Origin of the sequence: Rhodopseudomonas palustris (assembly GCF_007005445.1) — a bacterium.
Taxonomy (GTDB): domain Bacteria; phylum Pseudomonadota; class Alphaproteobacteria; order Rhizobiales; family Xanthobacteraceae; genus Rhodopseudomonas; species Rhodopseudomonas palustris_G.
This window is the reverse complement of the sequence record NZ_CP041387.1, coordinates 4,876,365-4,932,314: the sequence shown is the minus strand read 5'-3', so window position 1 is coordinate 4,932,314 and position 55,950 is coordinate 4,876,365. Positions and strand designations below refer to the sequence as shown.

General features: G+C 65.0%; 55 protein-coding genes, 1 tRNA gene and 1 riboswitch (2 of these 57 running past the window's edge). Of the genes, 16 read left to right on the top strand and 40 right to left on the bottom strand.

The window, feature by feature from the left end; translation table 11 throughout:
- The 18 genes from FLL57_RS22745 to FLL57_RS22665 all read right to left on the bottom strand — a co-directional run.
- Positions 1–685: the beginning of an HWE histidine kinase domain-containing protein gene (locus tag FLL57_RS22745; protein WP_142884085.1), read on the bottom strand. It extends 764 nt beyond the left edge of the window; only the first 685 of its 1,449 coding nucleotides appear in the window; it begins with the start codon at positions 683–685; the stop codon falls past the left edge of the window.
- Positions 682–966: a circadian clock KaiB family protein gene (locus tag FLL57_RS22740; protein ID WP_011155579.1), complete on the bottom strand. Its 285-nt coding sequence runs from the start codon at positions 964–966 to the stop codon at positions 682–684. The genes FLL57_RS22745 and FLL57_RS22740 overlap by 4 nt, the downstream gene beginning before the upstream one ends.
- Before the next feature lie 9 nt (positions 967–975).
- Entirely contained in the window at positions 976–2,667 is a 1,692-nt protein-coding gene (gene kaiC, locus FLL57_RS22735; protein WP_047307944.1) for a circadian clock protein KaiC, read from the bottom strand.
- A 234-nt stretch (positions 2,668–2,901) separates the two neighbouring features.
- Positions 2,902–3,981 carry a methyl-accepting chemotaxis protein gene (locus tag FLL57_RS22730; RefSeq protein WP_013499857.1) on the bottom strand — a complete coding sequence of 360 codons (1,080 nt, stop codon included), beginning with the start codon at positions 3,979–3,981 and terminating at the stop codon, positions 2,902–2,904.
- A gap of 262 nt (positions 3,982–4,243) precedes the next feature.
- Positions 4,244–4,753, bottom strand: a complete 510-nt coding sequence (locus FLL57_RS22725; protein ID WP_013499858.1) for an Lrp/AsnC family transcriptional regulator — start codon at positions 4,751–4,753, stop codon at positions 4,244–4,246.
- 102 nt (positions 4,754–4,855) lie between these two features.
- Positions 4,856–4,981, bottom strand: a complete 126-nt coding sequence (locus tag FLL57_RS23645; protein ID WP_283811126.1) for a hypothetical protein — start codon at positions 4,979–4,981, stop codon at positions 4,856–4,858.
- Between the two features lie 80 nt (positions 4,982–5,061).
- On the bottom strand, positions 5,062–5,271 hold the full coding sequence (locus tag FLL57_RS22720; RefSeq protein ID WP_013499859.1) for a hypothetical protein: 210 nt from the start codon (positions 5,269–5,271) through the stop codon (positions 5,062–5,064).
- Positions 5,272–5,411: 140 nt separating this feature from the next.
- On the bottom strand, positions 5,412–5,663 hold the full coding sequence (locus tag FLL57_RS22715) for a hypothetical protein (RefSeq protein ID WP_142884084.1): 252 nt from the start codon (positions 5,661–5,663) through the stop codon (positions 5,412–5,414).
- Position 5,664: 1 nt separating this feature from the next.
- Positions 5,665–5,850, bottom strand: a complete 186-nt coding sequence (gene ccoS / locus FLL57_RS22710) for a cbb3-type cytochrome oxidase assembly protein CcoS (RefSeq protein ID WP_142884083.1) — start codon at positions 5,848–5,850, stop codon at positions 5,665–5,667.
- Positions 5,841–8,039: a heavy metal translocating P-type ATPase gene (locus FLL57_RS22705; protein ID WP_142884082.1), complete on the bottom strand. Its 2,199-nt coding sequence runs from the start codon at positions 8,037–8,039 to the stop codon at positions 5,841–5,843. Before FLL57_RS22705 ends, ccoS begins: the two co-directional genes overlap by 10 nt.
- A 34-nt stretch (positions 8,040–8,073) precedes the next feature.
- The gene (locus FLL57_RS22700; RefSeq protein WP_013499863.1) at positions 8,074–8,574 is read right to left on the bottom strand and encodes a FixH family protein; all 501 of its coding nucleotides are present in this window, start codon (positions 8,572–8,574) and stop codon (positions 8,074–8,076) included.
- 19 nt (positions 8,575–8,593) lie between these two features.
- Positions 8,594–10,051 (bottom strand): cytochrome c oxidase accessory protein CcoG, encoded by a 1,458-nt coding sequence (gene ccoG / locus FLL57_RS22695; RefSeq protein WP_013499864.1) that lies wholly within the window; start codon positions 10,049–10,051, stop codon positions 8,594–8,596.
- 112 nt (positions 10,052–10,163) lie between these two features.
- A complete protein-coding gene (gene ccoP, locus FLL57_RS22690) occupies positions 10,164–11,045 on the bottom strand; it encodes a cytochrome-c oxidase, cbb3-type subunit III (RefSeq protein ID WP_013499865.1) in 882 nt (293 codons plus the stop codon).
- Between the two features lie 7 nt (positions 11,046–11,052).
- The gene (locus tag FLL57_RS22685; protein ID WP_013499866.1) at positions 11,053–11,217 is read right to left on the bottom strand and encodes a CcoQ/FixQ family Cbb3-type cytochrome c oxidase assembly chaperone; all 165 of its coding nucleotides are present in this window, start codon (positions 11,215–11,217) and stop codon (positions 11,053–11,055) included.
- 9 nt (positions 11,218–11,226) lie between these two features.
- Entirely contained in the window at positions 11,227–11,961 is a 735-nt protein-coding gene (gene ccoO, locus FLL57_RS22680; RefSeq protein WP_142884081.1) for a cytochrome-c oxidase, cbb3-type subunit II, read from the bottom strand.
- A gap of 12 nt (positions 11,962–11,973) precedes the next feature.
- Entirely contained in the window at positions 11,974–13,620 is a 1,647-nt protein-coding gene (ccoN, locus tag FLL57_RS22675; RefSeq protein WP_013499868.1) for a cytochrome-c oxidase, cbb3-type subunit I, read from the bottom strand.
- A gap of 298 nt (positions 13,621–13,918) precedes the next feature.
- Positions 13,919–14,656, bottom strand: coding sequence for an SDR family oxidoreductase (locus FLL57_RS22670; protein ID WP_142884080.1), 738 nt, complete (start codon positions 14,654–14,656; stop codon positions 13,919–13,921).
- A 161-nt stretch (positions 14,657–14,817) separates the two neighbouring features.
- The gene (locus FLL57_RS22665) at positions 14,818–15,420 is read right to left on the bottom strand and encodes a 2-hydroxychromene-2-carboxylate isomerase (protein WP_142884079.1); all 603 of its coding nucleotides are present in this window, start codon (positions 15,418–15,420) and stop codon (positions 14,818–14,820) included.
- A gap of 215 nt (positions 15,421–15,635) precedes the next feature.
- On the opposite strand from FLL57_RS22665, the gene FLL57_RS22660 reads away from it, so the two are divergent.
- Complete coding sequence (locus FLL57_RS22660) at positions 15,636–16,304, top strand: glutathione S-transferase (protein ID WP_047307879.1); 669 nt, start codon at positions 15,636–15,638, stop codon at positions 16,302–16,304.
- Between the two features lie 122 nt (positions 16,305–16,426).
- Here the strand turns inward: FLL57_RS22660 and FLL57_RS22655 are convergent, their stop codons facing one another.
- Together FLL57_RS22655 and ggt are read right to left on the bottom strand one after the other, a co-directional pair.
- On the bottom strand, positions 16,427–17,302 hold the full coding sequence (locus FLL57_RS22655) for an SDR family oxidoreductase (protein ID WP_142884078.1): 876 nt from the start codon (positions 17,300–17,302) through the stop codon (positions 16,427–16,429).
- 249 nt (positions 17,303–17,551) lie between these two features.
- Complete coding sequence (ggt, locus tag FLL57_RS22650) at positions 17,552–19,285, bottom strand: gamma-glutamyltransferase (protein ID WP_142884077.1); 1,734 nt, start codon at positions 19,283–19,285, stop codon at positions 17,552–17,554.
- 104 nt (positions 19,286–19,389) lie between these two features.
- Here ggt and FLL57_RS22645 point away from each other — a divergent pair, with 104 nt between their 5' ends.
- Positions 19,390–20,787 carry an MFS transporter gene (locus FLL57_RS22645; RefSeq protein WP_142884076.1) on the top strand — a complete coding sequence of 466 codons (1,398 nt, stop codon included), beginning with the start codon at positions 19,390–19,392 and terminating at the stop codon, positions 20,785–20,787.
- A gap of 214 nt (positions 20,788–21,001) precedes the next feature.
- Complete coding sequence (locus FLL57_RS22640; RefSeq protein WP_142884075.1) at positions 21,002–22,090, top strand: 3-deoxy-7-phosphoheptulonate synthase; 1,089 nt, start codon at positions 21,002–21,004, stop codon at positions 22,088–22,090.
- Positions 22,091–22,301: 211 nt separating this feature from the next.
- On the opposite strand, the gene purH is transcribed toward FLL57_RS22640, so the two are convergent.
- The 3 genes from purH to FLL57_RS22625 form a co-directional block, all read right to left on the bottom strand.
- Entirely contained in the window at positions 22,302–23,894 is a 1,593-nt protein-coding gene (gene purH, locus FLL57_RS22635; protein WP_142884074.1) for a bifunctional phosphoribosylaminoimidazolecarboxamide formyltransferase/IMP cyclohydrolase, read from the bottom strand.
- A 25-nt stretch (positions 23,895–23,919) separates the two neighbouring features.
- Positions 23,920–24,002, bottom strand: a riboswitch (ZMP/ZTP riboswitch).
- 112 nt (positions 24,003–24,114) lie between these two features.
- Positions 24,115–25,830: a heparinase II/III family protein gene (locus FLL57_RS22630; RefSeq protein ID WP_185966170.1), complete on the bottom strand. Its 1,716-nt coding sequence runs from the start codon at positions 25,828–25,830 to the stop codon at positions 24,115–24,117.
- A gap of 337 nt (positions 25,831–26,167) precedes the next feature.
- Positions 26,168–27,520: an RsmB/NOP family class I SAM-dependent RNA methyltransferase gene (locus tag FLL57_RS22625; RefSeq protein ID WP_047307885.1), complete on the bottom strand. Its 1,353-nt coding sequence runs from the start codon at positions 27,518–27,520 to the stop codon at positions 26,168–26,170.
- Positions 27,521–27,675: 155 nt separating this feature from the next.
- Between FLL57_RS22625 and FLL57_RS22620 the strand changes: the two genes are divergently transcribed.
- A complete protein-coding gene (locus FLL57_RS22620; RefSeq protein ID WP_013499879.1) occupies positions 27,676–27,894 on the top strand; it encodes a DUF1674 domain-containing protein in 219 nt (72 codons plus the stop codon).
- A gap of 83 nt (positions 27,895–27,977) precedes the next feature.
- Positions 27,978–28,550, top strand: a complete 573-nt coding sequence (locus FLL57_RS22615; protein ID WP_142884072.1) for a thermonuclease family protein — start codon at positions 27,978–27,980, stop codon at positions 28,548–28,550.
- Positions 28,551–28,565: 15 nt separating this feature from the next.
- On the opposite strand, the gene FLL57_RS22610 is transcribed toward FLL57_RS22615, so the two are convergent.
- Positions 28,566–29,450: a YiiX/YebB-like N1pC/P60 family cysteine hydrolase gene (locus tag FLL57_RS22610; protein ID WP_013499881.1), complete on the bottom strand. Its 885-nt coding sequence runs from the start codon at positions 29,448–29,450 to the stop codon at positions 28,566–28,568.
- A gap of 347 nt (positions 29,451–29,797) precedes the next feature.
- On the opposite strand from FLL57_RS22610, the gene FLL57_RS22605 reads away from it, so the two are divergent.
- Positions 29,798–31,255, top strand: a complete 1,458-nt coding sequence (locus tag FLL57_RS22605; RefSeq protein ID WP_142884071.1) for a flavin monoamine oxidase family protein — start codon at positions 29,798–29,800, stop codon at positions 31,253–31,255.
- A gap of 6 nt (positions 31,256–31,261) precedes the next feature.
- Here the strand turns inward: FLL57_RS22605 and pheT are convergent, their stop codons facing one another.
- The 6 genes from pheT to infC form a co-directional block, all read right to left on the bottom strand.
- Positions 31,262–33,673 (bottom strand): phenylalanine--tRNA ligase subunit beta, encoded by a 2,412-nt coding sequence (pheT, locus tag FLL57_RS22600; protein WP_142884070.1) that lies wholly within the window; start codon positions 33,671–33,673, stop codon positions 31,262–31,264.
- A gap of 1 nt (position 33,674) precedes the next feature.
- Entirely contained in the window at positions 33,675–34,301 is a 627-nt protein-coding gene (locus tag FLL57_RS22595; protein WP_142884069.1) for a hypothetical protein, read from the bottom strand.
- 68 nt (positions 34,302–34,369) lie between these two features.
- Positions 34,370–35,452 carry a phenylalanine--tRNA ligase subunit alpha gene (gene pheS, locus FLL57_RS22590; RefSeq protein WP_142884068.1) on the bottom strand — a complete coding sequence of 361 codons (1,083 nt, stop codon included), beginning with the start codon at positions 35,450–35,452 and terminating at the stop codon, positions 34,370–34,372.
- Positions 35,453–35,566: 114 nt separating this feature from the next.
- The gene (rplT, locus tag FLL57_RS22585; RefSeq protein ID WP_114356651.1) at positions 35,567–35,926 is read right to left on the bottom strand and encodes a 50S ribosomal protein L20; all 360 of its coding nucleotides are present in this window, start codon (positions 35,924–35,926) and stop codon (positions 35,567–35,569) included.
- A gap of 91 nt (positions 35,927–36,017) precedes the next feature.
- Positions 36,018–36,218, bottom strand: coding sequence for a 50S ribosomal protein L35 (rpmI, locus tag FLL57_RS22580; RefSeq protein ID WP_013499886.1), 201 nt, complete (start codon positions 36,216–36,218; stop codon positions 36,018–36,020).
- 330 nt (positions 36,219–36,548) lie between these two features.
- A complete protein-coding gene (gene infC / locus FLL57_RS22575; RefSeq protein ID WP_013499887.1) occupies positions 36,549–37,088 on the bottom strand; it encodes a translation initiation factor IF-3 in 540 nt (179 codons plus the stop codon).
- 322 nt (positions 37,089–37,410) lie between these two features.
- Here infC and FLL57_RS22570 point away from each other — a divergent pair, with 322 nt between their 5' ends.
- Complete coding sequence (locus FLL57_RS22570; RefSeq protein ID WP_047307627.1) at positions 37,411–38,196, top strand: alpha/beta hydrolase; 786 nt, start codon at positions 37,411–37,413, stop codon at positions 38,194–38,196.
- Here FLL57_RS22570 and queG read toward each other — a convergent pair.
- On the bottom strand, positions 38,189–39,391 hold the full coding sequence (gene queG / locus FLL57_RS22565; RefSeq protein WP_142884067.1) for a tRNA epoxyqueuosine(34) reductase QueG: 1,203 nt from the start codon (positions 39,389–39,391) through the stop codon (positions 38,189–38,191). The two genes, FLL57_RS22570 and queG, sit on opposite strands and share 8 nt — an antisense overlap.
- Positions 39,340–40,032 (bottom strand): glutathione S-transferase family protein, encoded by a 693-nt coding sequence (locus tag FLL57_RS22560; RefSeq protein WP_013499890.1) that lies wholly within the window; start codon positions 40,030–40,032, stop codon positions 39,340–39,342. The genes queG and FLL57_RS22560 overlap by 52 nt, the downstream gene beginning before the upstream one ends.
- A 199-nt stretch (positions 40,033–40,231) precedes the next feature.
- Here FLL57_RS22560 and FLL57_RS22555 point away from each other — a divergent pair, with 199 nt between their 5' ends.
- Entirely contained in the window at positions 40,232–41,038 is an 807-nt protein-coding gene (locus tag FLL57_RS22555) for an undecaprenyl-diphosphate phosphatase (RefSeq protein WP_013499891.1), read from the top strand.
- Between the two features lie 55 nt (positions 41,039–41,093).
- On the opposite strand, the gene FLL57_RS22550 is transcribed toward FLL57_RS22555, so the two are convergent.
- Complete coding sequence (locus FLL57_RS22550) at positions 41,094–42,059, bottom strand: complex I NDUFA9 subunit family protein (RefSeq protein WP_013499892.1); 966 nt, start codon at positions 42,057–42,059, stop codon at positions 41,094–41,096.
- A 160-nt stretch (positions 42,060–42,219) separates the two neighbouring features.
- Here FLL57_RS22550 and FLL57_RS22545 point away from each other — a divergent pair.
- The 8 genes from FLL57_RS22545 (at position 42,220) to ptsN (ending at position 49,143) form a co-directional block, all read left to right on the top strand.
- Positions 42,220–42,304: transfer RNA gene (locus FLL57_RS22545), tRNA-Leu, on the top strand.
- A 166-nt stretch (positions 42,305–42,470) separates the two neighbouring features.
- On the top strand, positions 42,471–43,085 hold the full coding sequence (locus FLL57_RS22540) for a ribonuclease D (protein ID WP_041806909.1): 615 nt from the start codon (positions 42,471–42,473) through the stop codon (positions 43,083–43,085).
- Between the two features lie 240 nt (positions 43,086–43,325).
- Positions 43,326–44,069, top strand: a complete 744-nt coding sequence (gene lptC / locus FLL57_RS22535) for an LPS export ABC transporter periplasmic protein LptC (RefSeq protein WP_047307630.1) — start codon at positions 43,326–43,328, stop codon at positions 44,067–44,069.
- Positions 44,070–44,077: 8 nt separating this feature from the next.
- Positions 44,078–44,743 carry an LptA/OstA family protein gene (locus FLL57_RS22530; RefSeq protein WP_047307631.1) on the top strand — a complete coding sequence of 222 codons (666 nt, stop codon included), beginning with the start codon at positions 44,078–44,080 and terminating at the stop codon, positions 44,741–44,743.
- A 180-nt stretch (positions 44,744–44,923) separates the two neighbouring features.
- Entirely contained in the window at positions 44,924–45,898 is a 975-nt protein-coding gene (gene lptB / locus FLL57_RS22525; protein ID WP_142884066.1) for an LPS export ABC transporter ATP-binding protein, read from the top strand.
- A gap of 202 nt (positions 45,899–46,100) precedes the next feature.
- The gene (rpoN, locus tag FLL57_RS22520) at positions 46,101–47,744 is read left to right on the top strand and encodes an RNA polymerase factor sigma-54 (protein WP_047307633.1); all 1,644 of its coding nucleotides are present in this window, start codon (positions 46,101–46,103) and stop codon (positions 47,742–47,744) included.
- A gap of 56 nt (positions 47,745–47,800) precedes the next feature.
- Positions 47,801–48,409 (top strand): ribosome hibernation-promoting factor, HPF/YfiA family, encoded by a 609-nt coding sequence (gene hpf, locus FLL57_RS22515; protein WP_013499899.1) that lies wholly within the window; start codon positions 47,801–47,803, stop codon positions 48,407–48,409.
- A 272-nt stretch (positions 48,410–48,681) separates the two neighbouring features.
- Positions 48,682–49,143 carry a PTS IIA-like nitrogen regulatory protein PtsN gene (gene ptsN / locus FLL57_RS22510; protein ID WP_013499900.1) on the top strand — a complete coding sequence of 154 codons (462 nt, stop codon included), beginning with the start codon at positions 48,682–48,684 and terminating at the stop codon, positions 49,141–49,143.
- A gap of 256 nt (positions 49,144–49,399) precedes the next feature.
- Here the strand turns inward: ptsN and FLL57_RS22505 are convergent, their stop codons facing one another.
- The 7 genes from FLL57_RS22505 to FLL57_RS22475 form a co-directional block, all read right to left on the bottom strand.
- Positions 49,400–49,666, bottom strand: a complete 267-nt coding sequence (locus tag FLL57_RS22505; RefSeq protein ID WP_013499901.1) for a DUF1150 family protein — start codon at positions 49,664–49,666, stop codon at positions 49,400–49,402.
- A gap of 49 nt (positions 49,667–49,715) precedes the next feature.
- On the bottom strand, positions 49,716–50,141 hold the full coding sequence (locus FLL57_RS22500; protein ID WP_013499902.1) for an Hsp20 family protein: 426 nt from the start codon (positions 50,139–50,141) through the stop codon (positions 49,716–49,718).
- 151 nt (positions 50,142–50,292) lie between these two features.
- Positions 50,293–51,381 carry a sn-glycerol-3-phosphate import ATP-binding protein UgpC gene (locus FLL57_RS22495; protein ID WP_013499903.1) on the bottom strand — a complete coding sequence of 363 codons (1,089 nt, stop codon included), beginning with the start codon at positions 51,379–51,381 and terminating at the stop codon, positions 50,293–50,295.
- 5 nt (positions 51,382–51,386) lie between these two features.
- Positions 51,387–52,235, bottom strand: a complete 849-nt coding sequence (gene ugpE / locus FLL57_RS22490; protein WP_142884065.1) for a sn-glycerol-3-phosphate ABC transporter permease UgpE — start codon at positions 52,233–52,235, stop codon at positions 51,387–51,389.
- On the bottom strand, positions 52,235–53,116 hold the full coding sequence (gene ugpA / locus FLL57_RS22485) for a sn-glycerol-3-phosphate ABC transporter permease UgpA (protein WP_142884064.1): 882 nt from the start codon (positions 53,114–53,116) through the stop codon (positions 52,235–52,237). Before ugpA ends, ugpE begins: the two co-directional genes overlap by 1 nt.
- Before the next feature lie 165 nt (positions 53,117–53,281).
- Positions 53,282–54,610 (bottom strand): sn-glycerol-3-phosphate ABC transporter substrate-binding protein UgpB, encoded by a 1,329-nt coding sequence (ugpB, locus tag FLL57_RS22480; RefSeq protein WP_047307636.1) that lies wholly within the window; start codon positions 54,608–54,610, stop codon positions 53,282–53,284.
- A gap of 218 nt (positions 54,611–54,828) precedes the next feature.
- Positions 54,829–55,950: the 3' portion of a CaiB/BaiF CoA transferase family protein gene (locus FLL57_RS22475; RefSeq protein WP_047307637.1), read on the bottom strand. 84 nt of this gene lie beyond the right edge of the window; only the last 1,122 of its 1,206 coding nucleotides appear in the window; the start codon falls outside the window, past its right edge; it ends in the stop codon at positions 54,829–54,831.

The following is a 55,950-nucleotide window of genomic DNA, read 5'->3' as shown; positions in this document are numbered from 1 at the left end:
GCTCGGACGCTTCCGGAAAGCTCAGCGCAATCGCCTCGGCAAAGGTCTTGCCGACCGGCGCTTCGGCGCAGATCCGCATCGCGGCGCCGTTGAGATGGGTGACGCAGCCGGCTCGGTCGCAGACGATCACCGCTTCGTTGGCCGAGGCCAGGATCGCGCGTGCCAGCCGCTCCGACTCGCGGGCCGCGGCGGCCTGCTCGCGCTCGCTGATGTCGGTGAAGGTGATGGCCGCACCGCGGACGACACCGAATTCGAGCGGAGTGCCGGTGAGCAGCATGCTGCGCTCGGCATCACCGACCCGCAGGTGGATTTCGGCCGACTGTCGTTGGTGCTGCGCCTGCGCGAGCAAACGCCGGAAAGCCGCCTGTTTGACCGGATCTAGCAGTTCGATCAGCGCCGTCGCGGTCAGCGAGCCGTGGACGCAGTCGAGCTGCGCGCACAACGCCTGATTGGCGTACAGTAACTGGCCGTCCTGATCGAACGCGGCGGCGCCGACATCCATCGCTTCCATGAAGGTGCGGTAGGACTGGCCGCCGCCTTCCAGCGTGAACACCTGCTCGGCATCGGCGCCGCGCACCACGACGGCGTCGATCTCGCCGTCGCGGATCGCCCGCAGCGTCTCCTCGGCCTCTTCCAGCCGGGCTTCCAGCTCCGCCCTGCTCAGCGCCGAGATCGCCGAGGTCACGAGGACGACTCCTCCACCGCCAGATGCACCAGCACTTTCGGCGTGTCGGACAGGTCGCCGATGATCTTGCGGATCGGCACCGGCAATTCCTTCACCAAGGTCGGGATCGCGACGATGCCGTGCTCGCGGGCGAGCTGCGGCGACTTCTTCAGGTCGATCACCTCGACCTTGTACTTGCCGGCGAGGTGCTCGGCGCAGATCTTCTCGAGATTGCGGATCGCCGCGAGCGATTTCGGCGTCTCGCCGGCGACATACAGCACAAGTTTGATTGGATCGGCCATCGTCGCCCCCTACTCCGTGCCCCCGGGCGAGCCGATGACGCCCCGGCTCCGCTCCATCTCGGCGACATCGCGTTCGCTCTGCGCGCGAAAGCTGACTTCCGCCTGTGTCAGCCGATTCAGCTCTGCCTCGTCGACCGCGAGATCGGCCTGGATGGCTTCGATTTGCGCGCGCGCGCGCCGCCGGCGCTGCTCGATCTGGGCCTGCAGTCGCGCCACCTCGGTGCGGCGCTCGCTCTCGGCCCGCCGCGCCTTGGCTTCCTCGGCCCGGCGCGCAGATCCGGTCAGCGCGCCGCCCTCGCCGAGATATGGTGGCAGCAGGTGGATGCCGTCAGCCGACATCACGAACTCCCGCACCTGATTGGAATGGGCGATGCCGCGTGCCTTCAGCAGATAAAGCTCGCGATTGAACTCGCCGTGCGCCTCGCGATTCAGCAGCAGGATCCAGGCGTCCATCAGAGACGACAGGCCGGCATCGGTCTCGGTCTGCGCGCCATGAGCCAGATGAGTGAACACCCCGGTGATGCCGTTGGACTTCAAATAATCGACCATCCGCAGCAGCATCGACTGCACTTCGCCGACCTGCCCGCTTTCGGTGAAGGCCGAGATCGGGTCGAGCACCACGAGGTCCGGCTTGAAGCGCGCGACCTCGCGCAGCATCACCGCCAAGTGCATCTCGAGGCTGTAAAAGGTCGGCCGCGCCGCAATGTAGCGAAGCCGGCCGCTGCTCAGCCATCGGCCGAGATCGGTCCCGACCGACTTCATGTTGCGGACAGTCTGCGCCTCGGATTCCTCGAACGACAGATACAGCGCCCTGTCGCCTCGACGGCAGGCGGCGTCGGCCATCATGCAGGCCAGCGAACTCTTGCCGGAGCCGGCGACGCCGCTGACCAGCACGCTGGTTCCGCGATAGAACCCGCCGCCGGACAGCATCGCGTCGAGATCGGCGACGCCGGTCGAGATCCGGTCCTCGTGCACGGTGTGCGACAGCGCCAGCGACGACACCGGCAACACGCTGAAGCCTTCCTCGTCGATCAGGAACGGGTACTCATTGGTGCCGTGCGCGGTACCACGATACTTGACGATTCGTAGCCGCCGGGTGGAGATCTGGCTGTCGACGCGGTGGTCGAGCAGGATCACGCAGTCGGAGACGTATTCTTCGAGGCCCTGCCGAGTGAGCGATCCGTCGCCGCGCTCGCCGGTGATGACGGCGGTGAGCCCCTTCTGTTTCAGCCAATCGAACAGCCGGCGGATTTCGGCCCGCAGCACCGCGGGATTTTGGAACGCCGAGAACAGACTCTCGATGGTGTCGAGTACGATCCGCTTGGCACCGATCTGATCGACTGCGAATTCCAACCGCAGGAACAGCGCTTCGAGATCATAGTCGCCGACCTCTGCGACTTCGGTCGGATCGAGCGCGATATGTTCGATCAGGATCCGCTCCTGCTCGATCAATCCCTGCAGATCGAATCCGAGCGAGGCGACGTTGTCGACGATATCGACTGCGCGCTCTTCGAACGTGACGAACACGCCCGGCTCGCCGTAAAGCCGAGCGCCGTTGATCAGGAAAGTCGATGCGAACAGCGTCTTGCCGCAGCCGGCCGAGCCGCAGACCAAACTGGGACGCCCCGTTGGCAAGCCGCCTAAGGTGAGGTCGTCGAAGCCTTCGATACCCGTGAGCGCTTTGGAAATGCCGTCGACCATCGGAACACAAATCGTTTTCCGAGTTGTAGGAGAACCGCAACTCCCTGCATAGGGCGGCGGCGGGAAATTCCTTTCCGACCGCGGCGGAACAAAATCCGGCACATCGCGTTCCTCGGCCGCATTGATCGACCGACGCCACTTCTCGCGCCAAATTGTCAAACTTACTTTACACTTCGGTTACCGATCTGGAAGGGAATTGGGCAACCTCTCTCGAACAACCCCGACATTGGGCGATCAGTCATGGCGACTAACGATGACGCCATACCAACCGAGCCCCTGATAGGTCTCGTAGCCCGGCGTCACATGGAAGCCGACCAGGGCACCACCACCGTCGCGGTAGGTCCCGCAGGTCCGATGCGCGGATTGCAGCGGAAACCGTTCGTCAAGGATGCCCCGCCCGTCGGAAGAAGCGATCACGCGCCGATCGGCGTCGAGTAGCAGGACCCGTGTGCGTTCGGGATCATCGACCCGGACGCCCTGCACGATCGCCCTGGCCTGGGCTTCCCAATCGAAGTGAATCGCCAGAATGCCGAGCGGCGCGCCGGAACTGCGCCCGTCCGCACGAACGCTGGCACAATAGGTGGCGACCTGAGCCCCGCCGAGCAGCGGCGACCGCTCGATATTGCCGGCGACGTAGTCGTCGCCGCTGCGCAGCCGTTGCGCTTCCTTGAACCACGCCTGACCGGCGACGTTGTTGCCCGCCACGGCGAACCGGTCCGGCCGTCCATTGGCCAGAACGGTCCCGTCGAGACCGCACAGCCACAGATCGAGATACACCGTGTAGGCCGAGAGGATCACGCCCATTCGCTCGGAGGCGTGGGCGCCAGCCTTACGCGAAGGATCGGCGGCGCAATCGACCACCGCCGAATCGGTCGCCCACCAGCGAACGTCGCAGGTTCGTTCGTAGAGATTGCGATCGATCAGCTCGACCGCGTTGAGCGCGAGATCGACCAGCCGGTCGCCGCGCGACCGTTCGGTCATGTTGTCGATCGAATCGATGAGTTCGCCGGTTCGCCGGGTGAGCTGGGTTTCGAGATCGCGGGCGATCTGCTCGATCTGGGCGCCGACGTTACGAACTTCCTGAGCCACGATGGCGAAGCCGGCGCCATGCTTGCCGGCACGAGCGCTTTCGATCAGCGCGTTGAGCGCCAGAATCTTCATCTGACTGGTGATTTTCTGGATCGTCCGGGTCTTGCCGCAGGCAATCTCGTTGACCTCCGACGTCAGCCGCGCCACCAGCGCAGAGACATCGGCGCGATCATCCGCCTTGGGCTCACCGGCCGGATCGTCTCTGCGAACGGCTGCGGCGTGCATATGTTTCCATCCCCGGCGCTGCATGGCGCCGTAGATAATTTGAGTGAATTGTCCTAATGAGGACTAAACCAAAAACAGGGAAAGACGCGCAAAGACAACCTTCGATTGCTGTTAGTTTGTGCAGATTGACTGATGAGTCGACAACTAACAACCGTCACAATTTACAAAGGCAGCTAACTACCCTTGAACGAGCAATTGCTGCACCGCCTCCAGAATTGCTGATTCGTCGACCGATATCGTGCGACTAAGCGAAATCAGACGATTAGGATACCGGCATCGGCGGAACCGGCAGCGCCGTCACCGACTTGATTTTCTCCATCGCAAAACGCGACGTGACGTTCTTTAGCGGCACTGTGCCGATCAGCCTCTTGTAGAACTGATCGTAGGCGCGCATGTCGGCGACAACCACCCGCAACATGTAGTCGACGTCACCGGCCATCCGGTAGAACTCGATCACCTCGGGCATTGCGCTGACCGCATCGGCGAAAGTCTTCAGCCAGGCGTCGGAGTGATCGCCGCTCTCGATCGAGACAAACACCGACAGACCAAGCCCGATCTTGTCCTGATCGACCAGCGCCACCCGCTTGATGATCACGCCATCGGCCTCGAGTCGCTGGATACGCTTCCAGCAAGGAGTCGACGACAGCCCGACCCGATCGCCGATCTCGGCCACCGACAACGAGGCATCCTGTTGCAGGACGGTCAGAATCTTACGGTCGATGGCATCGAGCCGCCGGCCGGGTTCGACGACGCCAACATCGGTGTCAGCCATGAAACTGAGAACTTTCTTCCAAAGACGATAATTGCATCGATCATAGTTGGAAAAAAATTCCACGCAAGCGCTGGTTCCGCCAGGAAGCTCGATCCTACCGCGTCAGACGCCGGACCAGACGGTCAGCAGCGCCGCGTCGTGCATGGATTCGAGCGGAACCGCCTTGCCGCCAGCAGCAAGTCCTGAGCCACCGGCGCAGAATTTGCGACGCATGGTGCGAGACAGCACTTTGCGCTCCTCCCCCAGGAGGTCACGCGCGTTGCGAAGATTTGGAATCGGAGTCTCGATCCCCTCAGAAACGAGCCGCCCTAGGCAACCTTCAGCTTAGGACTCCGACCCGCCGGGTATGCCCCCAAATGACGAACTGCCGCCTTCTGGGCGTCTCCGGGCGAGCGGAACCCCTGCCCCTCGAGGCCGGAGAAGTCATCACAAGCGGCGTGAAAGCGAAAGCTGCGGCCGTCGCGGACGACGATGCCTGCGGCGCGCGAATCGACTTCGATGATGAAGGCATGAGACATGGCGGCACTTCTTTGCTCGGCGACTCGCTCGATCGAGCGGGTACGCCGGCCTGATAGCCGCGCTCTGTTTCACCCGGATGAAAAGCCCTTGACGCTTCCGGTGCAGCGACGACCTGACGAGGCGGGAACAAAGCAGCCGGTCAGCAGCACGACATCGGCGGAAACGCCGGCTGCAGCTTGCGCAAGGCGCGGTAGAACCGCGCGAACCAACGGCGCGGCCAAGGCTGCGCCTGCAACCAGCGCTCCTGCACCTCGTCGTCGGGCTCGACCGGCGCATCGACGTCGGCGGAGACAGCGGCAGCCGGATCGGGCGCCGGGCCAGCGGCGGACCGCGCCCCTGTTTCGCTCAGGGCAGTGATCCTAGGGCGGTCGTCATAAGCAAGCATCGCCATGTCAGCCTCGCTTTTCTGCCGGCGTCTCGGCCGGCGGTGGCAAGGGCGGTTCGTCGTCGGCGATCGCGCGCCAGGCGGCTCCGTCGAGGTCGTCATACTGGCCGCTCTTCAACGACCATAGGAACGCGATCAGCCCGAGCAGGCCGAGCGCCAGCGCCAGCGGCACCAGGATGACCATCACTTCCATGATGCGCCTCCCCGGCGAACCCGGCGCGCCCGCATCGCGTTCAGCATCACCAGCACCGACGAGCCGGACATCGCCAATGCGGCGATCAGCGGAGTGGCGTAACCGGCAATCGCGATCGGCACTGCCAGGATATTGTAGCCGATGGCGAGGCCGAGATTCTCCCGCATCACCGCCATCGCCTTGCGCGAATAGTCGACCGCGGCCAGCACGGGAGCCAGTTCCTTGCCGAGGAACACCAGGTCGGCGGTCGCCTGACTGAGATGGGTGGCGCTGATCGGCGACATCGACACATGGGCGGCGGCGAGTGACGGAGCGTCGTTCATTCCGTCGCCGACCATCATCACGTTGCGTCCCTTGGCCTTCAGCTCCTCGATGTGGGCGATCTTCTCTGCCGGTGTGACTGCTGCGCGCCAGGCGCCGACGCCGAGCGCCTCCGCAGCGTGACGTACCGCCGGTTCGCGGTCGCCCGACAACAGCTCGACGCTGATGCCACGGTTGCGCAGCGCATCGATGGTCTTGGCCGCATCCGGCCGCAGCAACTGGCGCACGGCGAAGACCAGACGCTGGTCGCCACGGCTGAAGGCCACCACCGACACTTCGGGATCTTCGCTGAGGACTGCGTTGGCTTCGCTGTCCGCACCGCAGAACGCCGGGCTGCCGAGGCGCAGCTCTTCGCCATCGAAGATCGCACGGACGCCGCGCCCCGGCTCCTCGACGACACCGGGCAGCGGCGCCTTGGCCTGCGCTGCGCGCGCCACCGCGGCGGCGACCGGATGATGGCTGGCGAGCGCCAGCCGGCCGGCGAGTTCGAACGCCTCCGGCGGCACCGACGCGGCGTTGACGACGTCGAGTTCCGGCAGGGTCAGCGTGCCGGTCTTGTCGAACACGATGGTGTCGACCGCGGAGGCGCGCTCGATCGCATCGCCGGAATTCAGCAACACGCCGGCTCGGAACATCGCACCCGACGCCACCGTCTGCACCGCGGGAATTGCGAGGCCGAGCGCGCAGGGACAGGTGATGATCAGCACCGCAATCCCGATCACGATCGAATCGTGCCAGCTCGCGCCGGCCAGCACCCAGCCGAAGACCGTCAGCAGCGCGGTGATGTGCACCACCGGCGCATACAGACGCGAGGCACGGTCGGCGAGCTGGACATAGCGCGAGCGCGCCTGCAGCGCATGGTCGAGGAGTCGGGTGATCTCGGCGAGCAGCGTGCCTTCGGCAGCCGCAGCGACGCGAACCCGCAGCGTTCCGGAGATGTTCAGCGTGCCGGCATAGACCTGCGTCCCCTGAGAAGCGGGCACATACAGGGTTTCACCGGTAATCAGGCTCTGGTCGATCTCGGAGCGCCCTTCGATCACCGTGCCGTCCACGGAGCAGCGCTCGCCCGGCCGCAGCAGCACGATGTCGCCGGCGCGCACCGCGGCGATCGGCACTTCGCTGATCTCGTCGGGGCCGACGAACTTGGTGGCCGTCTCCGCCTTCAGCGCGGCGAGATTGCCGGCGACCGCGCGCGTCTTCTGCCGCATCTTCTGGTCGAGAACCCGGCCCGCCAGCAGAAACGCAATCAGCATCACCGCGGCGTCGAAGTAAGCGTGTTCGGCGTGGTTGATGGTTTCGACCAGCGACATCCCGAGCGCCAGCGTGATGCCGATCGTGATCGGCACGTCCATGTTGACGCTCTTGGCTTTCAGTGCGCGGTAGGCCGACTGGAAGAACGGCTGCCCGGCATAGGCGGCGCAGGGCAGAGCCACCAGCGCCGACAGCCAGTGAAAGAAATCGCGCGCCTCGGGGCTGAGGTCGCCGCCGTACCACACCGGCACCGACAGCATCATCACGTTCATGGTGGCGAAGGCCGCGACGCCGAGGCAGCGCAGCAGGAACCTGGTGCGCTCTGCTTCTTCGACTTCGGCCCGCACCGGCTCGTAGGGATAGGCCTTGTAGCCCAGCTCGGCGAGCCGATCGATGAACTGCCCGGGCTCGAGCGCGCTACCCTTGTTCCACTCCACCGCGAGACGACGGTCGGTGAGATTGACGCGGGCCAGCGTCACGTCGGGAATCGACTGCAGGCCGCGCTCGATCTTCGCCATGCAGCTCGCGCAGTGCACGCCTTCCACGGCGAGGTCGAGATGCACGATCCGGCCGTCGACGTCTTTGACGTAGTGCGAAAAGTCCCGCGTCTGTAGCATTCGGCGATCCTCGTCACGCACGCCGGATCGGCGATCAGTCCAACATCAGTCTGTTCTTGGAGAGGAACAGGCGAATACCGTTCTTGTCTCCCTCCAGCACCAGATCCCAGCGACCGGGCAACACGCTGTCGGCATCGCCGCGATACACACCGGCGCCGACTTCCGCGAGCGTCACCTCGCGGTCGAAGCGCTTGTCGGAGGGGCGCTCGAGCCGGCCATAGAAGCTCAGACCGGCGAGCGGCAGGCCGACTTTGTCGCGCGCCTCGACCTGGAGCACGGCGGCGCCGTTCGGCTTGCGCTCGAGCTTGGCATCGACCTTCCAGCCGCGCTGATCCTGGTCCCGCGCCGCCAGGATTTCGCGCTCATAGGCCAGGCTGGCCGCATATGCACTGTCGACCTCGGTGCCCGGAAGAGTCTTGATCGCCAGCGTCATCATCAGCCCGTTGACGCCGAACACGACACCGAAGAAGGCGACCAGCACCGCCAGCACGACCTTGCCGGTGAGAGGACGGGGCGATGATTGCGAACGGCTCATGGAGAGGCTCCGGTTCGGATCAGGGCGTGACGAAGACGTCCTTGGTGGAGGCGACCTCGCCGAGCCCGATATCGGTGACGTGGAACGTCACCGGCACCGACTGCGGCGTGTCGTCGGCGGAGTTGGAGTCGACCAGCACCCGCAGCTCGGTGGTGGTGTCGCGCCCCAGAATGATCATCGGCCGGTCCGGCGTGATCGAGTCCGAGCCGACGACGTGGATCACCGCATTCGGCGGACCCTCGACGTCGATCGCCACGACGCGGTCGAATCCGCGCTTGTTGAGAAAGCGGACGGTGTAGCCGTTGCGGACCGAACCGTCGGACAGCCGCACCGCCACCGGGTTGCGGTCGTGCAGCACGTTGACGTCGAGCAGGGTACGGTTCGCCAGCTTGTAAAGCATGGCACCGCCGATCGCGACAATGATCACCGTATAGATCACGGTACGGGCCCGGATCGGCTTGAAGATCTCCGGCTTACCTTCCATCCGGCGATGGATGTTGATGTCGTTGTCGTAGCCGATCAGCCGGGTCGGCCGGCCGATCTTCTTCATCACGTTGTCGCAGGCGTCGATGCACAGGCCGCATTGAATGCAGTCGAGCTGCGGCCCGTTACGGATATCGATGCCGGTCGGACACACCGCGACGCACTGATTGCAGTCGACGCAATCGCCGACCGGCTCACCCAGCGCACGGAGCTGCGCCGCCTTCTTCAGCGACGAGCGCTTTTCGCCGCGGTCGTACTTGTAGGTGACGTTGAGGGCCCACTCGTCGGTCAGCGCCGCCTGGATCCGCGGCCACGGGCACATGTAGACGCAGACCTGCTCGCGCATGAAGCCGGCCAGCGTGTAGGTGGTGAAGGTGAGGATGCCGATCCAGATATAGGCCACCATCGGCGCGTCGAAGGTGACCAGCTCCTTGATCAGTGTCGGCGCGTCGGCGAAGTACAGAACCCAGGCGCCGCCGGTCCACCAGGCGATCATCAGCCAGATCGAGTGCTTCAGCGCCAACTCCGCGGCGCGCTGCAGCTTGAAACCCTCGCCGGCTTTGCGCATCCGCTCGCGGCGGTCGCCTTCGACGAACCGCTCGACCGCGTAGAACAGATCGGTCCATACCGTCTGCGGGCAGAGATAGCCGCACCACACCCGGCCGCCGAGCGAATTCATCAGGAACAGCACGATCGCAGCGACGATCAGCAGCCCGGTGAAATAATAGATTTCCTGCGGCCACAGCTCGATGGCGAAGAAGTAGAACCGGTTGTTCGCAAGGTCGATCAGCACCGCCTGATCGGGCGCGCCGAGGCCGCGGTTCCAGCGCACGAACGGCAAAAAGTAATAGATCCCGAGGCAGACCGCCATCAGGATCCACTTGATACGCCGGAACGGACCGGTGACGCTTTGCGGGTAGATCTTCTTCTGAGCCGTGTACAGCGGACCGTCGTCGTCCGGCTGAAGATCAGTGGCGCGCAGGGGCTTGTTCATAGCGAGGGTTCTTTTCCCTTCCAGCGTCGAGCGCAAGCTCAATTCAGAGCGCGCGGATCACAACCTCGCGTGCCCCCGACACGCCGGTTCCGCGCGCCCGCCGAAGCGGCGGCTATTTGCCGCCGCCGAGCGAGTGGACGTACACCGCCATCGCCTTGATCGTGGTCGGATCGAGACGCCCGATCCAGGCCGGCATCACGCCAGCACGGCCGTTGGTGACGGTGTCGATGATCGTCGCCTCGTCGCTACCGTACAGCCAAATCCGATCGGTCAGATTCGGCGCGCCGAGCTCCTGGTTGCCCTTGGCGTCGTCGCCGTGGCAGGCGACGCAATTGTCGGCGAACACCTGCTTGCCCGCGGCCAGATCGACTCCCGGCCGGGTCGACAGGCCGGACAGCGAACGGACGTAGTTGGCGACCTCGACGATCTGCTCCTTGGTCAGCACCCCGTCCTTGCCGAACGCCAGCATGTTGCCCATGTGACCGTCGTCGTGGCCGGAACGCGCGCCGAATTTGATGGTCTTTTCGATCTGTTCGAGCGTGCCGCCCCACAGCCAGTCGTCGTCGTTCAAGTTCGGGTAGCCCTTGCCGCCGGCGGCGCCGGAGCCGTGGCACGGCGCGCAATTGTCACCGAACACCACCTTGCCCTTGGCCCGAGCCAGCGCCAGCAGCGCCGGATTCTTCTCGATCTCTTCCAGCGAGGCAGTCGCCAGCGCTTGCATCTTCTCGCCGCGGACCTGGTCGAGCTTGGCGAGATCGACGTCGAGTTCCGCACGCGACGAGTAGCCGAACAGACCACGCGTGTAACCGTTCACCATCGGCCACGCCGGATAGACGATGAAGTAGCCGATCGACCAGATGATGGTGGCGTAGAAGGTCCAGATCCACCACCGCGGCAGCGGCGTGTTGAGTTCCTTGATGCCGTCCCATTCGTGGCCGGTGGTGGCGGTGCCTGTAACCTTGTCGATTTCGACGTGATGTGAGTGGTCAGCCATGATCGTCTCAGTCCTCTCGCAGCGGCATCTGGGCTGCCTCGTCGAACGCCTTTTTGTTTTTCGGCCAGAGCGCATACGCCACGATGGCGACGAAAATGGCCACGAACAGCGGCGTCCACCAGGTGGTGACCAAACTGGACGCGATGTTGTCGAAGTAGATGATCGCTTTCATGTCGCCGCCTCAGCGAAGATTGGCTTTGCCGTCGTACAGTTTGAAGTCGACTAGCGTGCCGAGCATCTGCAGGTAGGCGACGAGCGCGTCGAGCTCGGTCGGATCACCGGTCTGGCCGTCGAAATTGCGGACCACCGCCTTGGGATAGCGCTTGACCAAGTCTGCCGCTTCGGCGCCGTCCGGATCGACCTGCGCCTTGGCGTCGGACGCCGCCTTGGCGATGTCCTCGTCACTATAAGGAACGCCGAGGGTCCGGTTGGTCTTGAGATGATCCGACAGGCTGGCGAGATCGACCTTGTTCTGTCCGAGGAACGCGTAGGCCGGCATCACCGACTGCGGCACGATCGAACGCGGATTCTTCAGATGCGCCACGTGCCAGTCGTCGGAGTACTTGCCGCCGACCCGGGCGAGATCCGGGCCGGTCCGCTTGGAACCCCACTGGAACGGATGGTCGTACATCGATTCCGCCGCCAGCGAGTAGTGTCCGTAGCGTTCGATTTCGTCGCGCAGCGGACGGATCATCTGCGAGTGGCACAGATAGCAACCCTCGCGGATGTAGACGTTGCGCCCAGCGAGCTCGAGCGGGGTGTAGGGGCGGACCCCGTCGACCTTTTCGATGGTGCTCTTCAGGTAGAACAGCGGCGTGATCTCGACCAGGCCGCCGATCGCCACGACGATCAGGATGCCGACGATCAGGACGACCGAGTTGGTCTCGAAGATTTTGTGCCGAGCCCAGATAGACATTGCTTGCTCTCCTTACTCGGCAGGCTGCAGGGCGACGCGAGGCTGAGCCTCGGACCGTTCGCCGACGCGAACCGTCATCCAGAGATTGTAGGCCATGATCAGCGCGCCGATCAGGAACAGGCCGCCGCCGGCGGCGCGGATGGCGTAGAAGGGGTGCATCGCTTCGACCGACTCGATGAACGAGTATTCAAGGAAGCCGAGCGAGGTGTAGGCACGCCACATCAGGCCCTGCAGGATGCCGGACACCCACATCGCCGAGATGTAGAGCACGATGCCGAGGGTGGCGATCCAGAAGTGCCAGTTCACCAGGCGGATGCTGTAGAGCTGCTTGCGGCCCCAGACCCACGGCACCAGGCAGTACAGCGCGCCGAACGACACGAAACCGACCCAGCCGAGCGCGCCGGAGTGGACGTGGCCGATGGTCCAGTCGGTGTAGTGGCTGAGCGAGTTGACCGCCTTGATGGCCATCATCGGCCCTTCGAAGGTCGACATGCCGTAGAACGCGACCGACACCACCATCATGCGCAGCACCGGATCGGTGCGGAGCTTGTCCCACGCGCCCGACAGCGTCATCAGGCCGTTGATCATGCCGCCCCAGGACGGCATCCACAGCATGATCGAAAACGTCATGCCGAGGGTCTGCGTCCAGTCCGGAAGCGCGGTGTAGTGCAGGTGGTGCGGACCGGCCCAGATGTACAGGAAGATCAGCGCCCAGAAGTGGATGATCGACAACCGATAGGAATAGACCGGCCGCTCCGCCCGTTTCGGGATGAAGTAGTACATGATGCCGAGGAAGCCGGCGGTCAGGAAGAAGCCGACCGCGTTGTGGCCGTACCACCACTGGAACATCGCGTCCTGCACGCCCGACCAGGCGATGTAGGACTTCGAGCCGAGGAAGCTGACCGGCAGCGTCGGATTGTTGCCGAGATGCAGCACCGCGATGGTGATGATGAAGGCCAGATAGAACCAGTTGGCCACGTAGATGTGCGGCTCTTTGCGCTTCATCAGCGTCGCCAGGAACACCAGCAGGTAGGTGACCCAGACGATGGTCAGCCACAGATCGGCGTACCATTCCGGCTCGGCGTATTCCTTCGACTGGGTGACGCCGAGCAGATAGCCGGTTCCGGCGATCACGATGAAGAAGTTGTAGCCGAGCGCCACGAACCACGGCGCGAGGTCGCCGGCGAGGCGCGCCCGCGTGGTCTTCTGCACGACGTAGAACGAGGTCGCCAGCAGCACGTTGCCGCCGAAAGCGAAGATCACCGCAGAGGTGTGCAGCGGTCGCAGCCGGCCGAAATTCACCCACTGGGCGACGTTGAGGCCGGGATAGGCCAGCTCCAGCGCGATGTAGAGCCCGGCGGTGAAGCCGGCGATGCCCCAGAACATCGCCATGAAGGCCATGAACTTGATCGGCCCGAAATTGTAATTCGGAACGCCGTTGATCTCCTGCGGCGGCAGTCCGGAACGGCTCCGGTACCGAACGATGATCGCGAACACCGCCCAGGCGCTGCACGCGGCCGCGAGCGAGGCGTGAAATGCGAAGGGAGCATCCTTGGCGAACATCGCCGCATAGATGGACAGGATCGTGGTCAGTGCGAACACGACCGTAAGACCACCCTCGCCCAGGGTGATCCTCTTCGAATTCAGGGCTTGATTCATCTGATCAATCTTTTCTTCGGCGGGCAGGTGACGGCACCATCCCCGGTTTCGGGACCGCACGTTTGATCGAGATCAAAATGCCCAAATTCGCGCCACTGCAATGGGCATTTTGTGCGGTGCGATCGACACCTCGTGCTTTTCGATGAAATGCCTCGAAATTGCAAGAACCATCGTGGCTTGCGGCGCACCCCCTCGGCGGCACACGAGGCTCGGCGGATCGCCGCTCGCCTGTCGCTAGACGAAAGAATGAGGCACGGCTCAGCGAATGACTTTCATTCGCTTGGTCGGACGTCCGGCATCACCACTTTTCGCCATAGGGGCGGATCTCCATCTCGAAGGTCCAGGCGCTCTTGGGCTGCTGGTAGAGCTGCCAGTAGGCCCCGGCCACGGCTGCGGGCGGCATCAGCAGATCGGGATTGGCGAGCGCATCCGCGCCGAACACCTGCTCGCGGCGCTCGCGCACCCAGGCGGTGTCGACGCCAGAGTCGATGATCAGATGCGCAACGTGGATGTTCTTCGGCATCAGTTCGCGCGCCATCGACTGCGCCACTGCACGCAGCCCGAATTTGGCGGAGGCGAACGCCGCAAAGCCCGAGCCGCCGCGGAAGGACGCGGTCGCGCCGGTGAAGAAGATCTTGCCCTGGCCCCGCGCCAGCATCAGCCGCGCCGACTCCCGTCCCGACACGAAGCCGGCCCAGCACGCCATCTCCCAGACCTTGCGGAACACACGGTCGGTGGTGTCCAGGATCGGGAAATTGACGTTGGCGCCGACGTTGAAGATCGTCACTTCGAGCGGCGCGTGGGCGTCGGCGTCGTTCAGGAACGCCGTCACCTCGTCCTCTTTGCGGGCATCCAGCGACCGCGCGACGATCTGGCCGCCTGCGGCCTCGATCTCCGCCACCTGCGGCGCCAGCTTGTCGCCGTTGCGACGGCCGGCGAAGACGGTGAAGCCCTCGGCGGCAAACTTCTTGGCGATCTCCGCGCCGATGTAATCGCCGGCTCCGATCACCGCGACGGTTGCGTTGCGTGGCGTCATGCTGGCGTCTCCGGATGGTTGAGTTGGGGGTGACATGATCAATGCGATCGGTCCTCATCCTGAAGAGCGCGCTTTGCGCGCGTCTCGAAGAATGAGTGGCAAGGTCTCGTCCTCATGGTTCGAGACGGCGCTGCGCGCCTCCTCACCATGAGGACGGACGCTCAGCCGTAAATCTCTTCGACGTCGCGGAGCTGTTCCTTGCCGAAGAACATCTCAGTGCCGACGAAGAAGGTCGGCGAGCCGAACGCGCCGCGCTGCACGGCGTCTTCGGTGCTGGCGATCAGCTTCGCTTTCACATCCGGCTCCTGCGCGCGGGTCAGCAGAGCCTTGCCGTCCAGCCCGGACGACGACAGCGCCGCCGCGGCGACTTCGAGATCGTCCATCTTCTTCGGCTCCGCCCACATATGGTGAAACGCGGCCTCGACATATTTGTCGAACACGCCTTCGAGCTGCGCCGCGACCGCGGCGCGCATCAGGTTGAGCGTGTTGACCGGGAAATGCGGATTCCAGACATACGGCTTGACCGCATAGCGCTTCAGGAAGCGTTCGGTTTCCACCACAAGGAATTCGCGCTTGTTCTTGACCCCGGCCAGCGTCTCGGCCGGAGATTTGTTGTTGGTGGCCTTGAAGATGCCGCCGAGCAGCACCGGCACGTAGTCGAATTTGACGCCGATCCGCCGCTCGATCGCCGGGATCGCCTGGTGGGCCAGGAAGGCGTTGGGACTGCCGACATCGAACAGGAATTGCGGGGCGGGCTGGGTCATGGTCTCCTCCGGCAGCGACGGGGTCGCGTTATATGATTATCGTCATTCCATATCGACCGTAGCGCGTCAGCCGCGGCCGATCAACCGGGTCGCAGGCGAGGCTCGCGACCTTCGGAACTGTGATGTCCCGCGCCGCGGAAACTCTGCTAAGGCGGGGCGCGTTCTCACGGCTGGTGCCGCTTCAATCACTGACAGACACCCGGGATCTTCGCGACATGCTGACCGTCCATCATCTCAACAATTCTCGCTCGCAACGTGTGCTGTGGCTCCTGGAGGAGCTCGGCACCCCTTACGAGATCAAGCGCTATCAACGGCAGCCGGACATGATGGCGCCCAAGGAGCTGCGCACCGTCCATCCGCTCGGCAAGTCGCCGGTGATCACCGACAACGGCAACACAATCGCCGAGTCCGGCGCCATCATCGAATACATCGTGGGCACCCACGGGGACGGCCGGCTGATCCCGCCGCCGAACACCCCGGAGCGGCTGCGCTACACCTATTGGCTGCATTACGCCGAGGGCTCGGCGATGCCGCCGCTACTGCTGAAGCTGCTGTTCTCGATGATGCCCAAGCGTGCCCCGGCGCTGGTACGCCCATTGGTGAAGATGGTGGCGTCCGGCGCGCTGGCAGGTTTCGTCGATCCGCAGCTCAAGCTGCACATGGACTATTGGGAGAGCGAACTCGGCAAGGCTGCCTATTTCGCCGGCGACGAGTTCACCGCCGCCGACATCCAGATGAGCTTTCCGCTGGAAGCCGCCGCTTCGCGCGGCGGTCTCGACCAGCGCTACCCGAAGGCGCTGGCCTGGCTGGAGCGCATCCACGCCCGCCCCGCCTACAATCGCGCGCTGGAAAAAGGCGGGCCTTACGAGATCGGGAAAGCGTAGTAGCAAGAGCCGTCAGGCCTCGTCATTGCGAGCGAAGCGACGCAATCCAGCTCTATGCTCGGCGCTCCTGCATAGCTTCGTCGGCTTCGCCTCCTCGCAGTGACGACGTTGACGCTCACTGCCTACCCCATCGGCAGCGGCGTGACGGTGACGCCGGGCGGCGGGACGCTGTCGTCGGGCACAAAGAAATCCGACATCAGCGGTACGCTCGGATCGACCCGATACGGCTCGAAGTCGCGCACGCCGGACTCGTACAGCACGCTGTCGTCGATGCAGAACTGGCCGGTGAATTCGCGCGACGGCTTGGTCAGGATCGCGTGGGCGGCGTCGCCCATGATCTCCGGCGTGCGGCTGGCGCGGATCATCGCGTCACCCCCGAGCAGATTGCCGACCGCGGCGGTCGCGATCGTGGTGCGCGGCCACAGCGCGTTGACGGCGACGCCGGCGTGCTTCAGTTCGTCCGACAGGCCGAGCGCCACCATGCTCATGCCGAACTTCGCCATGGTGTAGGCGGTCGACGCCGCGAACCACTTCGCCTTCATGTCGAGCGGCGGCGACAGCATCAGGATATGCGGATTGGCGGCCTTCTTCAGGTGGGGGATGCAATATTTCGACACCATGAAGGTACCGCGGCTGTTGATCCCCATCATCAGGTCGTAGCGCTTCATGTCGGTGGCCTGCGAGTTGGTCAGGCTGATCGCGCTGGCGTTGTTGACGCAGATGTCGATACCGCCGAATTCGGCCACCGTCTTGCCGATCGCGTCGACCACCTGCGTTTCGTCGCGGATGTCGCAGACCAGCGGCAGCGCCTTGCCGCCGGCCGCGACGATCTCTTCGGCGGCGGTGTAGATCGTGCCCTTCAGCTTCGGATGCGGCTCGGTCGTCTTGGCGGCGATCGCCACATTGGCGCCGTCCCGCGCCGCCCGCAGCGCGATGGCGAGCCCGATGCCGCGGCTCGCCCCGGTGATGAACAGCGTCTTACCCTGCAGTGATGCCATCTGACGTCCTCCCCCTTCGTGCAAACCGGACCGGTCTCCCGCGAGAGTAGCGCCGGTTCTCCGAAAATCGAAGTCACCGGAAGGCTAGCAGGCGCCAGCCGGGTCCGCTTGCGGCCAGAGGTTGCGCCTGCTGGACGTCATGCGCGGGCTTGCCCCGCCTGCGGGGCCGAAGCCCCTTCGGCGCGGCGAAGGCCCGCGCATCCATCATCTTCGGAAAAGCTCATGCTTCAAAGTCGATGAGTTGCCAGATCAATTCCCCGCCGCCGTGGCGCCGCGGGTTCTTGGATCGGCGGCGCCATGGAAGCCGTCGGCGTCGATCCAAATCGAGTTCGCCGAAGTCTGGCCGAGCGGCGTGACGACGCGGTGACCCATGGCGCGGAGTACTTCCAGCGTTGCGTCCGGAAATCCGTGCTCGACCCGGACCTCATCCGGCAGCCACTGATGATGTAGCCGCGGCGCCGCCACGGCGTCGGCGACATTCATCCGGTAATCGATGACATCGACGATCACCTGCAGCACTGCCGAGATGATGCGGCTGCCACCGGGCGAGCCGGTCACCAGTACCGGCTTGCCGTCCTTCAGCAGAATCGTCGGCGACATCGATGACAAAGGCCGTTTGCCGGGCGCCGGCAGATTGGCGGCGAAGCCGACCAGGCCATAGGCGTTCGAAGCACCGGGTGCAGCAGTGAAATCATCGAGTTGGTTGTTGAGCAGCACGCCGGTGCCATCCGCCACCAGCCCCACCCCATACGAGAAGTTCAGCGTGTAGGTGTTGCTGACCGCATTGCCATCGGCATCGGCGACCGAGAAATGCGTGGTATTGTCGCCCTCGCGCGGCTGCGGCAGCGGCTGATCCACCGACGTCGCGCGCTGCGGATCAATCCCGGCCCGCAGGCTCGTCGCGTAATCCTTCGACAGCAGCTTTGCGACCGGCGCCTCGGTGAACGCGGGATCGCCGAGATAGCGGGCGCGATCCGCATAGGCGCGCTTCATCGCCTCGATCAGCAGATGCAGCGACGGCGCCGTGCCCTGCCCGCGATCACGCATCGCGTAGCCTTCGAGGATGTTCAGGCTCTCGATCAGCACCACGCCGCCGGACGACGGCTGCGGCATCGCCACGATATCGTAGCCGCGATAGCTGCCACGCAGCGGCGTGCGCAGCATCGGCTGATAGCCGGCGAGATCCTCGGGCGTGATCAGCCCGCCAGCGTCGCGAATGCCGCGCGACAGCTTCTCGGCGACCGGCCCGCGATAGAATCCATCCGGCCCCTGCTGGGCGATGGCTTCGAGCGTGGCGGCCAGATCGGGCTGCACCAGCCTGTCGCCCGCCTGCAGCGGCGAGCCGTCGGGACGGGCAAACACCTTCTGGGTCGAGGGCCAGCGCGACAGCCAGCGGTGCCAATCCGGCAGCGTGTCGGCGGTGTCGTCGGCAACCTCGATGCCGTCCCGTGCCAGCGCGATCGCCGGCGCGATCACGTCCGCGAGCTTGAACTTGCCGGAGCCGTATTTATCGAGTGCCAGCGCCAACCCGGCCACCGTGCCGGGCACGCCGATGCCGAGCGCGGATTTGCGCGATTTGTCCGGGTCGGGTTTGCCGCCCGTCAGGAACATGTCCTGTGTCGCGGCCTGCGGCGCGGTTTCGCGATAATCGATCGCCACGTCCTCATTCTTTGCCGCGGAATGGATCACCATGAAGCCGCCGCCGCCGAGATTGCCGGCGCGCGGATAGGTCACCGCCATGGCAAATCCGGTCGCCACCGCGGCATCGATCGCGTTGCCACCGCGGGCCAGGAAGCTGGCGCCGATTTCGGCGGCAAGCCGTTCCTGCGCCACCACCATGCCGTGTTTGGCGACCACGGCTTGGGCCGGCCCGCGCGCCACGCCGCTGCGCATGTCCTGCGCGGGCGCGGCGAGCGGGATCACCACCAGCGCCAGCGCAGCCAGCGTCATCAGGATGCGATGCGGGATGCGCAGTGTGATCATCGAGCGACTCCGATTTATGCCGGCGGGCTGCCACGCGCCGGACGAATCCTATAGGCAATCGAAGCCGCGAGGCAAAAGGCGGCCCGGCCGGCGGAAGGAACAAGATGTCGTCATCGATTGCGGAAGACATCGCGCAGACTCGTGAACCGGTCCGCTATCCGCCGCAGGCCGCCGTGACCGGCTGGATCCTGTTCGACTGGGCCGCGCAGCCGTACTTCACGCTGATCACCACCTTCATTTTCGCGCCTTATTTCGCCACCTACGTGGCGCCCGATCCGGCGACCGGCCAATCGCTGTGGGGCTTCGCCACCGCCGCGAGCGGATTCGTCATCGCGCTGGCGTCTCCTGTGCTCGGCGCGATTGCGGATGCCAGCGGCCGGCGCAAGCCGTGGATCGCGCTGTTCGGCGGAATGCTTGTGATCGGATCGATGCTGATGTGGTTCGGCAAGCCGGGCGAACCTCACCTGATCCTGCCGCTGCTGATCGCCTATGCGATCGCCACCATCGGGGTCGAGTTCGCCACCGTGTTCAACAATGCGATGATGCCGAACCTGGTGCCGCCGGAAAAGATCGGCCGTCTCTCGGGCACCGGCTGGGCAACCGGCTATGTCGGCGGCATCCTGTCGCTGGTGCTGGTACTCGGTTTCCTCGCCGCCAGTCCTGAGACCGGCAAGACGCTGCTCGGCATCGCGCCGTGGTTCGGGCTCGAACCGGCACAGCATGAGGGCGACCGGATCAGCGGGCCACTCACCGCGGTCTGGTTCGTGGTGTTCGTGATGCCGATGTTTCTGCTGACACCGGATTTCCCGGCCAAGCTGGCGCCGCGGGCCGCAATCCGCGAGGGATTGCGCGAGCTCCGCGAGACGCTGCGCGATCTGCCGCGGCGGCGCTCGCTGGCGATCTTCCTGCTCGCCAACATGATCTACACCGACGGGCTGGTGTCGTTGTTCGCGTTCGGCGGAATCTACGCCACCGGCACCTTCGGCTGGAGCACGATCCAGATCGGCACCTTCGGCATCATCCTGGCGATCGCCGCCACCATCGGTGCGTTCGTCGGCGGCCGCCTCGACGATGCCTTCGGCTCGAAACGGGTCATCATCGGCGCTCTGCTGCTGTTGCTGCTCGCGATCGCCGGCATTCTGATGATCGATCCCGGCCACGTGCTGCTGATCGAAGTGACGCCGCCGCAACCGGGCGGCGGGCTGTTCGCCGCCCCGGCGGAGCGTGCTTACCTGCTGCTCGGCTGCCTGATCGGCATCGCCGGCGGCCCGCTGCAGGCGGCATCGCGCACGCTGCTGATCAGGATCGCCCCACGAGACCGGATCGCGCAGTATTTCGGCCTGTTCGCCCTCACCGGCAAAGTCACCTCGTTCATCGGCCCGCTGCTGATCGCGACCGTCACGGCGCTGGCGAGCAGCCAAAAAGCCGGTATGGCCGTGCTGGTGCTGTTCTTCGTCGCCGGATTGGCGCTGCTGACCCAGGTTCGGCGCTCGGCGGAGTGATCGCGCCGGTGCGTGGACAAACGTGCCGGCCTGGTCTATATGAGCGGGTATGATCCACCTGACCGCCTCGTACTGGTACTTTTACTTTAGCAGCTCGCTGGCGGCGGGAGGATTTCGCGCGATCTGAAGATTGCTGCATTAAATCCGACAAGCCGCCAGACCTGGCGGCTTTTTTGTTTCAGCCGGCAGGTCTCCTGAACAGGAGCAAACTGCCGTGTTGACCACCACAGACGACCTTCGCCTTCAGAAAATCACCGAACTGAGTACGCCTGCCGAAGTGATGGGCGAGATTCCGCGCACCCTGACCGCGACACGCACCGTCGCGGCGAGCCGCAGCGCGATTCACGCCATCCTGACCGGGGCCGACAACCGGCTGCTCGTCGTCGTCGGCCCGTGTTCGATTCACGATCCGGCCGCGGCCATGGACTATGCCAATCGTCTGGCGGCGCTGCGCGAGACCCTGGCCGACCGGCTCGAGATCGTGATGCGGGTGTATTTCGAAAAGCCGCGCACGACCGTCGGTTGGAAAGGCCTGATCAACGACCCCGACCTCGACGGCAGCTTCCGGATCGACAAGGGGCTGCGGCTGGCGCGTGAAGTGCTGTCGGCCGTCAATAATCTCGGGCTGCCGGCCGCCACCGAGTTCCTCGACCTGATCACGCCACAATACATTGCGGATCTCGTCGCCTGGGGCGCGATCGGCGCACGCACCACCGAGAGCCAGATCCACCGCGAACTCGCTTCGGGCCTATCCTGCCCGATCGGCTTCAAGAACGGTACCGACGGCAACGTCCGGATTGCGGCGGAGGCGGTGAAGTCCGCGGCGCAGCCGCATCATTTCATGGCGGTGACCAAGGGCGGGCGCAACGCGATCGCGGCCACCACTGGTAACAGCGACTGCCACGTCATCCTGCGCGGCGGCGTCACGCCGAACTACGACGCCGCAAATGTGGAAGCCGCAGCGGCGGTGCTCGGCAAGATCGGTCTGGCGCCGCGACTGATGATCGACGCCAGCCACGCCAACAGCAGCAAGCAGCCGGACAACCAGCCGAAGGTCACGGCCGATATCGGACGTCAGTTGGCGTCGGGCGAGAACCGCATCATCGGCGTGATGATCGAGAGCAATCTGGTGGCCGGTCGGCAGGACGTGGTACCGGGCCGGCCGCTGCACTACGGCCAGAGCATCACCGACGGCTGCATCGACTGGGCGACAACCGAAACGGTGCTGCACGATCTGGCCGCTGCGGTCGAAAGCCGGCGAACTACGCTCCGTGCCGCTCAGCGAGAAGGTGCTGCGGCTTGATCGCTGAGCTGGATGGCAATCGTTCGTGCAGCTATCCAGAACTGCGATCTTCAGAAGCGGGCACTTTCGCTTCCCCACGTCATGCCCGGCCTTGTGCCGGGCATCCACGCCTTGCTGACTGAAACTCAGAAAAGGCGTGGATGGCCGGGACAAGCCCGGCCATGACGGAGTTCGGGAGCAACCAAGTGAGACAGAAAGCCGTCGGAGCGCCTTAGTGCCGGAAGTGCCGGGTGCCGGTGAACACCATGGCGATGCCGGCGTCGTCGGCGGCCTTGATCACTTCGTCGTCGCGCACCGAACCACCGGGCTGGATCACCGCGGTGGCGCCGGCTTCGATACAGGCCAGCATGCCGTCGGCGAACGGGAAGAACGCATCGGAGGCGACCACCGAGCCCTTGGTCATCGGTGCCGCGAGCTTCAGTTCGGCCGCCGCATCCTGCGCCTTGCGGGCGGCGATGCGGGCGGAGTCCACGCGGCTCATCTGACCGGCGCCGATACCGACCGTGGCGAGGTCCTTGGCGTAAATAATCGTGTTCGACTTGACGTGCTTGCCGACGCGGAATGCGAACTTCAGGTCGCGTAGTTCGGCTTCGGTCGGCTGCCGCTTGGTGACGACCTTCAGCGCCATGTCATCGACCACCGCATTGTCGCGGCTCTGCACCAGCAGACCACCGGCGACGGTCTTGTAGGTCAGGCCGTTGGCGCGCGGATCGGGCAGCGCTCCCGCCAGCAGCAGCCGCAGGTTCTTCTTTGCCGCCACGATCGCGACCGCTTCCTCGGTGGCGTCGGGCGCGATGATCACCTCGGTGAAGATCTCGGTGATGGCGCGCGCGGCTTCCGCATCGAGGGTGCGGTTCAGCGCCACGATGCCACCGAACGCCGACACCGAATCGCAGGCCAGCGCCTTGCGATAGGCGTCGAGCAGGCTCGCGCCTTCGGCAACGCCGCAAGGGTTGGCGTGCTTAACGATGACGCAGGCCGCGGTGCGCCCCGCGTCGAACTCGCCGACGCACTCATAGGCGGCGTCGGTGTCGTTGATGTTATTGTAGGACAGCTCCTTGCCCTGCACCTGGCGCGCGGTGGCGACGCCCGGGCGCTTTTCCGGCGTGGCGTAGAACGCTGCGGTCTGATGCGGATTCTCGCCGTAGCGCAGCGACTGGATCAACCGGCCGCCGATCGCGCGGAAGTCGGGCGCATCGGTTTTGAGCTGCAGCGCGAACCAGTTGGAGATCGCCGCATCATACGCGGCGGTGCGCGCATAGGCCTTGGCGGCGAGCCGCTTGCGCAAATTCAGCGTGGTCGCGCCGTTGTTGGCCGCGAGTTCGTCGAGCACGGCCTGATAATCGTTGGCCTCGACCACCACCGCGACGTCGTCGTGGTTCTTCGCCGCGGCGCGGATCATCGCCGGGCCGCCGATGTCGATGTTCTCGATGCAGTCTTCGTAGGATGCGCCCTTATCGACGGTCGCCTCGAACGGATACAGGTTGACGACGAGCAGGTCGATCTGCGCGATACCATGCTCGGCCATCGCGTTCTTGTGCTCGGCATTGTCGCGGATCGCCAGCAGGCCGCCATGCACCTTCGGATGCAGCGTCTTGACGCGGCCATCCATCATCTCGGGAAAGCCGGTGAGGTCGGAGACGTCCTTGACAGGGAGACCGGCCGCGGCGATCGCCTTGGCGGTGCCGCCGGTCGAAACCAGCTCGACGCCGTGGCTGGCGAGCGCACGGGCGAAATCAATCAGCCCGGTCTTATCGGAGACGGACAACAGGGCACGGGTGACGCGACGGGGATTCTGGGTCATGGGGCACGATCTTCTGTTGGAAGGAAAGCTATGCCCAGGCGCGCGGCAGATACGTCCCGCGCTTCCCGATGGTGCTCCATCCTAACGTCGCCAGTCGCGCGAGGCGTGGGTTCGGTAGCAGTTTTCGCCGGCCGCCACAACGGCGACCAAGGTCGCTCAGAATTGCGGATTTGGCGGGTTTTGTCGGCGAACCGCTGTCCCTCATCGTCGGAAAGACGCTTCAGAGCGGCAGTTCCGGCTCGCGGCGGGCGGCACGGCGGGCGCTGGTGGTCTGCGGCGAGGCATTGGAGCGGATCAGGCTCCAGCGCACGTTCGGCGCCTCGATCGAATTCTGCCGGATCACGATCTGGGTCGAGCGCCGCGGCCCGTCATTGCCGGCCAGGAACACGCTCTCTTCGAGATCGACTTTGTCGTCGGCCGCCTCGAAGGTCCAGACTTCGCGATTGGGCAGCACCAGCATCACGCCGCGGGCATCGTGCAAACGGCTGGCCTTGACCAGCGGGTGCAGGTGGAAGCGCACGGCGAAATCGGCCTGCGCAGCGCGGTGGCGGCCGCCCTGCACGGGAGTGAGGCTGTCCTCGCCGTCGAGCCGGCTGCCGTCGTGCTTCACCATCAAGACCCGCCGATGCAGCACGCCGAACTTGTCGCGGTAGCCGTCGTGCGACGTCGTCAGCAGCACGCCGCCGGCAACTTCTTCGCGGCGGTTCTCGACCTGACGCGGCCCGCCGACCACCGGCGCGCCGTGCAGGAAGCGCTTCATCGCCGAGCGCTCGACGAAGCTGCACGACGAGGTGTCGTGGCAGGTGACGGTGGAGTGCGCCACCGTGGAGCGGGCAAAACCGCGCCAGCTCTCGCGATTGGTGGTCGGCATGCCGCTGTTGATCACGATCCGGCAATTACCCGACGACAGTTCGAACGACAGACAGCCGGCATGCGCCTCCTGGCTGACATTGGCGGGCGGCGGCGTGCCGGCATCGGCGATCACCAGCGTGGTGCCGGCGTCGATCCGTTGGTAGCCGGAATGCGGCATGCTGGCGAGCGGCGTGCCCTGGCTGTCGTCATAGGCGAGCAGCGTCGCCAAGAGATCCGACGGTGTCGCGCTCATGCCGTTGAACAGCGCGAAATTGCCGTCGCCGTGGCGGAAGAACCGCAGCATCGGCATCATCCGGTCGATCGCATTCAGCAGCGCCGGCGGCGGCGCGATGTTGCGCGCCGCAAAGGTCTGGCGCAGCGGCAGCAGGTCGATCAGCAGATCGATCAGCGCCCCCGGATTGCGCGAGATGTGGCCGCCGTCCGGCAGGACCTGACGCTGCAGCTCGTCCGACAGCTTCTTGGTGGCTCCGCGGATCTGCCGCGCCTGGTTGGCGAGGCACAGCGACGCGTAGCACAGCGCGATCAGCACCTGCAGCCGCGGCACGCCGTCCTGCACGTCGAGCAGTGCGTAGCGCAACGCGCGGATTTCGCGGGTCAGGCCGCGCAGGTAGCGGCGATAGAACTTGCCGTCGGTGTCGGACAGCACCAGCGGCGCCTGGGACAGCAGCGAGATCACCCGCCGCGCCAGCACGTCCGGCCGCCGGCCCACCGGGCCGGTGCGCGACATGTTGCTGAGCCAGTCGTCGACCAGCGAGCGGGCGTTGGCGCGGGTGATCGCGGTGTCGGCGGCGCGCAGGTGGCGCAGCCAGCCGAAGCCGAGCAGCGCGGCTTCCCAGTCGTCGGAAGGCGGTTCGAGATCGAAGATCGAGCGGCCGTGGCAGGTGACGATCTTGCCGGCGAACACGAAGCGGCCGGCATAGATTTCGGCGGCGCGAGTTGCATCCGCGGTGCGCAGATCGTGCGGCGCGATGATCAGACGGTCGGTGCGGCCTGGCCACAACCGGGTCAACGCCACCGAGCCGCTGGAGGCGCGTGCCATCACGGTCCGCGCGAAGCGGCCCATGACCAGGGTCGAAATCCGTCTGCGGGGCGCGGCCGACACCTGCGCTAAAACCCCGGATCGTTGGTACGCATCACGTTGCTGCCCTCTGCGGACGGCCGACGTCAGATCGCGCAAGACGTCGGACAAACGTCCAGTCCGGTACAGCTTCGACTGAAACGGCTCTGCAGACATGCGCGCAGCGGAGACGAAAGATCGTTCTGAACCAAAGCAACCTCAAGTTAACGAAAATTCGTTGCGAATCCTTTTAATCTGGAATTGGGCTTCACACACCCTGGCGATAGGCGAATGTGGACGGGCGCTGCTGCGCCACGCTCGACAGCCAGATAATTTTCAATAATTACAACGACTTCATCAGCCGCGCGGCATAGAAGCCGTCGAGCCCCGCAAGCCGCGGATCACTGTGCGGCAGGTGGCACGGCAGGGTGCGCAACGCGCCGTCTGCGGTGACGATTTCGGTGAGGCCTGCGACTTCGGCCGGATCGATCGGCTGCCGCCGCATCGACGGCTCGGCGGCGAGCAGCGCGGCGATCGCCTGTTCGCCCTCCTCCGGCTCGAGCGAACAGGTGCAATAAACCAGCGTACCGCCGGGCCGCAGCAGCGACGCCGCCTTCTTCAACAGCCGATTCTGAACCGCGGCGAGCGCGCCGATGTCGCTCTCCTGCTTCAGCCAAGCAACGTCGGGATGCCGCCGGATCGTGCCGGTCGAGGCGCACGGCGCGTCGATCAGCACCGCGTCGAACTCGGCGGTCGCATCGCCCCGCCATTCGGCCGCATCGGCGACGCCGGTTTCGACCTCGAGCGACAGCCGCGCCAGATTTTCGCGCAGCCGCGCGACTCGTGCCGGCGAGCGATCGATCGCGGTGACCCGGGCACCGGCGGCAGCGAGCTGCGCCGTCTTGCCGCCGGGCGCGGCACAAAGGTCGGCGACGCTCTTGCCGGTGATATCCCCGAACAGCCTTGCCGGCAGTGCCGCGGCTGCGTCCTGCACCCACCACTGGCCTTCATCAAAGCCCGGCAGCATCCGCACCGACCCCTGCAGCAGCGTGCGCACGGTGCCGGTCGGCAGCACCTCGCCGTGGAGCCGCGCGGCCCAATGCGCAGCTTCGGATTTAACCGTCAGGTCGAGCGACGGCTCGTGGCTGATCGCCTGCGCGATCGCCCGCGCGGTTTCTGCGCCATAGTGCGCGCTCCAGCGCGCCAGCAGCCATTGCGGCACGTCGGGCGTGCCGGCCGCCAGTTCCTCGACCAACGGCTGGGCTTCGCGCGCGCAGCGGCGCAGCACGGCGTTGACGAGACCGGCATATTTGGCGGCGCGACGGTCGGATTGCACCAGCCGCACCGACAGATCGACGGCAGCATGATCCGGCACGTCCATCCAGAGGATTTGCGCCGCGCCGATCAAAAGAGCGCTCTTGGCGCGCGGCGCATCGGTCGGCACACCGCGGTCGAGCAACCTGGCCAGCAGACCTTCCAGCGTTCCGAGCCGGCGCAGGATCGTGGCGACCAGCCGGCGCATCAGTGCACGGTCGCGATCCGACAGCGTCTTCAGGCCCGGATGCGCAGCCGGGCCTTCGAGCTGGTCGTCGAGCATGCGGCGCTTCTGCAGCACGCCGTCAAGAATGTCCGCGGCAATGCGGCGCGCAGCGAGGCCGGGCACCTCGGAAGCTTGGGCGAATCTTGGAGCAGGCATGGATTGAGGGTATCACAGCAGGAGGAGAGACGCCGCGCGAGGCCGCGCGCTGGTCTGCCGTGGATGGCATTCGAATATGCCAAATGTAAGAATCGCCCCCGCGCCTTGCGACGACGGTGGCCTGCGCCCTGCGCGATGAAGAAAGGCGTCAGCCGATGACACAACCCGATCCGAAGTCCGCCCCGACGGATGCCGCCCCGCCGCGTAAGGATCTCCCCGAAGCGGCCAAGCGCGCCCTCGCCGAAGCCGAAGCCCGCCGCGTCGAGGCCGCCCGCCACGCCGAAGCGCGCGCCAAGGAAGTCCAGGGTCCGAAGGGTCCCGAGCCCACCCGCTACGGCGACTGGGAAGTCAAAGGCATCGCATCGGATTTCTGAGGCCCGCAAGACGCTGGACGATACGCAATCGATGACTGCAGCCGGTTCCGGCGGATCCTCCCGACTCAGATTGTCGTAGGCATATGTCCCGATATCCGAGAACGAATCCGGTTCGGATTTCGCGGTTGCCCTGGCGTAGCCGGCTGTGGCCGTGGATATTCGTGCTTGGGGTCGCGGCCGGTACGATGCTGCCGGCTCGGCATTGGCTGCATCTGCCCTGGTCGAAGGCCCCGGAATCAGAGGCTGTCGACAACGACAGCGAGACGGTGTGGCGGCGGGCCGGCAATCCGACCGTCCGGCATCCGGTCGAGGTGCTGTATACGATCGACGGCGACACCTTCGATGCGCGGGTATTTCTGTGGCCGGGGCAAGCGCTGCGGACACGCGTGCGGCTGCGCGGCATTGATGCACCAGAGCTGAAGGCGCAGTGCGCTCAGGAAGCCAGAATGGCCACGGCCGCCGCCGAGGCGCTTCGCCGGCTGCTCGCCGAGGGCGAGGTCACGATCTACAACATCGGACCCGACAAATATCAGGGCCGTGTCGTGGCGAACGTCGCCACCAAACGCACCGCCAATGTGTCGAGCGCGCTGCTCGACGGCGGCTACGCTCGCACCTATGGAGGGGGGCATCGCAATGGCTGGTGCGACGGCCGCTGATCGCAAGGCCGATGTTCAGCCCCCTGCAGCGAGCTTCGGCGAGCCGGCGAGATCGAAATCCGCCTCAGCCTCGGCGATTTGCGGCGTCAGCGACGGCGCCGCTTCGGTATCATCCAACGGCGGCGCGAAATGACCGTCATTGTCCGCGGCCGGTTTCGGTTTGTCGGCCCAATGCAGCGCCGTGTAGTCGAAGCCGTTGACGATGGTCGGCTTCACCACCTCGAAATACGGCGAGATGTCGAAGTCGCGCGGCATGTACAGCGACGAATGCCGGATGTGCAGGATCTCGCGGCGGGCCGCCCGGCTGCCCGCCCTGGTGATCTTCGGCAGGATCGGATAGCGCACCGCCTCGAATGCCTGGGCGATCAGGGCCGAACAGATGATCTTGGTCGGGTCGCCGGAGCCGAGCGCGATCATCCGGCGGCGCCAGCGCTGCGGCAGAGGCAGCGGCACCAGATAGCGCATCAGGTCGAGGATGTTCTTGGTGTCGTAGCCGAAGCCGATCCGATTGATGGCGTAGCGGCACACCGTGTGACGGTCCTCATAGGACAGGCCGACCGGGCGGCACACCCGGGTGTGATAGGCCAGATGGCGCGACAGCGGCGACGAACTGACGCCCTCGCCGATATTGGCCTCGACCAGGACATGCGGCTCGCCATCCGGCTCCGCGACGCCGTCGATCGGCCCGACATAGACCGCAGCGTGCGACCAGGTCGATTGCGTCAGATACTTGATGATGCCGGCGATCCGGCTGTTGCCCTCGACCAGCAGAACGTCGCCGGGCTGCATGATGCTGCGCAGATGGTCGGGATCGCTCGGGGTGAACGGCTCGTAGCCCGGCTCTTCCTTCTGCAAATAGCTGGCGATCAGCTTGCCGATCGTCTCGAGCACCACACCCATTGCTACGTTCCTGCAGGATCATTGTTGCGACATCGTCACATCGCGTTCGTCGCTGATCGTCGAGAAAAGCCGTTGCAGTTTGGTTCACTTGGTTCCCCGCACGGTTACGCATCGTTCACCACGAACGGTTGCCGGCCGGAAACGATTCCGGCAAGCTGACCGGGTCGACCGGCCCTGCGGCACCGCCAAACCAGTCGACGGACGACGCAAAACGCGACGGAGTTCAACACATTGATCACAGTCGCGAGATGCCTTGCCGTCGCCCCTCGGGACATTCGCCACGCCGACCACCGGAAGCCGCGCAGGTCGATCGTCCCCTCTGCCGCCAAGTTTTCGGAAACCATGCCATGACGATTTCGCGACGCAGCCTGCTCGAGGGGCTGCTCGGCGCCACTGCCGGCCTCGCATTGCTGCCCGTGTTGGGGGGGCGGGCGAACGCCGCTCTGCCGCGCGAGGCGGAGGTCGTTGTGGTCGGCGCCGGCGCCGCCGGGATCGCGGCGGCACGGCGGCTCGTGGCGGCCGGCCGCAAGGTGATCGTGGTCGAGGCCGCCTCGGAGATCGGCGGTCGCTGCGTGACCGATACCACAAGCTTCGCAGCGCCGTTCGACCGCGGCGCGCGCTGGCTGCACAATCCCGACAGTAACCCGCTGGTCCGGCTGGCGCGCAGCTCCGGCTTCGCGGTGACGCCGGTCGCCCCCGGCCAGAAGGTCAGGATCGGTCGCCGCAACGCCCGCTCGCGCGAGACCGAGGATTTTCTCGCGGCCTTCGTCCGTGCCAGCCGCGCCATCAGCGAGGCGTCGCGCGGCAAGACCGACATCTCCTGCGCCGCGGCGCTACCGAAAGATCTCGGCGATTGGGCGGCGACGATCGAATATGTGCTGGGCCCCGCGACAACCAGTAAGGACCTGCGCGCGCTGTCGGCGATGGACACCGCGCGGACGCTGGACCGCACCGCTCTGCTCGGCTGCCCGCAGGGCGTCGGCAGCCTGCTGACTCAGCTCGCATCCTCACTGCCGATTGCGCTGTCGACGCCGGTCAAACGAATCGTGTGGAGCGGGCGCGACCTCGCGGTCGAAACCACAGCCGGCCGGATCGGCGCGCGCGCCATCATCGTCACCGCGTCGACCAATGTGCTGACCTCGGGCAATCTGGCGTTCTCCCCCGAACTGCCGAAACGACAGCTCGACGCCGCCGCTCGCCTGAGCCTCGGCAGCACCGATCGCGTCGCGCTGCAATTCAAAGGTAACCCGCTCGGGCTGTCACGCGACGAGACCATCATCGAACGCGCCGACGACATCCGCACCGCGACGCTGGTGGGCAATATCGGCGGCACCTCGCTGTGCACCGTCGACGTCGCCGGCTCGTTCGGGCGCCAGCTCGCCGCGCAGGGCGAAGCCGCGATGCAGGATTTCGCGATCGAATGGCTCGGCAAGCTGTTCGGCAGCGACATCGCCGGCGCCGTCGAACGCAAGGCGGTGACGCGCTGGAACGAGATGCCTTACGTGATGGGCGCGATGTCGGCGGCGGAGCCCGGCGGCCAGCCGTCGCGCAAGGTGCTGGGCGAGCCACTCGGCAATCTGTTCTTTGCCGGTGAAGCGACCCACGAAACGCTGTTCGGCACGGTGCAGGGCGCCTGGGAGTCCGGCGAACGCGCCGCCGACGCTGCGCTGAAAAAAATCGGCGCCGTCAAGGAGCCCGCACCGGAGAAGCCCGCACGCAAACAGAAGCCGCGGCGCGAACCGCAGCGTCAGCGCGAGCAGCGCCCGCCCGCCACCGCGAGCGGCACGCCGTCGTGGTGGCGCTGAGCGACCTCAGCCGCGCAGGCTGCCGCCGGTCTTCTTGGTGACTTCCGCCACGATCTTGGCCGCGACCGCCTCGATCTCCTGATCGGTCATGGTCTTGTCGCGCGGCTGCAGCGTCACCGCGATCGCCACCGACTTCTTGTCGGGGTCGATGCCCTTGCCCTCATAGACGTCGAACACGCTGACCGATGTGATCAGCTTCTTGTCGACGCCCTGCGCGGCACGGACGATGTCGGCCACCCCGACCTTACGATCGACAATGAAGGCGAAGTCGCGCGACACCGGGTGGAACGCGGACAATTCCAGCGCCGGCTTGGCGCGGGTCGGCCGCTGCTTCGGATCGGGGATCTTCTCCAGCATCACTTCGAACGCCACCAGCGGACCGTCGGCACCGAGCTGTTCGAGCACCCGCGGATGCAATTCGCCGAAGTAACCAAGCACGTTCTGCGGCCCGATCTGGATCGCGCCGGAGCGGCCCGGATGCAGCCAGGCCGGCAGCTTGCCCGTCGCGATCTGCAGACCCGCCATCGGTGCGCCGGCCGCAGCCAGCACCGCGAACGCATCGGCCTTGGCGTCCAGCGCGGTCGCCTGCGCCGAGCCCGACCAATGCCGGCCAATGCCTGCGGAAGAGGCGACGCCGCGGCGGACACCGCTGGCGGCCATAAACTGGTCCTGCGGCCGGTCGCCCTTGAACACCTGCCCGACCTCGAACAGCGCCAGATCGGGCGAGCCACGATCGGCGTTGGCCTGCGCGGCAGCAATCAGCCCGGGCAACAGGCTCGGCCGCATGTCGGACAGATCGGATGCGATCGGATTGGCCAGAGCCAGTTCCGGCTGGCCGCCGCCGAACGCTTCGGCGAACGGCTTGGAAATGAACGACCACGTCACCGCTTCGGTCAGGCCGCGGGCCGCCAGCGCGCGCTTGGCGCGGCGGGTGCGGTTCTGGATCTGGGTGAGCACCGGCTTGCGCGGAGCATCGCCACGCTCGAACGGCGTCAGCGGCACCTTGTCGACGCCCACGATGCGAACGACTTCTTCGACGAGGTCCGCCTTGCCGTGAACGTCGCTGCGCCACGAAGGCACTGCGACCTTCACCACCGGTCCCTGGCCGGCGACCACGAAGCCGAGACGGGTCAGGATGCGACGAACCTCGACCAGCGGCACTTCGATGCCGGCAAGCCGCTTCACCTCGGCGAGCGGGAAGTCGATAATCTTGTCGTCGGCGAACGGATTGCCGACCACCACGACCTCGGACGGCGTGCCGCCACAGAACTCCATCACCAGCTTAGTGGCGAGTTCGAGCCCCGGCAGCATGAAGGCCGGATCGACGCCGCGCTCGAAGCGGTAGCGCGCATCGGTGTTGATGCCGAGCTTGCGGCCGCTTTGCGCGATGTTGATCTCGTTCCACAGAGCCGATTCGATCAGCACATCGGTGGTGTCGGCCGAGCAGCCTGACAGCTCACCGCCCATGATACCGGCGAGCGACTCGACGCCGTGATCGTCGGCGATGACGCAGACCGACGAATCCAGCGAGTAGGTGCGGCCGTCGAGCGCCAGCAGCGTCTCGCCATCGTGAGCGCGGCGCACCACCAGATTGCCCTTCACCTTGGCGGCGTCGAACACATGCAGCGGGCGCGAGCGATCGAACGTCAGGTAGTTGGTGATGTCGACCAGCGCGTTGATCGGGCGCAGGCCGATCGCGGTCAGACGCTTCTGCAGCCATTCCGGCGACGGGCCGTTCTTGACGCCCTTCACCAGCCGCAGCGCGAAGCCGGGGCACAGCTTGCTGTCTTCGACGGTGACGCTGACCGGGCACGGGAATTCGCCCTTGACCGGCTTGATGGCGGGATCCTTGAACTTGCCCATGTCGGCGGCGGCGAGATCGCGCGCGATGCCGTGCACGCCGGCGCAGTCCTGCCGGTTCGGCGTCAGGTTGATATCCAGCACCGGATCGCCGAGCCCGGCCCAGGCCGCATAGGCGGCGCCGACCGGCGCATCGGCCGGCAACTCGATGATGCCGTCGTGGTCGTCGGAGATCTGCAATTCGGCGGCCGAGCACAACATGCCGCGGCTCTCGACGCCGCGAATATTGCCGATACCGAGCGTGAAATCCTTCGCCGGGATGTAGGTGCCCGGCGCCGCGAACACGGTGACGAGACCGGCGCGCGCGTTCGGCGCACCGCACACCACCTGCACCGGTGCGCCGCCGTCACCGACGTCGACGGTGCAGACCTGCAGCTTGTCGGCGTTGGGATGTTTCTCGGCGGTCAGCACCTTGGCGATGGTGAACGGCGCCAGCGCCTTGGCCTTGTCTTCGATGCCCTCGACTTCGAGCCCGATCATGGTGAGCTTATCGGCGAGCTTCTCGAGCGGCTCGTCGGTGTCGAGATGATCTTTCAGCCAGGAGAGGGTGAGTTTCATTTTATCCCATCACGACTTTCAGGACCAACACTAGAGCGTAGTAAATTCCAAGGATGGTGAGAACAAGGGCTACAATATTGAATGCGCGTCCAAAATTGCGCGTAACCCAAAACTCAACGCGACGACCTTGAGCATCGGCACAACGAACACCACGCACCTCACCATGATTTGGGGTGACCCACAGCGAATCGATAATGACAAGCTCGTGCGGGGCGATACTTGGAATGGACACCAAATACGAACCATTCTCCAAAGAGAACTCGTCGAACTTCCTGTCTTGCCAGATCGAAATTGAGTCCGGCTTGTTCGAGAAGATTACATTGACGTCTCGTGCAGGAACTCTACCCGAATTTTGGACGTAGTGCTTTTCGCTGTAGAGACTCACATAGGAGGGCGCAGAGGGACCGACCAGCGAATTCTGAGCTTGCTCAGGAGAATTCGGCTGCGGCGGCGGATTGGTCTTGACGCGAAAGAAGTTATTGTTTGCACGTCCCCATACAAGCTTTACCCGCGCTCGAAAAATAAAGAACAAGAGGGCAGACAGAAGCGTCAGAGAGAACGAAATAAGTTCGCTTTGGTGCTGAGATGCAAAGTTGAGAATTGAAGCCGATAAGGCACCATTCATCATTGAAATTATCCTCTCAGCCTAATCCGCGGCTTGCGCCACCGAGTCCCCGTGGGAGACTCGACGCAACCTCACGAACTCAATCCCCCCGCCAGCGTCGGGATGTCGAGCGGCTTGAAGCCGTAGTGATTGAGCCAGCGCACGTCGGCTTCGAACAACTGCCGCAGGTCGCTCATGCCGTATTTCAGCATCGCGATGCGATCGATGCCCATGCCCCAGGCGAAGCCCTGATACTCGTCCGGATCGAGGCCGCAGGCGGTGAGCACGTTGGGGTGCACCATGCCGCAGCCGAGAATCTCAAGCCAGTCTTCGCCCTCGCCGAACCGAATCTCGTCCTTGCCGCGGCGGCACTGGATATCGACCTCCAGCGACGGCTCGGTGAACGGGAAGAACGACGGCCGGGACCGCATGTTGACGTTGTCGACCTCGAAGAACGCCTTGCAGAACTCGTGCAGGATCCACTTCAGGTGGCCGAGATGGCTCCCCTTGTCGATCACCAGCCCTTCGACCTGATGGAACATCGGCGTGTGGGTCTGGTCACTGTCGCTGCGATAGGTGCGGCCGGGACAGATCACACGGATCGGCGGCTTCTGGCTCAGCATGGTCCGCACCTGCACCGGCGAGGTGTGGGTACGGAGCAAGAGGCGCGAGCCGTCTTCCTTCGGGTTGAAATAGAAGGTGTCGTGCATCTCCCGGGCCGGATGGCCTTCGGGGAAGTTCAGCTTGGTGAAGTTGTAGTCGTCGGTCTCGATGTCCGGACCTTCGGCGATCGCAAAGCCCATGTCGGCGAAGATCGCGGTGAGTTCGTCCCAGACCTGACTGAGCGGATGCAGCCGGCCGGCTTCGGCCGACGGCTCACGCATCGGCAGCGTGACATCGATCGTTTCGGCCGCGAGCTTGGCGTCGAGCGCGGCGGCCTTCAGCACGTCGCGGCGGGCGGCCAGCGCTTGCGTCACCGCGTCCTTGGCAAGGTTGATCGCCGCACCTTCTGTCTTGCGCTGCTCGGGGTCCATCTTGCCGAGCGTGGCGAGCAGCGCCGAGATCGAGCCCTTCTTGCCGAGCGCTCCGACGCGGACCGCTTCCAGCGCGGCCTCGTCGGAGGCGGCGGCGATGTCGGCGAGGATTTGGGATTGGAGGTCTTGAAGGTTCGACATGGCGAAGCCACTCCCCAATGTAGTCATGCCCGGGCGTGACCCGGGCATCCATCGCGCTTGAAAGATGGATCGCCGGATCAAGTCCGGCGATGACGATCAACCCGGTGGCGGGCCTCAGGCTGCGAGCGCAGCCTTGGCCTTCTCGGCGATCGCCTGGAACGCCGCCGGCTCGTTGATCGCGAGGTCGGACAGCACCTTGCGGTCGACGACGATGCCGGACTTGGCGAGGCCGTTGATGAACACACTGTAGGTCATGCCGAGCGGGCGCACCGCGGCATTGAGGCGCTGGATCCACAGCGCGCGGAACGTCCGCTTCTTGCGCTTGCGATCCCGGAACGCGTACTGACCGGCCTTGTCGACGGCGGCCTTGGCGGTGCGGATCGTGTTCTTGCGGCGACCGCGATAGCCCTTGGCGAGCTTGTAGACCTTCTTATGCTTGGCGTGAGCCGTCACACCGCGTTTGACGCGAGCCATGACTGATCTCCTTCATCTGAATTGGGTGTTGCTTGGCCGCGCGGACGCGGCTCGATGATGAGGTTGCCGCGCGCATGCGCGGCCAGAACGGTCAGGCGTTCGGCAAGAAGTACTTCTTGATGTTGTCGCCGTCGGTCTTGAAGATCACGCGGGTGCCGCGAAGCTGGCGGATCTGCTTCTTGGTGCGCTTGATCATGCCGTGGCGCTTGCCGCGCTGGGCGGACACCACCTTGCCGGTGGCGGTGACTTTGAAGCGCTTTTTGGCGCCCGATTTGGTCTTCAACTTGGGCATTTGGCTCTCCTTTGCCACGCGCGAAAAGCGCCCCGAGGGCGCTCTGCGGCGGCGGACATGCTCGTTAGAGCGTTGAAATTGTGCGACAAACCCCGAAAATGGAGCGATCGACACGGCCATCGCCACGGCAGCCCTTGATCAGCCGGGCGACGAAGGCTGCGCTTATGGCAGAGCGGAGGCCGATTGGCAACGTGTAAAGCCGGAGCTCCAGGCGGCAGCCGGGCAGACTCGGAACTGGGCAGCACGCGCAACAGACCGCCCCAAGGAAAAAGGCCCGCCAGATCGACCGGCGGGCCCTTTTTCGCTCTGAAATCGAAACCCGGATCCGCGTCAGCGCGGCGCCAGCACCATCACGACCTGTCGGCCTTCGAAGCGGGCGTCCTGCTCGACTTTCGCGATTTCGGCGACATCGTTCTTCACCTTTTCGAGCAGCTTGGTGCCGATCTCCTGGTGAGCCATCTCGCGTCCCCGATAGCGCAAGGTAATCTTGACCTTGTCGCCTTCCTCGAAGAAGCGCAGCATCGCCTTCATCTTCACGTCGTAGTCGTGATCGTCGATCATCGGGCGGAGCTTGATCTCCTTGATCTCGACGATCTTCTGCTTTTTGCGCGCCTCGGCGGCCTTCTTCTGCGCCGAATACTTGTACTTGCCGTAGTCCATGATCTTGCAGACCGGCGGCGACGAGGTCGGCGAAATCTCCACCAGATCCATGCCTGCATCCATTGCCATCTTGATCGCGACAATGGTCTCGACCTTGCCCTGGTTCACACCGGTCTGGTCGATAAGCTGGATCTCGAAATTGCGGATTTCATCGTTGGTGCGCGGCCCGTCCTTGGCTACGGGGGGCGGCGCTCTGTTGGGGCGGCGAATGGGTGCTTCTCCACACTTGTGAACGTTGACGGCGAACGATGGATCGAGGCAGAACGGCTGCTAATCGGATCACGCACTTCATATAGGTCGAAGCGCGACCGGATGCAAAACCATCCCGCGCGTCGATAACGGGTCAATGCCCTTCTGATCCGTGCGCAGTGTGGCGGAAGAACCGCCTGCCGGCAAGCCGACTTCCGCATAACCGAAATCGGACACTTCGCCGCGCGGCCCGTCATACCACGCTCCGCCACGTTAAGGCGCCCGGCATTGACGACGCCTCGGTGCGTACTGCAAACCAACCGGGCAACGAGGTTGTTGATCCATGACAAATTCTTCCGTCACCGAACCGGAGTTCGTCACCGTCGGCGACGGTGGCGCGGCGCGCCAAATCGCGGTCCGTGCCCGACCAGGCGCCTCCCCCGGCCTGTTCTGGCTCGGCGGATTCAACTCCGACATGACCGGGACCAAGGCGTCCGCCCTCGACCAATGGGCCGAAGCCCGGGGCAGGGCTTGCGTCCGGTTCGACTATTCCGGCCACGGCGAGTCGTCAGGCGTTTTCGCCGAGGGCACGATCGGCCGCTGGCTCGAAGAGAGCCTGGCGGTGTTCGACGCGTTCTGCCGCGGCCCGCAGATCGTGGTCGGCTCCTCGATGGGAGGCTGGATGGCGCTGCTGCTGGCGCGCGCACTGCGCCGCCGCGGGGGCGAGGCGGCCGCGAATCTGGCCGGGCTGGTGCTGATCGCGCCGGCACCGGACTTCACCGAAGCGTTGATGTGGAAGGGGTTTTCGCCCGAGATCCGCGCCGAGATCGAGACCAGGGGGGTGTGGCTTCGGCCCTCCGAGTACGGCGAACCATATCCGATCACCAGAGCGCTGATCGAAGACGGCCGCAATCATCTCGTGCTCGGCGGCATGATCGAGGTCGGCTGCCCGGTGCGCATCCTGCAAGGCAAGCAGGACGAAGACGTGCCGTGGCGCCACGCCTTCGAACTGGCCGAACGATTGCCGACCGACGATGTGGTGCTGACCATGATCCAGGACGGCGACCACCGTCTCAGCCGCCCGCAGGACATCACCCGGATGCTGGCGGCGGTCGAGGAGATTAGCTGACGGCGTCCCATTCCGTCCGCACCCCCTCATCCGCCTCGTCGGCGAGATGTGCCGCATTCAGTGCCGCGAACTGGTCAGGCGGTAGAAGCTGCGCCAGCGCCCACACCGCCGCCCCGCGGATCACCGGATTGGGGTCGGCGAGCAGCCGCTCGGCGTCTGCCGCCACCCCGCTGTCCCCCGAATTGCCGATTGCGATCAGCACGTTGCGGATGAAGCGATCACGTCCGATGCGCTTGACCGGCGATTTGGTGAACAGCGCCCGGAACAACGGGTCATCGAGACGCACCAGCTCGGCGAGGGCCGGTGCGCGCAAGCCGTCGCGGGCGGCGAGCTTGGCCTCGCGCCCGGCCTGGGCGAACTTGTTCCACGGACAGGCGGCGAGGCAGTCGTCGCAGCCGTAGATCCGGTTGCCGAGACGGGCGCGGAATTCGCGCGGGATCGGACCTTTGTGCTCGATCGTCAGATACGAGATGCAGCGCCGGGCATCGAGCCGGTACGGCGCCGGAAACGCGGCGGTCGGGCAGGCATCAAGGCAGGCGCGGCACGAGCCGCAATGATCGTGCTCGGCCGCGTCCCGCGGCAGATCGAGCGTGGTGAACACCGCGCCGAGAAACATCCAGGAGCCGCGGCCAGTCGACACCAGATTGGTGTGTTTGCCCTGCCAGCCGAGACCTGCGGCCTGCGCCAGCGGCTTTTCCATCACCGCGGCAGTATCGATGAACACCTTCACGTCACCGCCGGCAGTGGCGACCAGCCAGCGCGCGAACTGCTTCAGCCGGGCCTTGATCACGTCGTGATAATCGTCGCCTTGCGCATAGACCGAGATCGCAGCGCGATCCTTCTGCGTCAGCACACCGCGCGGGTCGACATCCGGACCATAATTGAAGCCGAGCAGGATGACGCTTTGAACCTCGCCCCACATCACCCGGGGATCGGACCGCCGTTCAGGGCGATCGGCAAGCCAGGCCATCTCGCCGTGATAGCCGGCGTCGAGAAAGGCGCGCAGACGCGCCGGAGCTTCCGGAATCGAATCGGGGGCGCAGACGCCGAAGGCATCGAAACCGAGAGCGTAAGCCTGATCGGCGAGCTGCGCGCGCCAAGCAGCGCCGCCTATTCGCGACTCCGAGGGGCCGGCAGCGGGGCTCAGAAATCCAGATCCACGTAGGTGCGCGACGCCGGCACCCCCGCCAGCCATTCGCTCAGCAGCGGACGGAACGACGGGCGTGACTTGATCCGTGCGTACCAGGCCTTTGCCGCCTCGTCCTCGATCCATGGCACGTCGCCCAGATAGTCGATCGCCGACAGATGCGCGGCTGCGGCGAGGTCTGCGTAAGTCATGCGATCCCCGGCGAGAAAGTTCCGGGTGCGCGCCAGCCAGCCGATATAGGCGAGATGGTAGCGCACATTGGCGTTGGCGGCACGGATCACGTCCATCGCCGGCGGACCGCCGCCATCTTCTTCGCTCATGAAGCGCTTGTAGATCCGCTCGGTCATCAGCGGGCCGGAGGCTTCCTCGAAGAACTTGTCGTTGAACCACGACAGCAGCCGCCGCACCTCGATACGCTCTGCGGTGGACTGCGGCAGCAGCCGGCGATCACCGAGCTCGGGGCCGTGCACCTCGTCGAGAAACTCCGTGATCACTCCGGCGCCGGGAACCGGCGGCCGCCCCTCCGCGACCAGCACCGGCGTGGTTCCAGCCGGGTTCAGCGCCAGGAACGCGGTTCGACGCTCCCAGGACCGTTCCTCCACCAATCTGAGATCGAGACCATGTTCCCCGAGCGCAAGGCGGATGAACCGCGACAACGGGCAGAACGGGTGGTGGAAGAGGGTGTACATGCTGACCTAGATAGTTTCGAAGAGCTTAACAAACCGTGGCGGATCGCGCCGGACACGCCCTTCGTGCGGGCGCCAACCTAGTCGCATGCTGCGGCGAGGCAAGGCACCGAAGGTCGGATTTTTGCCGTTGCGGCATGGTGGGGAATAGGCCACAAGGTCCAGCCTCGCGGACGACCGATCCCTTTCAGCGGACGATTCCATGCTCACCGATATCATCAGAGCCGTCATTCTCGGGATCATCGAGGGTGTGACCGAATTCTTGCCGGTGTCATCTACGGGCCATCTGTTGCTGGCAGGACGGTTCTTCAATCTCGGCGAAGGCGATTTCTGGAAGTCCTTCGCCGTGCTGATTCAGCTCGGTGCGATCCTGGCGATTCTGGCGCTGTATTTCGTGAAATTGTGGCGAATCGCGCTCGGGATGTTCAGCGATCCCGCCGCGCGTCGGTTCGTGATCGGGGTGCTGCTGGCGTTTTTACCCGCCGCGGTGATCGGCGCCGCAGCCGGCGGCTACATCAAGCACTTCCTTTTCAATCCGTGGGTGGTGTGTTTCTCGCTGATCGTCGGCGGTGCGATCCTGTTGTGGGTCGACCAGCTCGAGCTGAAGCCGCGCTATCACGACGCGACGGCGTTCCCGCTGCGAACCTATTTCTATATCGGCTGCGCGCAATGCACCGCGATGATCCCCGGCGTGTCACGGTCCGGCGCCAGCATCGTCGCGGCGATGTTGCTCGGCACCGACAAGCGCTCAGCGGCCGAGTTCTCATTCTTCCTGGCGATTCCGACGATGCTGGGCGCCTTCGTGTACGATCTCTACAAGAGCCGCGGCGAGATGACCTTCGACAATCTCACCATCGTGGCGATCGGTTTCGTGGTGTCGTTCATCACCGCGATCATCGTGGTGAAGACCTTCCTGACCTACGTCACCCGCCACGGCTTCGAGCTGTTCGCGTGGTGGCGCGTGATCGTCGGCACGCTCGGCCTGATCGCGCTGGCGCTCGGGATGTAGCGATCGGCTCTCGGAGCCGAAATGCGGCGCCCGAAGACGCCGCGTTACGATTTGCTCACGCGGTCTTGCGCGCGAATTGCCCGGTCTTGCGGAACCGCCACAGATAGGACGGCACGACCGCCTGCATCGAATCGGGCTGGATGCCGAGACCCTGGAGGGTCAGGCCAGCCTTGGTGGCGGCTTCGGATACCACGTTGTCGACTTCCAGCATCCTCACCTGATCCGGCGTCAGCTTGAAGGCCCCCGGAGCGAATTGCAGCAGCATCGCCTGCAGGCTGGCGAGGCCGAACGGCAACGGCAGCAGCAGCGGCTTGCGGTCGGTGATTTGGAGGATGATGCGCATGATCTCGCGCATCGTCAGTACTTCGGGACCGCCGAGCTCGTAAACGGCGCCCGGTCTGGCGAGCCCATCGACCGCATCGGCGATCGCGGTCGCGACATCGCCGACATAGACCGGCTGCAACTTGGTGTCGGCGCCGACCAGCGGCAGCACCGGCGACATCCGCGCCAGCGCGGCGAATCGGTTGGTGAACTGGTCTTCCGGCCCGAACACCACCGAGGGCCGGAAGATCGTCGCCTGCGGCACCGCTTCGTGCACGGCGCGCTCGCCGGCGGCCTTGCTGCGGGCATAACGCGCCGGCGAATCCGGATCGGCCCCGATCGCCGAGACGTGCACCATGCGGGCACCGACCGAAGCCGCCGCCTGCGCCACCGAGGCGGCGCCGTTGCCCTGCACCGCATCGAATTTCTGCGCACCGCCCTCGGCGAGGATGCCGACCAGATTGATGGCCACATGCGCACCGCGCATCGCTGCCGCGACCGATTCGGGATAACGCAGATTCGCCTGCACGGCGTGGATCTGCCCGACCCGGCCGAGCGGCTGCAGATGGCCGGCGAGCTCCGGCCGCCGCACTGCGACCCGAATCCGGTAGTCACGCCGCGCCAGCGCACTGACGATGTGCCGACCGAGGAAGCCGGAGCCACCGAAAACCGTGACGAGCGTGTCGAGATTCGAAGTCATGCGGGCTGATCCTGATCGCGGAGGAGCGTCTTTTGACGTCCGGGAATTCGCGGACATTCTGGCGGTTTCGCGTTACGCCATCAACCTTTCGCTGTACAGCGGATTTGGTCAGCGGAAGGCATTTGACTTTTCCGTAACGCCTCCCTATCAAGCGCCCCGGGCCCAGGTGGCGGAATTGGTAGACGCGCTGGTTTCAGGTACCAGTGGGTAACACCGTGGAGGTTCGAGTCCTCTCCTGGGCACCATTGCCCACGCCCTTCTCCTCGCATCGGCATCTCCTTACAAAGTCATCGGTCGAGACGTCCACCGCGAGGTGGCGCCGCCCCTCGCGTCGCGCGGGTCGGGGCGATAGGTTTGGCGGCCGATTCGGGGCGTTCGGTGCCCTTTTCCATGGCCAAGGGTTTGCGACATATGACGATCCGCCTGCATCGCGGCGACCTGCCGGATCTTTCCCGCTATACGCATTCGGTGGCGATCGACACCGAAACGATGGGGCTGCATCCGCATCGCGACCGGCTGTGCGTGGTGCAATTGTCGAATGGCGACGGCAGCGCCGACGTGGTGCAGATCCCGCTAGGGGCGACCGATGCGCCGAACCTGAAGAAGTTGCTCGGCGATCCGGCCGTGGTGAAGATCTTTCACTTCGCCCGATTCGATCTGGCAGCGCTGTACAAGGCGTTCGGCGTGATGCCGCAGCCGGTGTACTGCACCAAGATCGCCTCGCGCCTGACCCGCACCTACACCGACCGGCATGGCTTGAAGGACCTGGTGCGCGAACTGCTCGGCATCGACCTGTCGAAGCAGCAGCAATCCAGCGACTGGGGCGCCGAGTCGCTCAGCGACGCCCAGCTTGCCTACGCCGCCTCCGACGTGCTGCACCTGCATGCGCTGCGCGACAAACTCGACACCATGCTGGCACGCGAAGGCCGCACCGATCTGGCGGCGGCCTGCTTCGGCTTCCTCCCGGTGCGCGCCCGGCTCGACCTCGATGGCTGGAGCGAAGAGGACATTTTCGCTCACTCGTAACCGGCAGGACGCATTGCGGACGGGCTCAGAGCCGTGTTCCGCGATCGCGCGCCGTGTTTCGGTCATACTCCTCGGCCTGATGGGCCCCTCGGTCCGATCGGCCGGCGTGGCCCTCCCGTGACGGGGCAATTAAGACTAGCTTAAGGATGTGTCGCAGACTGGAGGCGGCACCCGGCGGCGGCACTCCAAACCATGAGTGCGAGGCTCCGTAACTGACGCAAGACAACTTCGGGAGCAGCGGTGACGGCGGTCGAAATGTCGTCCTATCAGGCCGGAATGGAGGCGCGTTTCGCAGCAGCGGCGCGCCACAGCCGCTTGGTGCGAACCCTGCGGGTCGCGGTGCCGCTGGTGGTGGTGCTGTCGATGGCGGTGATCGTCGCGATCTCGATCTTCAACCCGTTCCGCTACCTGACGAATCTGCCGCTCGACATCGGCGACCTGGTGGTCTCCGGCACCAAGATCACGATGGAATCGCCGCATATGGCCGGATTCACCAATGATGGCCGCCCCTATGAAATGTGGGCACGCTCGGCCACCCAGGATCTAACCAGCCAGGATCACGTCGACCTGCACACGCTGCGGGCCAAGGTGCAGTCCGAAGATCAGTCGACCGTGGTGATCGAGGCCCGCGAGGGGCAGTTCCAGACCAAGGCGCAGCTTCTGAAGCTCAACAAGGACGTCTATCTGCACAATTCCTCCGGCACCGAGGCATGGATGACGCAGGCTGACGTCGACATGGGTCAGGGCACGGTCACCTCCGACGCGCCGGTTGACGTCAAATGGGAGGGCGGCACGCTGCGCGGCCAGCGGATGCGCATCACCGAAAAGGGCGACCTGATCCGGTTCGAGGGCGGCGTGGTGATGAACCTCGACAATGCAGCGCTGGCCGAGCCAGCCGCGGATCCTGTGGCGCAGCCCGCCCCGCCTCCCGCCCCGGCCAAACGGCCGGCTCCCGTTTCCGGCCAGCGCGCCCCCGCGAGGTGAGCCCGACAATGAGAATTGCCGCCCTTCCCCGTTCGCGCCGCGGCACGCTCGCCGCGGTTTGCGCCGCGATGATCGCCGTGTCGGCCCTGGGGCCGCAACCGGCGGCGGCGCAGAGCGCCGTGCAGGGCGTGCCGAATGCGATGCAGGGCTTCTCGCAGAACCGCGACAAGCCGATCCAGATCGAATCCGACACGCTGGAAGTGCGCGACAAGAAGAAGGAAGCGACCTTCTCCGGCAACGTCAAAGTGGTGCAGGGCGACACCACGATGACTTCGCAGACCCTGGTGGTGTTCTACGATCAGGATCAGGCGCCGGCCAAGGGAGCCAAAGGCAAGCCGATGGCAGCGGCCGCGCCGGGGCCGGACGGCGCCTCGTCGATCCGGCGGCTCGAGGCCAAGGGCCATGTTGTCGTCACCCAGAAAGACCAGGTCGTCACCGGCGACAAGGCGGTGTTCGAGACCAAGACCAACCTCGTGACGATGACCGGCAATGTGGTGCTGACCCAGGCCCGCAACGTGGTGCGCGGCGATCGGCTGATGGTCGACATGACCACCGGCGTGTCGCGGGTGGAATCCGACAGCGGTCGGGTCCAGGGCCTGTTTCAATCGTCGGGGACAAATGGCGGCGGCCCGCTTCCACTCGGGCCGCCGACCGGTTCGGGCAAGCCGAAGTGACCCGGCGCGACGATCGGCGGGCACCGATGTTGAACCGGATGCCGCAGGCCTGTAACAGCGATTGGGAAGCCTTGCCCCTGTCGCAACGCCACAACGCCGTGGTGCCGGCACGCGGCACCGGCTGCGGCGCCACCCGTATGACGGTGGCATGGTGCGTCACTGGGCAGGTTCGATAGCGGCATGGTGGATCTTCGCGGCATGTTCCGTCGGCGCGGCCCGAAGGCTTCCGGGTTTGCAGGCGCACGAACCGATATCACCGGACTCGGCGACGAGGTCGGCGATCTGCTGACCGCGCCGGTCCGCGACGCCCCGCCGGTCGCGCGCAGCGATGCGTATGCGGCTCAGCAGAGAACGCCGACGGCCGCCGCTCCACGTCAGACCACGGCCCCGACCCGACAGGCGAGCGCACCCCGGGCCGCGACACCGACACCATCCGGCTATCTGGCAGTTCACAGTGTCGAGAAGAGCTTCGGCACCCGCAAGATCGTGCGCGGTGTCAGCATCTATGTCCGCCGCGGCGAAGCGGTCGGCCTGCTCGGCCCGAACGGCGCCGGCAAAACCACGGTGTTCTACATGATCACCGGACTGATCAAGGCCGACAACGGCGCGATCGAACTCGACGGCCACGACGTCACCAAGCTACCGATGTATCAGCGCGCCCGTCTCGGGATCGGTTACCTGCCGCAGGAAGCCTCGATCTTCCGCGGCCTCACGGTCGAACAGAACATCCGTGCGGTGCTGGAATCGGTCGAACCGGACAAGCGCAAGCGCGAGTCCCAGCTCGACAATCTGCTGCAGGAATTCAACATCGAGCGGTTGCGCAAATCGCCGTCGATCGCGCTGTCCGGCGGCGAGCGCCGCCGCGTCGAAATCGCCCGCGCGCTCGCGAGCCGACCGAACTACATGCTGCTCGACGAGCCGTTCGCCGGCATCGATCCGATCGCGGTCGGCGACATCCAGGATCTGGTGCGACATCTCACCAATCGCGGCATCGGCGTTCTGATCACCGATCACAACGTCCGCGAAACGCTCGGCCTTACCGACCGTGCTTACATTGTCTATGCGGGCGAGATCCTGACCGAGGGGACGCCGGAAGACATCGTCAACGACCCGGACGTCAGGCGTCTTTACCTCGGCGAAGAGTTCCGGCTGTGAAGCCGGTTGCGGTTTGCACCGAGGGAGTCCATGATCTCCGGGTCCGGACCGATCCGACCTCGTGATCGTACTACCAAGATACCGGACCTGGCCGCCGCCGAAGCGCCGCCGCCTCTACTCCAAATTTCCCATTCGTCAAGGCGTGTACAACCGCACCGGAAAGGCGTAAGCAAGAAACGGACCAACTACCGTTTTGGCCACCATGGCGCTGTCGCAACGACTCGAATTCCGCCAGACACAGTCTCTGGTGATGACCCCGCAACTGATGCAGGCGATCAAGCTGCTTCAGTTGTCGAATCTCGACCTCGCGGCATTCGTCGAAGACGAACTCGAAAAGAACCCGCTTCTCGATCGCGCCAGCGACAATGGCGAGCCGCCGGTGGCCGGTGAGACCGCGGTGGACGGCAGCGAGAGCGGTAACGATTTCAGCCAGAGCGGCGGTGACGACGCCGGTGGTGAAAGCTCCGACTTCGTCGAGGCGGGAAGCGCAAGCGCCTTCGAGCCCGGCACCGAAGAGTGGATGCACCGGGATCTCGGCAGCCGCAGCGATATCGAGCAGACGCTCGATACCGGCATGGAAAACGTATTCCCCGAAGAGCCCGCCGAAGCCGCAGCCCGTGCCGCACAGGACAGCGCGCCGGCCTCCTATACGGAATGGGGCGGCGGGGCCTCATCGGACGAGGGCTACAATCTCGAAGCCTTCGTGGCCGCAGAGACTTCGCTCGCCGATCATCTCGCCGAACAGCTCGCCGTCGCGGTGACGACACCGTCGCAGCGCCTGATCGGGCAATACCTGATCGATCTGGTCGACGACGCCGGCTACTTGCCGCCCGATCTGGGCGACGCCGCCGAACGGCTCGGCGCCAGTTCGGCCGAAGTCGAAGCTGTCGTGCACGTGCTGCAGACTTTCGATCCGCCCGGCATCTGCGCGCGCAACCTGAGCGAATGCCTCGCCATCCAACTCCGCGAGCGCGACCGCTACGATCCGGCGATGCAGGCGCTGGTCGAACATCTCGATCTATTGGCCAAGCGCGACGTCGCCAGCTTGCGCAAGATCTGCGGCGTCGACGACGAGGATCTCGTCGACATGATCGGCGAAATCCGCCACCTCGATCCGAAGCCCGGACTGAAATTCGGCTCGTCGCGGGTGCAGACCATCGTGCCCGACGTATTCGTCCGCCCCGGCCCCGACGGCGGCTGGCTGGTCGAACTCAACAGCGACACGTTGCCGAAGGTACTCGTCAACCAGTCGTATTATTCGGAGCTGTCGAAGACGATCCGCAAGGACGGCGACAAATCGTACTTCTCCGACTGTCTGCAGAACGCCACCTGGCTGGTGCGCGCGCTTGATCAGCGCGCCCGCACCATTCTCAAGGTCGCCACCGAGATCGTGCGCCAGCAGGACGGCTTCTTCACCCACGGCGTCAAACATCTGCGGCCGCTGAATCTGAAAGCCGTGGCCGACGCGATCCAGATGCACGAATCGACGGTGTCGCGCGTCACCGCCAACAAATACATGGCGACCAACCGCGGCACTTTCGAACTTAAGTATTTCTTCACCGCGTCGATCGCTTCCGCCGACGGCGGCGAAGCGCACTCGGCCGAAGCCGTGCGGCACCAGATCCGCCAGTTGATCGACAGCGAGGAGCCGTCGGCGATCCTGTCGGATGATACGATCGTCGACCGGCTGCGCGAAGCCGGCATCGACATCGCGCGTCGCACCGTCGCGAAGTATCGCGAAGCGATGCGTATCCCCTCTTCAGTGCAGCGCCGCCGGGACAAACAGAACATGCTCGGTACGCAGTCGGCGGCCGCGAGCCGGTCCCGCGACACCGCCCCAGCTTGATTGCGCGGCCCTGCTCTGACTAGTGTCACCTCCCCTAAGACGAATCGAGGACTGCCATGACCATCCGGATATCCGGCAAGAGCATCAGCATCGGCGAAGCGCTGCGCGGCCGCGTGAGCGAACGCACCGAGGAGGTGTTGCGCAAGTATTTCGATGGCAACTATTCGGGACACTTCACGCTCAGCAAGGACGGTTTCGGCTTCCGTACCGATTGTGCGCTGCACCTTGATTCCGGCATCACCCTGGAAGCCGAGGCCAACGCGGCGGACGCTTATGCGAGCGCCGATCAGGCGCTGGTGCAGATCGAAAAGCGGCTGCGCCGCTACAAGAGCCGGCTGAAGGATCGTTCGGCGCGGAAGGCCCATGCCGAAGCCAACGCTCTGGCCGAACTCAGCACGCCGGTGGACGTGCCGAGCTACGTGATCGAGGCGCCCGGCGACGAGGAACATCAGGAAGACGCTTACAACCCGGTGATCATCGCCGAGGCCACCACCGCGATGAAGCGGCTCTCGGTGAGCGAGGCGGTGGTCGAGCTCGACCTCACCGGCGCGCCGGTGGTGGTGTTCCTGCACGGCGGCTCGGGCCGCGTGAACATCATCTATCGTCGTGCCGACGGCAATATCGGCTGGATCGATCCGCCGGTGCCGAACGGCGCCGCGAGCTGATCGCGATGCCTCGCGGGAACCGCACAGGCGGTTTGCCGCGAGGCATTGACGCTCGTCCAACGCTCTGCCTATGGTCCGCCGCTTTTCGGCGGGCCGACGGCGCCATTTTACGGCCGCCGTCAGGAATGCTAGACTTAAGTTAGGATCATGATTTCCGGAGCGTTTTCGGTTGCGATCAGGGGATCGTGCGAAGCCTCTCGGATCGAACGCTTGACGCAACCCACCGCCGTCCTATTTCACCCCGGACCGCAGCAACATCCTCGGAACGCCTGATGACGATTACGGATCTTGTCGCGCCCGAGGCCGTCATCCCGGCGCTGAAGGTGATCAGCAAGAAGCAGGCGCTGCAGGAACTCGCGGCCCGCGCCAGTGAATTGACCGGCCAGAACGAGCGCACGATTTTCGAAGTTCTGTTGCAGCGCGAGAAGCTCGGGACCACCGCGGTCGGCTACGGCGTCGCGATTCCGCACGGCAAGCTGCCGAAGCTCGAGAAGCTGTTCGGGCTGTTCGCGCGACTGGAGCGGCCGATCGATTTCGAAGCGATGGACGGTCAGCCGGTCGATTTGGTTTTCCTGCTGCTGGCGCCGGAAGGGGCGGGCGCCGATCACCTCAAGGCGCTGGCGCGGATAGCCCGGCTGCTGCGCGATCAGGACGTCGCCAAAAAACTTCGCGCCTCACGCGACTCCCAAGCGATCTATTCGGTTCTCGCATTGCCGCCCGCGACGGCGGCTTGAGCAACCGACGACGGCATCGCGCCTCGTGGTCGATCTGTTGTGATCGAGCTGGCTTGGTCCGTACGATCTCGTCGAGCGGCGGAGGTCGTCGATCAGAATAGCCGAGGCTATTGGCTAGGTGAGATCGGCGCCGCAACGCATCCGGTTGCTTGCTGATGAAGAGCCCTCGCGCAAAATGCCGCTCATCGGTAGCCAGCGGGCGCGGAGCGCCGTCACCGGACACCCCGCGTCGCGTAACCATCCGTGCAATCAGCGTTCAGTGAACGCTGACGGCCTGCAACTCCTGGCTCCAGGCATTCGCGATCGCCGCTTCCCTGCTGTCGGTCAGCATGATCGGCGTGCCGTCTGCCGAATGCAGCGCGAACAGCTTGAGGCCGGGCGCGATTTCGGGGGCCTGCGGAAACAGACCGGGCACGTCTTCGGAGCGGATCTGCTTCACATAGGCGATATGACCTTCGCCAAGATGCGCCAGCGCCTCCGGCGTGACGCCCACATTTCCATGCGTAGTACCAGATTCAGTCATGGTCTCGACTCCTCTAAGACTTAAGCGGTCGAGTCCGCCACTCGTTCCATTATTCGTGTTCGGTGATGGCGATTGTCTTAACGACCCGCTCCGGCTCCGGCCGGATCAGGTCAATCGACAGAAGCCCGTTCTTCATGTCCGCTCCCAACACCTGCATCCCGTCGGCCAGCACGAAGGTGCGCTGGAAGTGACGCGCGGCGATGCCACGGTGGATGTATTGCCGGGCCTTGTCATCCTGCTGCCGCCCGCGGATCACCAGTTGATTTTCCTCAACCGTGACGTCGAGTTGATCGCGGGTGAATCCGGCCACCGCCAGCGTGATACGCAGCTTTTCGGGGTCACCGTCGCAGCGTTCGCACCGCTCGATGTTGTACGGGGGATACCCGTCGGCGCCTTTCACGACTCGGTCGAGCGCACGCTCGATCTCGTCGAATCCCAGCAGGAAGGGACTTGATAACGAAGGAACACGAGACATCACAAAGTCCTCTCGAAGCGACTTTGAGGGGGTCCTTGCGGCACCCCATCGACCGTTCGGCACCTTGCCGGCCGGTCCATTCGAATATGGGCAGTGCAGAACGGCTCTGCAAGAAGGTCGGAACAGCGAATTACGCCAGAGACTTAGGGGCCTATCGGACAATCCGGCGGCGGCCGTCGGCGGAAAACAGATGCAGGCTCGGCGGCGGCGCCGTAACCGTAATGCGCTCCCCGATGCCCGGCGCCGCCTGCCCGGGGATGCGGACGATGAGGTCCGCGCCGGCCGCTTCCGGGCTGCCGACCACCACCGGCTCGTTCAGGTGATCGCCCCGGGCCCCATAGACGAACGTCTCGGGCCCGACCCGCTCGATCGCCTCGACCGTGACGTCGAGCGCCAGAGCGCCACTGCCCGCCGTCCCCGAGACGATCGTCAGGTCTTCGGGGCGAACGCCGAGAATGCCGGCCTCCGGCGGCGCGCTGCCGAGCTGCGCCCGCAGATCGTCCGCGAGCGGCATCAGGTTCATCGGAGGCGCACCGATGAACGATGCGACGAAGGTGGTCGCCGGCCGAGCGTAGACATCGAGGGGCGAACCGATCTGTTCAACCTCCCCGGCGTTCATCACCACCAGCACATCGGCCAGCGTCATCGCCTCGAGCTGATCGTGGGTGACGTAGATCGCGGTGGTGGCGAGCCGGCGCTGCAGCTTACGGATCTCGACCCGCATCGCCACCCGCAGCTTGGCATCGAGATTGGACAGCGGCTCGTCGAACAGAAACACCTTCGGCTGGCGGACGATCGCACGGCCCATCGCGACGCGCTGGCGTTGGCCGCCGGAGAGCTGACGCGGCTTGCGGGTCAGCATCGAGCCGAGCTCGAGAATGCGCGCGGCTTCCTGCACCCGCGCCTCGATCTCGGCCCTGGCCGTGCCACGATTGCGCAGGCCGTAGGCCATATTGTCGTAGACGCTCATGTGCGGATACAGCGCGTAATTCTGGAACACCATGGCGATGTCGCGATCGGCCGGCTCGATTTGGTTGACCACGCGGCCGCCGATCTCGATCTCGCCGGAGGTGATCGTTTCCAGCCCCGCCACCATCCGCAGCAGCGTGGACTTGCCGCAGCCGGAGGGCCCGACCAGGACGCAGAACTGGCCGTCACCGACCTCGAAATCGACTCCCTTGATCGCCTCGAAACCACCAGGATAGGTCTTGCGGACAGATCGAAGAACGACGTTGGCCACTGTTGCTACTTCTCCGTCTCCACCAGTCCGCGCACGAACAGCTTCTGCATCAGCACCACCACGGCGACCGGCGGGAGCATCGCCAGCACTGCGGTGGCCATCACCACCGGCCACTCGGTGAGCGCGTCGGAGGTGACGATCATCTTGCGGATGCCGATCTGGATGGTCTGCATGTCGTCGCGCGTGGTGATCAGCAGCGGCCAGAGATACTGATTCCAGCCCAGGATGAACAGGATCACGAACAGCGCCGCCATGTTGGTGCGCGACAACGGCAGCAGGGTGTCCCAGAAGAACCGGAACGGGCCGGCACCGTCGATCCGCGACGCCTCCAAAAGCTCGTCCGGCACCGTCATGAAGAACTGCCGGAACAGCAATGTCGCGGTCGCCGACGCAATCAGCGGCAGCGTCAGGCCTGCGTAGCTGTCGAGCAGGTTGAGGTCGGCGACGATCTTGTAGGTCGGATAGATCCGCACCTCGACCGGCAGCATCAAGGTGATGAAAATCAGCCAGAAGATCGTCATCCGGAACGGGAAGCGAAAATACACGATCGCGTAGGCCGAAATGATCGAGATCCCGATCTTTCCGAGCGCGATCGTCATCGCCATCACCATCGAATTGAACAGCATGGTGCCGACCGGCTCGCGGGTGGTGCCCGATGTGCCGACGAACAACGTTTTGGTGTACGTCTCGAGGAAATGCCCGCCCGGCAACAGCGACATCTGGCCGTTGGCGATGGAGGCGTTGTCCTGGGTCGATGCCACGAAGGCCAGATACACCGGAAACGCCACGATCAGGACGCCGGCCCACAGCACCAGATGCGGCAGCAGATTCCCGAACTTGCGGTGCTCGACCATCAATAGTTGACCTTGCGCTCGACGAAGCGGAACTGAAACGCAGTGAGCGCGATAACGATTCCCATCAGGATCACCGACTGCGCGGCCGAGCTGCCGAGATTGCCGCCGAGCAGGCCGTCGCTGTAGACCTTGTAGACCAGCGTCTCGGTCGCCTTCGCCGGGCCGCCGCGCGTCATGGTGTCGATGATGCCGAAGGTTTCGAAGAAGGCGTAGACGACATTGACGACGATCAGGAAGAAGATGGTCGGCGACAACAGCGGGAAGATGATGGTCCAGAATCTGCGCATCGGCCTCGCGCCGTCGATCGCCGCGGCTTCGATCACGCTGGCCGGGATCGCCTGCAGGCCGGCGAGAAAGAACAGGAAGTTGTAGGAGATCTGCTTCCAGGCCGCGGCGAGGATGATCAGCAACGCCGCCTGATGACCGTCGAGCAGCGGATTCCAGTCGATCCCGAGCGCGCGCAGGCCGTGGGCGATCACGCCGAGCGAGGGATTGAGCATGAAGATCCAGAGCACACCGACCACCGGCGGTGCGACCGCATAGGGCCAGATCAGCAGGGTGCGGTAGAACGTCGAGCCGCGCAGCGGCCGATCCGCCATCACCGCCAGCAGCAGCGCGAGCGACAGCGACGACAGCGCGATCGCGAAGGAGAATGCGAAGGTCCGCAGGATGGCGGCGAAGTAGTCCGGATCAGCGAGCAACTCGCGATAATTGTCGAACCAGACGAACACGGTCGACAGCCCGAACGCGTCCTGCATCAGGAACGACTGGATCACCGCCTGGCCGGCCGGCCAATAGAAGAACACCAGCACCACCGCGAGCTGCGGAAGCACCAGCAGATAGGGCAGTAACTTCGACTGAAAGACGGCCTGCTTGAGCATGGATCAGCTGCTTACCTGTGGCCGGAAGACTCGACAAGCACTCCGTCGTCATCGTCCGGCTTGACCGGGCGACCCAGTACTCCGTGACGCCGACAGTCTCGCCGAGACGCTCTGGAGTACTGGGTGCCCCGCTTTCGCGGGGCAATGACGCTAGGGGTAACGCGGCTAACGAACCGCAGTCTTTTCGAACTGTCGCAGCATCGTGTTGCCACGCGTCACAGCGGCGTCGAGGGCTTCTTTGGCGGTCTTCTTACCGGCGAGTGCCTGCTCGATCTCCTCGGCCCAGAGATCGCGGAGCTGCACCATGTTGCCGAGCCGCAGACCGCGGGAATTCTCGGTCGGCGGCTTGTTGGTCAACTCCTTGATCGGCGTTTCGAGGTACGGCTGCTCGTTGTAGAAGCCGTCGGCCTTGGCTTTCTCGTATGCCGCCTTGGTGATCGGCAGGTAACCCGACGCCTTGTGGATCGCGACCTGGCGGTCGGTGTCGGACAGGAACGCCAGGAACTTGGCGACCCCCTTGTACTCCTCAGGTGTCTTGCCGCCCATCACCCACAGCGAAGCGCCGCCGATGATCGAATTCTGCGGCGCGCCCTGGACGTCCGGATAGTAAGGCATCGGCGCGTTGGTCCAGTTGAACTTGGCCTGCGACTTGACGTTGCCGAAGAACCCGGACGAGGTCAGGAACAGCGGGCACTCGCCCGAGGTGAAACGGCCCTCGCCGGCATTGGTGCGACCCGAGTAGTCGTAGGTCTTGTCTTTCTGCAGCTCGATCAGCTTCTCGAGATGCTTGATCTGCACCGGACCGTTGAATTCGAGCTTGGTGTCGAAGCCGTCGAGGCCATTGGCCTTGCTCGCCAGCGGCACGTTGTGCCAGGCCGAAAGCTGCTCCAGATTGGCCCAGGTCACCCAGGCGGTGGAGAAACCGCAGGTGGCATAACCCGCCGCCTTCAGTTTCTTGGCGTCGTCGAATACCTGCGGCCAGGTCTTAGGGATCTCGGTGATGCCGGCTTTTTTCAGCGCGTCGAGATTGACCCACATCACCATCGACGACGAGTTGAACGGGAACGACAGCATCTCGCCCTTCGAGGTCGAGTAGTAGCCGGTGATCGCCGGCAGATAGGCGTTGGGATCGAATGTCTCGCCGGTTTCCTGCATCAGCTTGTAGACCGGCTTCACCGCACCGGTCGCCGACATCATGGTGGCGGTTCCGACCTCGAACACCTGCATGATGTGCGGTGCATTGCCGGCGCGGAATGCGGCGATGCCGGCATTCATGGTGTCGGGATAGCTCCCTTTGTAGGCGGGCACGACCTTGTAGTCGCTCTGCGAGGCGTTGAAATCATTGGCGAGTTTGACGACGACCTCGTTGTTGCCGCCGGTCATCGCGTGCCACCATTGAATTTCAGTGACCGCCTGGGCCGGCGCGGCCATCGCCAGCGTCACGGCGATCGCCGTTGCGGCGGCCGCGGTCGGGCCGAAGGATCGAAATGCCATGAATACCTCCCGGTTCGGTGCGCAAAATCGTGGACGGCGCGCGGTAGCAGCACGCAATGACAGGCGCATGACCGTATAGGCGACAGGCCGGCGCAGGGAAGCGCGACAGCGACCCAGCCTCAGAAAAGCATAGTGCGGCGCAAGATCACGCCGCACTGCGGCCGTCGATGCCCGAGCGGGCGCGGCGGGCGCCGGCATCGCTGCCAGCGCCACCTCGATCAGCGTTTGCGCTCGGGACCGCTGACGATGCCGTCGGCGACCAGCTTGGCGATGTCGTCGGCCGAATAGCCGAACTCGCCGAGCACCTCGCCGGCGTGCTGACTGAATGTCGGCGGCAGGCTGCGAAGGCTGGCTTTGGTGCGCTCGAATCGGATCGGTGAGGCGACGCCCTTGTACCAGTCCTTCTCGATCACATCGCCGCGGTAGGCGGTGTGCGGGCTTGTCAACGCCTTGTCGATCGACTGCACCGGACCGGCCGGCAGGCCGGCGTTGAGCAGCCGGTCGCACAGCGGCACGGCGTCGTGCTGGCTGAACACCGCCTCGAGTTCGGCGCGGAGTGCGGCGCGGTTGGCGATGCGGTCCTTGTTGCGCGCGAAGCGCGGATCGGTGCCGAGTTCTGGCTTGCCGATCTCCTTGCACAGTTTGCGGAAGGTGCCGTCGTTGCCGACACCGGTAAAGATCTGACCGTCGCGGGCATTGAAGGTCGCATACGGCACCAGATTCGGGTGCTCGTTGCCGGTCAGCGCCGGCGGCTTGCCATGCAGGAAGTAGTTCGCGGTATGCGGATGCATGATCGCGAGACCGGTTTCGTACAGCGTGGTCTCCACGAACTGGCCCTTGCCGGAGCGCTCGCGCTCCGCCAGTGCCATCAAAATACCGATCGTTGCATACAGGCCGGTGGTGATGTCGACCAGAGGCACGCCGATCCGCATCGGCCCGCTTTCCGGCGATCCCGTCGCCGCGATCATGCCGGTCATCGCCTGGATGATGGCGTCGTAACCGGGATTGCCGCCGCGCGGGCCGTCGGCGCCGAAGCCCGAGATCCGGCAGTGCACCAGCCGCGGAAACTTCTCGCGAATCACTTCGTTCGAGAGGCCCCATTTGTCGAGCGTGCCGGGTTTGAAGTTCTCGATCAGCACGTCGGCGTCTTCGAGCATCTTCAGCAGCACCTCGCGGCCGTCGGGCGAGGCGAGGTCGAGGCCGATCGAGCGCTTGTTGCGGTTGATGCCGAGGAAATACGCCGCATCCTCGTCATGGAACGGAGGACCCCAGTCGCGGACTTCGTCGCCCGCCGGCGGTTCGACCTTGATCACGTCGGCGCCGTGGTCGGCGAGAATCTG

Coding starts and splice junctions, on each gene's coding strand:
- ggt (WP_142884077.1), bottom strand. CDS start 19,285: ATGATCACACTGCGCATCCCGCATCGCATCCTGATGACGCTGGCTGCG.
- FLL57_RS22670 (WP_142884080.1), bottom strand. CDS start 14,656: ATGACGCCACGCAACGCAACCGTCGCGGTGATCGGAGCCGGCGATTAC.
- FLL57_RS22625 (WP_047307885.1), bottom strand. CDS start 27,520: ATGCCTGCTCCAAGATTCGCCCAAGCTTCCGAGGTGCCCGGCCTCGCT.
- ccoG (WP_013499864.1), bottom strand. CDS start 10,051: ATGAACAAGCCCCTGCGCGCCACTGATCTTCAGCCGGACGACGACGGT.
- pheT (WP_142884070.1), bottom strand. CDS start 33,673: ATGAAACTCACCCTCTCCTGGCTGAAAGATCATCTCGACACCGACGAG.
- FLL57_RS22505 (WP_013499901.1), bottom strand. CDS start 49,666: ATGACTGAATCTGGTACTACGCATGGAAATGTGGGCGTCACGCCGGAG.
- ccoN (WP_013499868.1), bottom strand. CDS start 13,620: ATGAATCAAGCCCTGAATTCGAAGAGGATCACCCTGGGCGAGGGTGGT.
- FLL57_RS22610 (WP_013499881.1), bottom strand. CDS start 29,450: ATGGGTGTGGTGCTCGAGACGATCGGCAAGCTGATCGCCAGCTATTTG.
- FLL57_RS22645 (WP_142884076.1), top strand. CDS start 19,390: ATGTCGTCATCGATTGCGGAAGACATCGCGCAGACTCGTGAACCGGTC.
- FLL57_RS22595 (WP_142884069.1), bottom strand. CDS start 34,301: ATGATGAATGGTGCCTTATCGGCTTCAATTCTCAACTTTGCATCTCAG.
- FLL57_RS22560 (WP_013499890.1), bottom strand. CDS start 40,032: ATGTACACCCTCTTCCACCACCCGTTCTGCCCGTTGTCGCGGTTCATC.
- rplT (WP_114356651.1), bottom strand. CDS start 35,926: ATGGCTCGCGTCAAACGCGGTGTGACGGCTCACGCCAAGCATAAGAAG.
- FLL57_RS22685 (WP_013499866.1), bottom strand. CDS start 11,217: ATGAAAGCGATCATCTACTTCGACAACATCGCGTCCAGTTTGGTCACC.
- rpoN (WP_047307633.1), top strand. CDS start 46,101: ATGGCGCTGTCGCAACGACTCGAATTCCGCCAGACACAGTCTCTGGTG.
- ugpE (WP_142884065.1), bottom strand. CDS start 52,235: ATGGTCGAGCACCGCAAGTTCGGGAATCTGCTGCCGCATCTGGTGCTG.
- FLL57_RS22605 (WP_142884071.1), top strand. CDS start 29,798: ATGACGATTTCGCGACGCAGCCTGCTCGAGGGGCTGCTCGGCGCCACT.
- FLL57_RS22720 (WP_013499859.1), bottom strand. CDS start 5,271: ATGTCTCATGCCTTCATCATCGAAGTCGATTCGCGCGCCGCAGGCATC.
- FLL57_RS22655 (WP_142884078.1), bottom strand. CDS start 17,302: ATGGCATCACTGCAGGGTAAGACGCTGTTCATCACCGGGGCGAGCCGC.
- FLL57_RS22555 (WP_013499891.1), top strand. CDS start 40,232: ATGCTCACCGATATCATCAGAGCCGTCATTCTCGGGATCATCGAGGGT.
- FLL57_RS22570 (WP_047307627.1), top strand. CDS start 37,411: ATGACAAATTCTTCCGTCACCGAACCGGAGTTCGTCACCGTCGGCGAC.
- pheS (WP_142884068.1), bottom strand. CDS start 35,452: ATGTCGAACCTTCAAGACCTCCAATCCCAAATCCTCGCCGACATCGCC.
- FLL57_RS22540 (WP_041806909.1), top strand. CDS start 42,471: ATGACGATCCGCCTGCATCGCGGCGACCTGCCGGATCTTTCCCGCTAT.
- ptsN (WP_013499900.1), top strand. CDS start 48,682: ATGACGATTACGGATCTTGTCGCGCCCGAGGCCGTCATCCCGGCGCTG.
- FLL57_RS22725 (WP_013499858.1), bottom strand. CDS start 4,753: ATGGCTGACACCGATGTTGGCGTCGTCGAACCCGGCCGGCGGCTCGAT.
- queG (WP_142884067.1), bottom strand. CDS start 39,391: ATGGCTGGCGGGGGTGCCGGCGTCGCGCACCTACGTGGATCTGGATTT.
- ccoS (WP_142884083.1), bottom strand. CDS start 5,850: ATGGAAGTGATGGTCATCCTGGTGCCGCTGGCGCTGGCGCTCGGCCTG.
- FLL57_RS22660 (WP_047307879.1), top strand. CDS start 15,636: ATGCTGACCGTCCATCATCTCAACAATTCTCGCTCGCAACGTGTGCTG.
- FLL57_RS22550 (WP_013499892.1), bottom strand. CDS start 42,059: ATGACTTCGAATCTCGACACGCTCGTCACGGTTTTCGGTGGCTCCGGC.
- rpmI (WP_013499886.1), bottom strand. CDS start 36,218: ATGCCCAAGTTGAAGACCAAATCGGGCGCCAAAAAGCGCTTCAAAGTC.
- FLL57_RS22530 (WP_047307631.1), top strand. CDS start 44,078: ATGAGAATTGCCGCCCTTCCCCGTTCGCGCCGCGGCACGCTCGCCGCG.
- ugpB (WP_047307636.1), bottom strand. CDS start 54,610: ATGGCATTTCGATCCTTCGGCCCGACCGCGGCCGCCGCAACGGCGATC.
- FLL57_RS22615 (WP_142884072.1), top strand. CDS start 27,978: ATGTCCCGATATCCGAGAACGAATCCGGTTCGGATTTCGCGGTTGCCC.
- FLL57_RS22630 (WP_185966170.1), bottom strand. CDS start 25,830: ATGGGCCGCTTCGCGCGGACCGTGATGGCACGCGCCTCCAGCGGCTCG.
- FLL57_RS22620 (WP_013499879.1), top strand. CDS start 27,676: ATGACACAACCCGATCCGAAGTCCGCCCCGACGGATGCCGCCCCGCCG.
- ugpA (WP_142884064.1), bottom strand. CDS start 53,116: ATGCTCAAGCAGGCCGTCTTTCAGTCGAAGTTACTGCCCTATCTGCTG.
- ccoP (WP_013499865.1), bottom strand. CDS start 11,045: ATGGCTGACCACTCACATCACGTCGAAATCGACAAGGTTACAGGCACC.
- FLL57_RS22730 (WP_013499857.1), bottom strand. CDS start 3,981: ATGCACGCCGCAGCCGTTCGCAGAGACGATCCGGCCGGTGAGCCCAAG.
- purH (WP_142884074.1), bottom strand. CDS start 23,894: ATGACCCAGAATCCCCGTCGCGTCACCCGTGCCCTGTTGTCCGTCTCC.
- kaiC (WP_047307944.1), bottom strand. CDS start 2,667: ATGGTCGACGGCATTTCCAAAGCGCTCACGGGTATCGAAGGCTTCGAC.
- FLL57_RS22715 (WP_142884084.1), bottom strand. CDS start 5,663: ATGGCGATGCTTGCTTATGACGACCGCCCTAGGATCACTGCCCTGAGC.
- ccoO (WP_142884081.1), bottom strand. CDS start 11,961: ATGTCTATCTGGGCTCGGCACAAAATCTTCGAGACCAACTCGGTCGTC.
- lptB (WP_142884066.1), top strand. CDS start 44,924: ATGGTGGATCTTCGCGGCATGTTCCGTCGGCGCGGCCCGAAGGCTTCC.
- FLL57_RS22665 (WP_142884079.1), bottom strand. CDS start 15,420: ATGACCCAGCCCGCCCCGCAATTCCTGTTCGATGTCGGCAGTCCCAAC.
- FLL57_RS22740 (WP_011155579.1), bottom strand. CDS start 966: ATGGCCGATCCAATCAAACTTGTGCTGTATGTCGCCGGCGAGACGCCG.
- FLL57_RS22500 (WP_013499902.1), bottom strand. CDS start 50,141: ATGTCTCGTGTTCCTTCGTTATCAAGTCCCTTCCTGCTGGGATTCGAC.
- FLL57_RS22705 (WP_142884082.1), bottom strand. CDS start 8,039: ATGCTACAGACGCGGGACTTTTCGCACTACGTCAAAGACGTCGACGGC.
- FLL57_RS22700 (WP_013499863.1), bottom strand. CDS start 8,574: ATGAGCCGTTCGCAATCATCGCCCCGTCCTCTCACCGGCAAGGTCGTG.
- hpf (WP_013499899.1), top strand. CDS start 47,801: ATGACCATCCGGATATCCGGCAAGAGCATCAGCATCGGCGAAGCGCTG.